Consider the following 55757-nt stretch of genomic DNA (forward strand, 5'->3'; position numbering starts at 1 on the left):
CCGGCTTAGCCGCATAGCCTGAACCGCCGTGTACGGAACCGTACGCACGGTGGTGTGAGAGGACGGCGGGTGTGAACCCGCCTCCTACTCGATTGCGGCAACTTCGCTGAATATGTACCAGCACTGGCACTGTCCGGTCGATGGCCTTAAGCTGCGCCTGCCGCGCACCACAGCGAAGCGCCGCACAGGAGAACCCGATGCGAATTCTTTTGGTTGAAGACAACCGCGATATCCTTGCCAACCTGGCTGATTATCTGGGCATGAAGGGCTACACCGTCGACTGCGCCCAGGACGGCCTGTCAGGTCTGCACCTTGCAGCCACCGAGCACTACGACCTGATCGTGCTCGATATCATGCTACCTGGTATCGACGGTTACACCCTGTGCAAGCGCCTGCGCGAGGATGCCCGTCGCGATACGCCGGTGATCATGCTGACCGCCCGCGACCAGCTCGATGACCGCCTGCAGGGCTTCCGCTCCGGCGCCGACGATTACCTGCTCAAACCGTTCGCCCTGTCCGAGCTCGCAGCGCGCATCGAAGCCGTGCTACGCCGCGCCCAGGGCGGCGGGCGACGCACCTTGCAGGTTGCCGACCTGAGCTACGACCTTGATACCCTCGAAGTCACGCGCCAAGGGCGCTTGCTCAAGCTCAACCCTGTCGGCCTTAAGCTGCTCGCGGTGCTGATGCAGAAAAGCCCCCACGTGTTGCGCCGTGAGGTACTGGAAGAGGCGTTGTGGGGTGATGATTGCCCCGACAGCGACAGCTTGCGCAGCCACGTACACCAACTGCGGCAAGTGATCGACAAACCCTTCGAAAAGCCGTTGCTGCATACCGTCCATGGCGTCGGCTATCGCCTGGCCGAGGGTCGCGATGGAGTTTAAGCAAAGCCTGGCGCAGCGCATCATCATCGCGTTCGCGCTGATGAGCGCGCTGGTGGCGGGGGCGTTCGCCTTCGGTATCGTCGCCACGGTGCATCTGGTTGAAGAACGCTTGATCTCCTCGGTGCTGGGCGGCGACTTGCAGCGCCTGCTGCGCATGGACAGCATCAGTGACTGGAGCCATCGGCCGCGCCCCGACCAGCTGTTCTACTTCAGCGGTGGGCGAGATGACTTCGAGCTGCCGAAAGACTTGCGCCACCTTGATGCAGGCTTTCATGAGGTATTCCGCGACCAGCTTTCCTACCACGCAATGGTGGAAATCGTAGACGGCCGACGTTATGTACTGCTGCAGGATCAGAGCGATTTCGAAGAGCGCGAACGGGTGCTGTTCGCTGTCGTCGTGGTGGGCTTCGTGCTCAGCCTGGTCCTGGCAGTGTTCCTCGGCTGGCTGCTGGCGCGGCGTGTAATGGCACCGGTGATCCGCCTGGCGCGGCAAGTGCGCCATCGTGATCAACTGCTTGGCCTGGCACCGCCCTTGGCGCCTGACTACGCCGCCGATGAAGTCGGCCAGCTGGCCGCGGCCTTCGACGATACGCTTGGTCGTTTGCGCGATGCACTGACACGCGAACGTCTGTTCACCAGCGACGTCAGCCATGAATTGCGCACGCCACTGATGGTTCTGGCCACTTCCTGTGAGCTGCTGATCGAAAACCCCAATCTGGACAGCCGCTCACGCAGCCAGGTCGAGCGCATCGCCCGTGCCACCGAAGAAATGCGTGAGTTGGTCAAAACTTTCCTGATGCTCGCCCGTGCCCAGCGCGACCAGGGTGCCGTGGCCTCCCAAGCGACGCTGCGCGAAGTGGCCGACGATTTGATCGGCGTGTGGCGCGACACCATCGAGCAGAAGGGGCTGACGCTGTACTTCGATGGTCGCGTCAGTGCCGGCCCGCTGCTGTACAACGCGACGTTCCTGCAGTCGGTGATGGGCAACCTCTTGCGCAACGCGGCGCACTACACCGACAGTGGCTACATTCGCCTGAGCCTTGAAGCCAACGGGTTCAGCGTCGAAGACAGCGGTGTCGGCATTCCGGAGGAGCAGCGTGAAGCGATGTTCAAACCCTTCGTGCGGGGTGATGAACGGCGCGGTGAGGGTCTGGGCCTTGGCTTATCGCTGGTCCAGCGGATCTGCGACGATCAGGGATGGCACGTTACGCTGACCTCAACCGCACCCCATGGCTGCCGCTTTCAGGTGGACTTGAGCCAGAGCGCTGAGAAGTCCGATCCGCTGAAGCCTTGCGAGTGAATCGCTGGGCTATATTCCTTTAGGGATAACACTTTTTTCACATTGGAATGACCTGTTTCCTACGCAGTGTTACTTAAGGTGCGTGCAATGGAGCCAGGAGATGCCCAATGCGTAGCCCTATCAAACTCGAGTTTTCCAAGAAGTACGACCAGCAACATGCCCGGGAGTACTTTTTAAAGCACCAAGATGGTCTGGCACGTCGCCTTTCCCATAAGCGCGACGAGCAATTGGCCCGTCGCGCCTTGGCGCTGGCCGGAGAACCGGGGTTGGTGCTGGACTTGCCTTGCGGCGCGGGCCGTTTCTGGCCGCTGCTGGCCGAAAAACCCAACAGGGTGATCATCGGTGCCGACAATTCCGAGGCAATGATCGAGACAGCCTGTGCGGCACAACCGCCAGAGGTGGTGGCGCGGGTACGGCCTTTGCAAACATCAGCGTTCGCCATCGACTTGCCGGACAACTCGGTCGATAGCATTTTCTGCATGCGCTTGTTTCACCACATCGGCGAGGCGGCCCACAGGAAAGCGATTTTGTCGGAGTTTCAAAGGGTTAGCCGCGACAGCGTAATCCTGTCATTGTGGGTGGATGGAAACTTCAAGGCCTGGCGGCGGCAGAAGCTCGAGCACAAGCGCAGTGCCAACGCCGAGCCTGGCAGCTACCAGAACCGTTTCGTGTTACCGGCAGAGACAGTCGAAGAAGAATTCAAAGCCGCCGGTTTCAGAATCCAGGAACGCCTGGATTTCCTGCCGTTCTATGCCATGTGGCGGGTCTATGTATTGCGTAAGGGGTAGTGTTTGATGGCTATAACCCAAAGCGGGGAATCCCGCTTCGATTATTACTGGCGTCAGCAGGGCGAATGGGTCGAGGAACCGAACCAGCGCCGTGGTGGTGAAAGTGGCGTGCAACGCCTTAACGATACCGATGGCAATGTGCTGTATGCCAAGCGCCAGGTCGGGCACATCTACCGCAGCCTGCTGCACCCGTTCGGCAGGCCGACGGTGCTGCGTGAGCTTGACGCGCTGAACAGCTTCGAACAGCTGGGGGTGCGTGTGCCGCGTATCGTGTTTTGCGGAGCCGAGCGCGATGCTGACCATCAATGGCGTGCGCTGCTGGTGAGCGAGGCGCTCGATGGTTTCATCGAGCTCGATGCCTGGCATGCCCAAGGTGCCCGCGAGCGTTACCCGCACGTGGTGCATGAGCGCATGCTCAAAGAGTTGGCCGACAACCTGGCCCGCATGCACCTGGGCCATTGGCAACATGGTTGCCTGTACGGCAAGCACGTGTTCGTCAAGGTGATCGGCGAGGGTGAACAAAGCCGCGTTGAAGTGGCGCTGCTCGATCTGGAGAAGTGCCGCCGCCGCATCAGCTGCCAGCGCGCAGCGGCCAATGATCTGCGCCAGCTGCGCCGCCATTCGTCGCTCAATGACGCGGAATGGCAATCCTTGCTCTACTTTTACGAGATGGCGTTTGGCAGCGCTGTCAAAGGGTTAGGGTAATGAAACTAGAAATCGCTCGAGCTTTGTTTCTGATAGCCGGCCTGGCTGTTACCACGGTGGCGGTTGCTGCCTGGGAAGAGCCGCGGCCCAAGGTGTTCAGCAAGGCTGAACTGGCAGAACAATGCCCGTTGCCGCAGGCAGTGAAACAGCAGGTCCATGCCCAGCCGGACCAGGATCTGCTGTTGTTTCTGTTCGGGCTTCGGCAGGGCTTGCGGCCGGCAGGCTGAGCCAGGTCCGAGCATCGCAGGCCTCGCTAGTGCGGGGCCTTTGCTTTTCTGCGTTGCCCCGGTCAGGCGACCACAGGTTGTTTGACCGCAGACTTGTGCGCCAGCAGGGTGTAGATAGCCGGCAGCACGAACAAGGTAAACAACGTCCCGATCGACATCCCCGTCGCAATCACAGTACCAATGTCGAAGCGGCTCACGGCCCCGGCGCCCGTCGCCAGAATCAGCGGCACCATGCCAAATACCATCGCCGCGGTGGTCATCAGCACCGGGCGTAGGCGAATGGCCGCAGCTTCCTCGATCGCCTCCCTTGCGCTCAGGCCCTTTTCCTCGCGCAACTGGTTGGCGAATTCGACGATCAGGATACCGTGCTTGCTGATCAGGCCGATCAGTGTCACCAGCCCGACCTGGGTGTAGATGTTCATGCTGGAGATACCCAGGAACAGCGGCAACAGCGCCCCGCAGATCGACAGCGGTACCGTCACCAGAATCACCAGTGGGTCGCGGAAGCTTTCAAACTGCGCCGCCAGCACCAGGAAGATGATCGCCAGGGCCAGGCCGAAAGTCACCCACAGCGCGCTGCCTTCCTGTATGTACTGGCGTGCCGCACCTGCATAGTCGAAGGAGAACCCTTCCGGCGCCTGCTCGGCAGCAATGTCCCGTACCGTCTGCAAGGCTTCACCGATGCTGACCAACGGCACACCCTGGATGATCGCCGAATTCAATTGCTGGAACTGGTTGAGCTGGCGCGGACGCGCCCGGTCACTCAGGGTGATCAAGGTCGACAGTGGCAACAGTTGGCCCTGGTCGTTCTTGACGTAGTAGTTGTTAAGCCAGCCGGGATTGTCGCGGTAGGGGCGTTCGACCTGGGCGATGACTTTATAGCTGCGGCCTTCGAGGGTGAACCGGTTGATTTCCCCCTCACCCAGCAAGGTCGCCAACGTGCCACCAAGGACGTCCATGGATACCCCCATCTGCGCAGCCTTGGCACGGTCGATGTCGACTACCACCTCGGGCTTGTCGAACGCCAGGTCGATGTCGAGGAAGGCAAATTTGCCCGATGCCTGGGCGCGTTCCTTGATCCGTTGAGCGACCTCCAGCAGCGTCTGGTAATCGCCAGCGGTATTGATGACGAACTGGAACGGCAGGCCCTCGCCGGTCCCAGGCAGTGACGGCAGGTTGAAACCAAAGATCTGCAGGCCGCTGATGTTGTCGAGTTTGGCCTGTACCAGGGGCAGCAACTCCATCTGCGTGCGGTCGCGCTCGTTCCAGGGTTTGAGCAGAAAACCACCGATGCCGCTCTGCACACCGTTGAAGCCGTTGATCTGGAACGACGAGTAGTATTCGGGGAAGGCTTTGAACAGTGGGGTGAACTGGTCAGTGTAGGCATTGAGGTAGTCGAGGTTGGCCGGTTGTGGCGAGCTACTGATCATGAAGATCACCCCCTGATCCTCGTTCGGTGCCAGTTCGTTCTGGGTGAACTTGAGCAGCACCGGGATCAGGCACAGGATGATCACCGCGAACACCAGCACCACCGGGCGGCTGTCCAGCGTGGTGTGCAGCAGGCGCTGATAACGGCCCTTGATTCGCTCGAACAGCACGTCAAGGCGATGGGCCAGGCCGCTGGCATTCTGTTCCCGACGCAGCAGCAAGGCACACATCATCGGCGACAGGGTCAGGGCGACGACACCGGAGATGATCACCGCCCCAGCCAGGGTCAGGGCGAACTCCTTGAACAAGGCACCGGTGAGCCCGGTCAGGAAGCCGATCGGTGCATACACTGCGGCCAGGGTGATGGTCATCGACACCACTGGCATGGCGATTTCCCGCGCACCCTCCAGCGCGGCGTCCAGCGGTGACTTGCCTTCCTCCATGTGCCGGTGGATGTTTTCCACCACGACGATGGCATCGTCCACCACCAGGCCGATGGCCAATACCATTGCCAGCAGGGTCAGCAGGTTGAGCGAATAGCCCATCATCTGCATGAAAAACAACACCCCGATCATCGACAGTGGGATGGTCACCACCGGGATCAGTACCGAGCGCAGTGCGCCGAGGAACAAAAACACCACCACGATGACGATCAGCACCGCTTCGCCAAGGGTCTTGACCACTTCGTCGATCGAGGCCTGGATGAACAGCGTGGCGTCATAGGCAATCGACCCCTTGAGCGTGGACGGCAACTGGCTTTCCAGCTCCGGCATGATGCGGCGTACTTCCTTGATCACCTCCAGCGGGTTGGCGGCCGGGGTGGCCTTGATGCCGATGTACACCGAAGGCGTGCCATCGAACGAGCTGACCGTGTCGTAATTTTCCGCTCCCATCTCCACCCGTGCCACATCACCGAGCAAGACCCGGCTGTCGCCTGAGGTCTTGAGCGGCAATGCGGCGAAAGCCTCGGCCGACTTCAGTTCGGTGTTGGCGTTGATGCTGGTGACCACGTATTCGCCCTTCACCTCACCCGCGGCGGCGAGAAAGTTGTAGCGGCGTACGGCGCTGGTCACGTCAGTGGCGGCAAGGCCGAAGGCTGCCAGCTTGACCGGGTCGATCCAGATGCGCATGGCGAACACCTGGTTGCCGAGGATTTCGGCCTCGGCCATGCCCGGCAAGGTTGCAAGTTTCGGCTGGATGACCCGTGACAGGTAGTCGGTGATCTGCGGGTTGCTCATTTCCTTGCTGTAGAAGCTGATGTACATCAGGGCCGAGGCATCTGCGGCTTCTTTGCTCAGTACCGGGTCTTCTGCGTCTTGCGGCAACTGGTTGCGCACTTCGTTGGCCTTGGCCAGCAACTCGGTGAACAGGCGGTCGCTGTCGGCACCGATACGCGCATAGATGGAGATGATCGAGAAGTTTTGCCGGCTCACCGAGGTCATGTAGTCGATGCCCTCGGCGCTGGCCAGGCTCTGCTGCAGCGGTTGGGTGATGTAGCCCTGAATGGTCTCTGCGTTGGCGCCGGGGTAGGCCGTGGTCACCGTGATCAGGGCATTTTCCATTTGCGGGTACTGGCGGATCTGCAGCGTGTTCCAAGCCTGAAAACCCAACAGCAGGATCAGCAGGCTGACCACGCTGGCCAGCACCGGGCGGCGGATGAACGGGTCGGTGAACGCCATGCCTGCCTCCTGGTCAGTCCGCGCGCGGGGCGCCTTGTTGGGGATCGAGGGCTGCGTCCTGGCCGATACGGATGGCCGCGCCAGGGCTCAGTTTGAGCTGCCCGGCGGTGACCACCTGTTCGCCAGCGGCGAGCCCTTTGCTGATCACCACCACGCCGTCGCGCCGCTCGCCGGTCTGCACACTGCGTTGTTCGGCGCTGAGCCGCGGCTGGCCGCTATCGTCGCGCTCGGGGTTACCGTCCTTGTCTTTCTTGGGCGCGACGACATACACGGAATTGCCATACAGCGTGTAGGTAATGGCGCTTTCCGGTACCACGATCTGTGGGCGCGGGTCAGGCAGGAGCACCAGCAGGTTGGCGAACATGCCCGGCAGCAGCTTGCCATCCGGGTTGGCCATGGTCGCGCGCACCAGCAGGTTGCGCGTGCTCTCATCGACCTTGGGGTTGATGGCGCTGAGGCTGGCAGAGAAGGTCTGGCCAGGGTAGGCGGCCACCTGCACCTGTACTTGCTGGCCCAGGCTCAGTTGGGGCAGTGCCTGCTCCGGTACGTTGAAGTCGACGTACAGGCTGGAAAGGTCCTGCAGGGTAGCGATCACAGAACCCGCTGCCAGGTAGTCACCGACATCCACCTGGCGGATGCCGATCGTGCCGCTGAACGGGGCGCTGATGCTTTTCTTGGCTTTCGAGGCCTTGAGCTGGTCGACCACCGCCTGGTTGCGCCGGTATTGGGCGGTGAGGCGATCATATTCGCCCCGAGAGATGGCTGAATCGCCCACCAGCTGGCTGCCGCGGCCGAAGTCCACTTTGGCCAGGCCCAGGTCCGCCTGGGCAGTGCCCAGCAGTGCGGTCTCCTGATCGTCATTGAGCTTGAGCAGCAGTTGCCCAGCCTTGACCTTCTGGCCGGAGTCGAAATGCAGGGATTGGACGATGCCTTCCACCTCAAGGCTCAGCTCGACTCCCTGCAGGGCCTTGAGGCTGCCCACGGCGGGCAGGCGCTGCTGCCACTGGCGCTGCTCGGCCATGGCCGCCGCCACGGTGATGGGGGGCTTGGGGGCAGTGAACATCTGGATCTGCTGGTAGATCGAGAAGGCCTTGTAGCCCCCCAGGGCCAGCACGATCAGCAGAACGACGGCCAACATGATGAGCATGCGGCGGCGCAGCATAAGTCCGTTTCCTTGGATGCGAGGTTGTTATTGGTTTTGACACGACAACGGGCAGTCCTGCCCACGTGCGGATGGGAGAAGTATTGACTGTTTTTTGAGTGACGGGGAAATGGTTTGCGACCCCGCGCCTGACGGGGCCGCGCGAACCTGGGTGAATCAGGCCAGGTGCAGGTGGTTGTCCCAGAACCCGGAGGGCAAATCCATCGGCTGGCCGATCGGTGCCTGCTTGCGGCAATCATAGTAGCGGCAACGTCCCTGCCCGGAAGTGACGACGAAGCCATCCTTCACCGCCCCGACCCCGGCACAGTCCGGCATCGGCGCATCCAGCCTGACTGCGCCACTGTCCAGGTCCCAGACGAACAGGCGGTTGGCCCGCGGCGCGGTCAGCGCCACCAGCCGCAGGTCGCTGTGGATCGCTACGCTGGCCGTGTACTGAGCCATGGCTTGCAACTGCTGCTCGGGTACCGGGAACGCCTTGAACGGCTCGCCCGGGCGCTTGATGGCCAGCAGCTCGGCGGTTTCATCGGCATCGCCCATGAACTGCTGGCAGGCGGCGATGGTGCCATCACTGCCCACTGCCAGATGGCGCACGCTGTTCATTTGCTGGGCCAGCGTTTCCTTGCTCAGCAAGGTGCCGTCGCGCTGCATCAATACCAGGCTTGGCTCCATTGCGTTGAGGTTCATCTCGACCCGGCTTTCGGCCTCCGTACGAATCCCGCCATTGGCCACGATCAGCGTCTCGCCATCTGGCAGCCATGCCACTTCATGCGGGCCGATGCCGTGGGTGGGGATCTCGCCGGTATGGACCAGGCGTTCACCTTCGAAGCGGTACACGCCCAGCAGGCCACGCCCGGGGTCGGTCGTGTCATTCTCGGTGGCGTACAGCCATTCGCCGCTTTCATGAATCACGGCGTGGCCGTAAAAGTGCCGGTCAGGGCGCGACGAGACGGTCTGCAACAAGCGCCCGTCGCGCAGGTCGATCAGGTAGCTTTCGGTGCCGGGTCGGCGCGCGACGAACAGGGCGATGGGCAGTTGCGGATGGTTGATGATGGCATGGCAACGCTGGGCCACCTGGGTGCTGAACACCTGGGTACCGTCCAGGCGGAACCCGACGGCATAGTGCTTGCCGTCGCCATCGTCACGCGCCGACAGCAGCAAAGGATCGCTGCCTTTGTTGCGCATCAGGCTCCAGCCCCCCAAGGTCAGGGCGCTGAGTAGAACGCTACCGATTTTGAGTGCCTGGCGTCGCAGCATGATCAGTCACCGTCGTTGGCATTGAAGCCCAGCTGGATGTTCAACGCCTTGGCCAGTTCGCCTTCGTGCAGGCGGTGAACGACGTTGAGGCTGTCGTAGATCTGGTTGAGGCGTTGCATGCCATCGTCGTCTGCCAGCAACTCGCCCAGGGGTTTCTGGTTGTCGGCCAGCAGTTTGAGCGAAGTAGCGTAAGCGTCGTCGATCTTTTGCGCCAGGGCTTTCTGGTCGCTGCCCAGCAAGCTGCGCAGGCCCTGGTTGTCGACCCCGACCCAGACTGCCTGAGCGGCCTTGAGGCTGGCTTCCAGGCTTTTGAGCGAGGCGTGGCTGCGCCAGGCTTCGGCCTGCAGGGGCTGCGCAATGCCTTTGCTCTGGCGACCCATCGGTGCACCGAGCTTCTTCTTCAGGGTATCCAGCGCAGTCACCTGTGCACGCAGCAGGTCGGCGATCGCCTCGTGCGAGTCGGCATAGCGCTGGTTGGGGAACTTGGTCATTTGCGAGAGCATGCCGTCGGTGCTGTTCCAGCCTTTGAGGATCTCTTCGGCCAAGGCCTTCTGGTGCTCACCGATGGCGACCAGCAGCGGGCAGTAGCGGGCTTTCTGTTCGGCGGTGGCGACATCCGGCTTGCTGTCGAACAGGATGTATTCGTAGGCCGACAGGCCGCGGACCACGACGCTGGACTTGCCCAGGGTCTGGGCGTCGATCGGCTTGTCGCCATTGACCAACTGCTCGACCTGGCGACCGACCAGGTTCTTCTTGTCGGGCCAGAACTGCACCTGCCAGGCGCGGTTGCCCTCGGCCAGCGGGCCGACTAGCAGTGGCTGCAACTCGGCCCAGGCTTTTTGCGCGTTGAGGAAGTCGGCGCGAGCGCTGTCCAGGCTTTCTTTGCCTTCGCAGTAGGCCAAGGCACTGGCGGCCAGTTGGCGGTCGGCTTCGACCCAGCGGCTGTAGGTCGGCAGGATCACCTGCTTGGCGATAGCGGCCGAAGCCACGGCCTGCGGGTCCTGCGGCGAGCAGGCGCCCAGAGCGAGTGCGGCGAGGCTGGTGAACAACAGTTTGGGTCGGAACATGCCCGGCTCCTTGCGCTTTTAAAGTGAGTTCAGGAAAGCCAGCAACGCAGCGCGCTGCTCGGCATTGAAGGTCAACACATGATCGCGTGCGGCCTGCGCTTCGCCGCCGTGCCAGAGCACGGCCTCGAGCAGGTTGCGGGCGCGGCCGTCATGCAGGTACTGGGTGTGGCCACTGACCACTGGGCTGAGGCCGATGCCCCACAGCGGTGGGGTCCGCCAGTCTTGGCCGTTGGCGGTAAATTCGGTGCGGTCGTCGGCAAGGCCCGGGCCCATGTCGTGCAGCAGCAGGTCGCTGTAGGGGCGGATCACTTGCCCGGCCAGCTCTGGTTCGCTGGCGTCGGCGGCCGTGGTGAACTGCGGGGTGTGGCAACCCTGGCAGCCGACCTGGTAGAACAGGTTCTTGCCGGCCAGCACTTGCGGGGCGCCGACGTCGCGCCGGGCTGGCACGCCCAGGTTGCGGGTGTAGAAGGTGACCAGGCGCAGGATGTTGTCGCTGACTTCTTTTTCACCGTTGGCGCCATCGCCGTTGGGCGCTGCAAGGCAATCGCGCTGCGCCGGGGTACAGTCGTCCCGGGGCTGCAGGGTGCTGGTCAAACCCATGTCACCCGCAAAGGCGTGCACGTTCTGCTGGTTGACGTTTGGCTGCCCGGCCTTCCAGCCAAAGCGGCCGACCACCGTCTTGCCCAGGGCGTCGTCCCACACCCGGTTGGCCCGGCCGCGAATACCGTCGCGATTGCGATCGTCGGGGTCCTCGTTGGCCAGAATCTGAGCTTGCGGGATGGCTTCGAGCAGCCCCAGGCCGATCATGGGCGGTGCCACGCGTGCCGAGAACCGGGTGTCAGGGTGCATCGGCCCATAGCCGAGCCGGGTGATGTGCAGGGTAGGACGACGCAGTTCGACCTGGTGGCCGTCCCTGAAGGTGACCGTCTGATGGTCGTAAGTCACGCGCACCTTGCCTTCCGGGGCCACGCCTGGGTTGGCCATGTCCTGCAACTGGGTGCCGTAGACCGGCTCTGGAACCACGCCCAGGCGCTCGATTTCTTTTGCCAGGTAAGGCTGGTCGGGGATCGACAGGCGCACGAGCATCGACACCGCGTTGCTGTCGCCAGGCTCTGGCGGATGGCCACGGCCATCGCGTACGTGGCAGTTCTGGCAGGCGTTGGTGTTGAACAGTGGCCCCAGGCCGTCGCGTGCAGTGGTGGTGGACGGGGCGATCACCCAGGGGTTGCGGAAGAAACTGTTGCCTACGGCAAAGTCCAGGCGCCGCTCGGGCGACAGGTTGGCCGAGGGCAGGGAAAAGGCATTGCGGTCGTTGCGCTGGACAGTCGCCTGGCCACCTGACAGCGCTTCGCCTGGCTCTGCCTGGGTGAAACGCGGGGCGTCATCACAGGCGGCGAGGGCGAGGGCCAGCAGCAAAGGAGAGAGTCGGGACAGCGACAAGGACATGCAAAATCCTGGGCGTGGGCGAAAAAGCGGCGTGCAAGCTTAGCAGGCTGAGGTTTTTTGAATAAGAGGAATTTGCAATTGCTGGATGAAACAGCTGTCATTTTTGTCGGCCCCATCGCCGGCAAGCCAGGTCCTCAGGTACCACGCAGCATTCAAGCACTGCGTGGTCGCCGTTGGAGCTGGCTTGCCGGTGAAGGGGGCTGCCTGGCAGCCCTGATAGCGCTCAATGACTGGCATTAGCCAGAAGGCCGCGCCAAGTTGCCTGGCAATGCCGAATCAGAATTCGTGATCGGCAGTGTCCGGATTCAGGTTGGCAATGCCCAGCTTGCCCGCAGCCTGCTCGATCGCACCGGTCTGCTTGACCAGCGAGGCAATGGCGTCACGCACGACCTGGTTGCCGGCAGCGTTGTCGGCAGCGATCAGTTGGTCGTAGTGCTCGCCTTTGAGCGCGTGGTCGACGATGACCTGAAGCTTGGCCTCGGTCGCTTCCAGGTCGGCCTTGAGGGTAGCGTCGGCGGCCGGGTCGGCCTTGGCCACGAGCGATGACAGGCTTGGGCCGGTCAGCTTGGTGCCGTCGGTGCGGGTGTACTCGCCCAGGTAGACATTGCGGATGCCCTTGGCGTCGTAGAAGTGCGAGTAGTGGGTGTTGTCACTGAAACAGTCCTGCTCGTCTTCCGGCGAGTTGGCTTCCAGCGAGACCTTCATGCGCTCGCCAGCCAGTTCGCCCAGCGACAGGCTGCCCATGCCGAACAGCATCTTGCGCAGGCCGTCGGTGGCAGGCTCGGCTTCCAGCGTGGCGCGGTAGTTGTCGGCGACGTTCGGCGCCCAGTTGCCGACCATTTCTTCGAGGTCCTTGACCAGCAGCTCGGTGACCGCCTTCAGGTAGGCGCGGCGACGCTCGTTGTGGCCACCGGTGGCGCCTTCACCTTCGAGGTAGTCGGAAGCAGGGCGGTTGCCTGCGCCCGGGCCGGTGCCGTTGAGGTCCTGGCCCCAGAGCAGGAATTCGATGGCGTGGTAGCCCGTGGCGACGTTGGCTTCGGAGCCGCCCAGTTCGTTCAGGCTGGCCAGCTTCTCAGGGGTGATGTCCTTGACATCGACCTTCTCCTCGCCGACCTGGATCTCGGTATTGGCGATGATGTTGGCGCTTGCAGCCGGGTTGCCCAGCGCATGTTCGTAGCTCGTGTCGACGTAGTCGATCAGGCCTTCGTCAAGCGGCCAGGCGTTCACCTGGCCTTCCCAGTCGTCGATGATGGTGTTGCCGAAGCGGAAGGCTTCGCTCTGCAGGTACGGTACGCGTGCTGCAGCCCAGGCTTCTTTGGCCGCTTTGAGGGTGTCGTCGTTGGGCTTGGCGAGGAATGCATCGATGGCGGTCTGCAGGGACTTGGCGGTGCTCAGCGAGTCGCTGTAAACGGCGTAGACCATCTCGGTGTAATGCTTGACCACGGCCTTGCCGGCCGCTTCGTCGACAGCAGCCGGAGCCGCGGCGGCGGTGCTTGCAGCAGGTGCCGCAGCTTGCGGGGCGGCGGCCTTCTCGTCCTTGCTTTCACCGCAACCGGCGAGAGCGATGGCGATGGCCAGCAGACTGGCGGTGGCCAGAGGCTTACGAATCATTGTTGGTTTCCCTGCGTCGTGTGGTTGGACAGTGCGCCGTGGCACGTAAAACGACAACATCATGCGAAAGATTTGCATTTGCTGTAAAGGGGTGGTGGCGCAATTAGGCAAATGCCGGCAACGCGCTGGAGCCAGCAGGGGCAGGGGTTATAACGCAGAAACCTGATTGCGCTGGGCCTGGCGCAGGAAACTGGTCAGCTCGCGTGCCGACAGTGGCTTGCTGTAGTGATAGCCCTGACCTTCATGGCAGCCTTGGGCGATGATGTAGGCTTCCTGCTCGGACGTCTCCACGCCCTCGGCGATCACCTGCATGCCCAGGCTTTTGCCCAACTGGATGATTGCCCGAACGATGGTGGCATCGTCATCGTCGTCGAGCAGGTCCTGGACGAAGCTCTTGTCGATCTTGATCTTGTCCAGTGGCAGCGACTTGAGATAGCTGAGCGACGAGTAACCGGTGCCGAAGTCGTCAATGGCGATCATCGCACCGGAGCGGCGCAGGCTGAGCAGATGCTGGGCGGCGGTGCTGATGTCTTCCATCAGGCCGGTTTCGGTCACTTCCAGCTCCAGGCTGCGCGGTGGCAGACGGTAAGCCTGCAGCAGATTGTTGACCACGCGCGGAAGTTCGTTGTGATGCAGTTGCACGGTGGACAGGTTGACTGCCATGCGCAATTCGCTGAAGCCCAGGTCGTGCCATTCACGCAGTTGCCTGCAGGCCTGGTCGAGTACCCACTCGCCGATGGCGATGATGTTGCCGTTCTGTTCGGCCAGCGGGATGAACTGGTCCGGCGGGACCATGCCCAGTTCAGGGTGCTGCCAGCGCAGCAAGGCTTCGACGCCGACCACGCGGTGGTCGCGGTAGCTGATCTGCGGTTGGTAAACAAGGAACAACTGGTTGCGCGACAACGCCTCGCGCAGGTCCTTTTCCAATTCACGGCGCCGGCGCATCTCGCTGTCGACGCTGGCGATGTAGAACTGGTAGCGGTTGCGCGAGCGGGCCTTGGCCAACGTCATGGTCTGCTCGGCCTTTTGCAGCAGCTTCTCGGTGCTGTCGCCGTCTTCAGGGAACAGGGTGATGCCGATGGTGGCGCGCAGGCGAATCTGCTGGTGGTCCAGGTCGAATGGCGCTTCCAGGTCGTCGAGGATGCTCTGCGCCAGTTCTGCGGCCTCGTAGGGCTGTTCGATATTGGCCTGCACCAGGGCGAACTGGTCGCCACCCAGGCGCGCCAGCGCCCCCAGGCGGCCACTGTGGGCGCGCAGGCGGTCAGCCAGGGCGAGCAGCAATTGGTCGCCGACCTGATAGCTGAACTGCTCGTTTATGCCTTTGAAGTCGTCCAGGCCTACGCACAGTACGGCAACGCGATGCTGCAGGCGGGAGCCGTCTGTAAGGATCTTGTCGAGCTGTGCCTGGAGTTGCTGGCGGTTCGGCAGCCCGGTCAGGAAGTCGTATTGGGCCATGCGTTGCAGGCTGTTTTCGGCTTCGTGGCGCAGATGGGTATTGCGCTCGATCGAGGCCAGCAGCTGGTTGGCTGTATTGACCCAGATGCCCAGTTCGTTTTTTTCATGGCCTTTGAGCAGCGGAATCTGATGCTGGCTGGGGCGGTCAGGGTTGATCTGGGTGAGGTGCTCGATGATCTTCGACAGCGGCTTGGTCAGCAGCCAGTGGTAGACCAGGTACAGCACCAGGCCCATGGCCAGGGCGCGCAGCACGCCGGAAATGAAGATGATGACGGCGTTGAGCAGGAAACCTTCACCGTAGGCGGCAGTGTCCAGGGTGATGCTCAGGTCACCGTAGTACTCGCTGTAGGGGCCGCGGCCGACCAATTGCGTGGTGTAGGTGCGTTCCTGGCCAAGCAACAGGTCGGTCAACCAGCGTACTGGCGAGTCCTGCAGCGGGCGGGACTTTTCGGCGAGCATGGTTTCATTGGGGTGGCCGATGGAGGCCTGGCGCACCGAATTGTCTTGGAAGAGGCCTTCCATGACCTGCATGCCCATTTCCCGGTCGAGGCTGTAGACCGCCTGGGTCGACGGGTCACGGAACATGTCGAGGATGCGATGGGCGTCGTTGTCGACGGTCTGGCGGGTCTTGTAGGTGTCATAGACGATCTGCGCGCAGCTAAGAACGACACCGACCGCCAGCGCCGAAAGGAGCACGACCCTGAGCAACTTGACCGATAAGCTGTTCCGCAATTCCAGCTTCAATGGGGTTTCCTTAATCCATGCAATGGCATCATTTTGCCATTAACCTTGGCAATACACTATCGGCCGGTGGGCTGCCCTTAGCAGTGTATCGGTTGCCTGACCCTGCAACTTGAGTGCGCTGTTGCGAACTTCCAGACGTTTGATGTTAGCGCGCTATGCGGGGTGAGCAAGAGCCGCTGGGAAAACTGTTGATGGGCAGGCTGGGATGCCGGCACCGGCCATAAAAAAACCCGGCGCATGGCCGGGTTTCTTGGTCAAGGCGCTGGCAATCAGGCCTTGAAGGTCTTGCCTTCGAACTGTTCGGCAACGAAGGCCCAGTTGACCAGGTTCCAGAATGCCTCGACGTACTTCGGACGCAGGTTGCGGTAGTCGATGTAGTAGGCGTGTTCCCAGACGTCGCAGGTCAGCAGCGGGGTGTCGCCGCTGGTCAGCGGGCAGCCGGCACCGATGGTGCTGGCCAGGGCCAGGGAGCCGTCGGCTTTCTTGACCAGCCAGCCCCAGCCGGAGCCGAAGGTGCCAACCGAGGTCTTGGTGAACTCTTCCTTGAACTTGTCGAAGGAACCGAATGCGGCGTTGATGGCTTCAGCCAGTGCACCGGTAGGCTGGCCACCGCCGTTTGGCGACAGGCAGTTCCAGTAGAAGGTGTGGTTCCAGACTTGAGCGGCGTTGTTGAAGATGCCGCCCGAAGAGCTCTTGACGATCTCTTCCAGGGTCTTGCCTTCGAATTCGGTGCCTGGGATCAGGTTGTTCAGGTTCACGACGTAGGTGTTGTGGTGCTTGTCGTGGTGATACTCCAGGGTTTCCTTGGAGATGTGCGGCTGCAGGGCATCGTGGGCGTACGGCAGCGGCGGCAATTCAAAAGCCATGGTGGATCTCCTGATTCAGGTCTAGTTCGCGGTTTGCGCAAGGCCGATCACGGGCGGCCCTATGTGCGTCGGCGAGTTTGTACTCTTTGCGACGCAAGGGCTGGATCATAGCACCAGCCCCGGCGCATAACCACGCAACAAAGATAGGGAATAGAGGTTCCAGAGCGGTTGCCCGCCGCCGACGGGTGGCGCCCCGGGGCAGGAGAGCTGCAAGCTTCAAGCTTCAAGCTTCAAGCTTCAAGCTTCAAGCTTCAAGCTGCAAGTAGAAGCGGACCGCGTACAGTCTTGCAGCTTGCAGCTTGCAGCTTGCAGCTCAAGAAAAGACCAGTTGCGCCGCCACGGCGAACATCATCACCGCCACCATCAGGTCGAGCATCCGCCAGGTGGCCGGGCGGGCCAGCCAGGGCGCCAGCCATGCAGCACCGATCGCCAGGGTCGAGAACCACAGCAGCGAAGCGCTGGCGGCGCCTGCCACATACGCGCCTGGTACGTTCTGCTGGGCGCCCAGCGAGCCGATCAGCAACACCGTGTCCAGGTACACATGCGGGTTCAGCAGGGTCACGGCCAAGGCGCTGAGCAGCACCGCACGCCGCGAACGCATGCCTTGGCCTTGCTGATGCTGCAGGCTCTGCTTGGAACAGGCGCTACGCAGCGCTTTGGCGCCGTACCAGAGCAGGAACACCGCGCCACCCCAACGTGCGACCGCCAACAGCGTCGGATTGTGTGCCAGCACCGTCGCCAGGCCGAATACCCCAGCGGCGACCAGCAGAGCGTCGCAGACGATGCACAGTGCTGCCACCGGCAGGTGATGCTCACGGCGCAGGCTCTGCGCCAGGACGAAGGCGTTCTGGGCGCCGATGGCCATGATCAGGCCGAGGGCCACCAGCATGCCGTTCAGATAGCTTTGCCACATGGCAGATACTCCAAAGAAGATGCTGGCTATTGTGGCGATCGACCCTGTATAAGAAAAACAAATAATGCTGATCCGTCATTAGGGAAATCGATGTTCGACTACAAGCTGCTGGCCGCCCTCGCGGCCGTGATCGAGCAAGGGGGTTTCGAACGTGCAGCGCAGGTACTGGGGCTGTCGCAATCGGCTATCTCACAGCGCATCAAACTGCTCGAGGCGCGGGTTGGCCAGCCGGTGCTGGTGCGCGCCGCGCCACCGAGCCCGACGGAGGTCGGGCGCCAGTTGCTCAACCATGTGCAGCAGGTGCGGTTGCTCGAACGTGACCTGCAGCGCCAGGTGCCGGCACTGAATGAGGAAGGCATACCAGAGCGTCTGCGCATTGCGCTCAACGCGGATAGCCTGGCGACCTGGTGGGCAGGCGCGGTGGGTTCGTTCTGCGCCGAGCAGCAGGTCCTCACCGACCTTGTGGTGGAAGACCAGGAAGTCGGCCTCAAGCGCATGCGTGCCGGGGAAGTGGCGGCCTGCCTGTGCGGCAGCGAGCGGCCGGTGGCGGGCGCGCGCAGCATGCCGCTGGGCGCCATGCGCTACCGGGCGCTGGCCAGCCCGGCATTCATGGCGCGCTATTTCCCTGGGGGCTTCGAGGCCCGGCGGCTGGCCCGCACGCCGGCGATCGTGTACGGCCCGGACGATTTTCTGCAGCACCGATACCTCGCTTCTCTAGGTATCGAAGATGGCTTCCTGCACCACCTTTGCCCCTCGTCCGAAGGCTTCCTGCGCATGACCGAAGCCGGCCTGGGTTGGGGCCTGGTGCCTGAGTTGCAGGCCCGCGAACAGTTGAAAAGCGGGCAACTGGTGGAAATATCGACCGATACCCCCATCGATGTGCCGCTGTACTGGCATCATTGGCGCAATGGCGGGCAACTGCTCGCGCAACTGACCGAGCACCTGCGCCACACGGCCCAGCATTGGCTGGTGCCGTTGTAGTGGCGGCCGGCGTCTGTTGCATCTGAAATCTGAGGCGGAGTGTTACATGCGAATTCTGGTCACTGGCGCGAGCGGCTTCATCGGCGGGCGCTTTGCGCGCTTTGCCCTGGAGCAAGGCCTGGATGTGCGGGTCAGCGGCCGCCGCGCCGAGGGCGTCGAGCACCTGGTCAAGCGTGGCGCGCAGTTCATCCCTGGCGACCTCGGTGACGCCGAACTGGCCCGGCGCCTGTGCCAGGGCGTCGAGGCGGTGGTGCATTGCGCCGGAGCGGTGGGCACCTGGGGGCGCTATCAGGATTTTTACCAGGGCAATGTGGTGGTCACCGAGAATGTGGTCGAAGGCTGCCTGAAGGAGCACGTCCGTCGCCTCGTGCACCTGTCGTCGCCGTCGATCTACTTCAATGGCCGCTCGCGCCTGGATATCCGCGAAGACCAGGTGCCGCGTCGTTTTCATCATCCCTACGCACAGACCAAATACCTTGGCGAGCAAAAGGTCTTCGGCGCCCAGGAGTTCGGGCTCGAAGTGCTGGCGCTGCGCCCGCGTTTCGTGACCGGCGCCGGTGACGCCAGTATTTTCCCGCGGCTGATGCAGATGCAGCGCAAGGGCCGCGTGGCGATCATCGGCAACGGCCTGAACAAAGTCGATTTCACCAGTGTGCACAACCTCAACGAGGCACTACTTGGCGCGCTGTTCGCCGATGATCGTGCGTTAGGGCAGGCCTACAACATCAGTAATGGCCAACCGTTACCCTTGTGGGATGTGGTCAATTACGTCATGCGCCAGATGCAGTTGCCCCAGGTGACCCGTTATCGCGCCTATGGCCTGGCCTACAGCATGGCGGCGCTCAATGAAGCCGCTTGCATGCTCTGGCCCGGGCGACCCGAGCCCACCCTCACGCGCCTGGGAATGCAGGTGATGAACCGCGATTTCACGCTGGATATCAGCCGCGCCCGGCAGTACCTGGACTATCAACCCAAGGTCAGCCTGTGGACGGCGCTGGATGAATTCTGCGCGTGGTGGAAGCACCAACCTTTTGCTCAGTGAACCAGGCGCCTGGATGATGGTCATCAGTGCGCCGCTTGAGCGGTTTATACTCATGTCTCTTTGCTACTACCGCGGTTGAATCTATCCATGCGCAACGATGCCCACGACGATTTTGATGATGTGCCAACCCTGCGTGCCGGCACCCCGGATGACGACGAACTCTTGCCGGCGCGGGTCTCGCGCAACCGTCAGAAGGCCGTCAGGCCCGCCAGCACGGGCCCTTTGTGGGCGTTGCTGGGGGCCTCGTTCATCGCGTTGGCCGGGCTCGGCTGGTGGAGCTTTCAGCAAATCTCGCTGATGGAGCAGCAACTGGTGGCTACCCAGGAGAGCTTTGCGCGCATCAGCGAGGAAGCAGCGGGGCGTTTGCAGGCGATCAGTGGCAAGGTCGCTGCCACTGAGACCTCTACCACCACCGGCAGTGAAGCGCTCAAGCTGCAGATCCGCCAATTGCAGGCCAGCCTGGCCGAGCAGGGCAAGCAACAGCAGGGCGTGGCAGGGCAAACGGGTGACCTGGGCAAGCGCCTGGAGCAGGTGCTGGCCGATACCCGCGAACAGCAAAAGGCGGTAACTGAACTGCAAACTCAGTTACAGGCGCAGTTGAAATCGGTGAATGCCGAGCTGGCGGCGTTGAAGTCGGGCCAGGTGGATGGCGGCAAGCTCGATGGGCAGCTCAAGAGCCTTAGCGAGGAGGTGGCCGCGCTGAAGAAGCAGGGCAACCCGAAAGCGGCGATCGAGAGCCTGGAGCAGGACGTGCTGGTATTGAAAAGCCAGGTGGACAATCGCCCAGCTGCGGCGGCTGCCGGTAGTGCTTCGGTTCAGGAGTTCGATGCGTTTCGTGGCCAGACGACCCGCAACTTCAACACCCTGCAAAGCCAGATTCGGAACCTGCAGCAGCAGATCAACGCCCGCCCTTGAGGCCTTGCGGGAGGGCGTTGCCCTCCCTACGCCAGGCCAGGGCGCTCCTACAGGATCATCCATAGGTCAGCCATGCGTCGCGCAGGGCCGCAAAGCGGCCCTGGCGTTCGGGCTTACAGCCGCGGGTAATCGATGTACCCCACCGGCCCCTTGGCATAGAAGGTCTCCGGGTGCGCCTGGTTCAACGGCGCATCGGCTGCCAGCCGTGCCGGCAGGTCCGGGTTGGCAATGAATGGCACGCCAAATGCCACCGCATCTGCCTTGCCACTGGCCAATGCAGCATTGGCACTCGCCTTGTCGAACCGCTCGTTGACGATGTAAGGGCCACCGAACGCTGCTTTGATCAGCGGGCCGATACTGTCATCGGCTTCCTTCTCCCGCGAGCAGATGAAGGCGATACCCCGCTTGCCCAGTTCCCGCGCGACATAGGTGAACGTCTCGGCGCGGTCGGCATCACCCATGTCATGGGCGTCTGCGCGCGGTGCAAGGTGCACGCCCACCCGGCCTGCGCCCCACACGCCGATGGCGGCGTCTGTCACCTCCAGCAGCAGGCGGGCACGGTTTTCCAATGAGCCGCCGTAGCGGTCGGTGCGCTGGTTGGTACTGCTCTGCAGGAACTGGTCGAGCAGATAACCGTTGGCACCGTGGATCTCCACGCCGTCGAAACCGGCAGCCTTGGCGTTCTCTGCGCCACTGCGGTAAGCCTCGACGATGTCGGCGATTTCTTCGCTTTCCAAGGCACGCGGGGTCGGGTATTCGGTGATCGGTCGCACCAGGCTGACATGGCCCTTGGGCTGAATGGCGCTGGGCGCCACCGGCAACTCACCGTTCAGGTAGCTGGGGTGGGAAATGCGGCCAACATGCCACAACTGCAAGAATATGCGACCGCCCGCGCCGTGCACAGCCTTGGTCACGTTGTTCCAGCCGCGTACCTGTTGGTCGTTCCAGATGCCTGGCGTATCTGGGTAGCCGACGCCCATGGGCGTGACCGAAGTCGCTTCACTGAGGATCAGCCCGGCGCTGGCGCGCTGCACGTAGTACTCGGCCATCAGCGCATTGGGCACCCGGCCTTCGTCGGCGCGGCAGCGGGTGAGTGGCGCCATGATGATGCGGTTGGGCAGTTGCACATCGCCCAGTGTGATCGGATCGAAAAGCGTGGTCATAAGTGTTTACCTGCTGGGTCAAAGCGCTTGGCGCAGTTGTTCGAGAAACGCCTGGATGGTGGCTTCGTTGCGTTTGAAAAAATGCCACTGGCCGATCTTCTGGCTGCTGACCAGGCCAGCGCGCTGCAAGGTCGCCAGGTGGGCCGAAACGGTCGACTGCGACAGGCCGCAGCGTTGATCGATCTGCCCGGCACAGACACCGTGCTCGGTGCTGTGGTGTTGGGCAGGAAAGTGCGCTGCCGGGTCTTTGAGCCAGTTGAGGATTTCTCGCCGGACCGGGTGGGCCAGGGCTTTTATGATTTCGTCGAGATCGAGAGGCATGGTGTGGGGCTCATGGTGTAGCCGTATATCGTGATACGACGAAATATAAATCGGTATTTCGCGATATAGAAATATGAAGTCGTTCTGAGCTGAGCGCGAATCGTTATATCGCGTTATAACGATATATGAATGCACGGTGCTAAACTGCGCCCATGAACTACCTCGCACACCTGCACCTGGGCGGCCCGGCGCCGCAACAATTGCTTGGCAGCCTGTATGGCGATTTCGTCAAAGGCTCGCTGGAGGGGCGCTTTGCGCCGACGCTGGAAGCTGCCATCCGTCTGCATCGGCAAATCGACAGCTATACCGATCAACACCCGCTGGTGTTGGCGGCGCTTGCGCGGTTCCCCCGGCAGCGGCGCCGCTATGCCGGGATCATTGTGGATGTGTTCTTCGACCATTGCCTGGCACAACACTGGGGCGACTACGCCGAGCAGTCGCTGGAGCAGTTTACCGGTGCGTTCTATCGCGTGTTGCTGGCCGAGCCCGAGTTGCCAGAGCGCTTGGCACGCATTGCGCCCTCGATGGCCGCAGATGACTGGCTGGGGGCCTATGGCGATTTTGCCACCTTGGAGCAGGTCTTCAACGGCATTGGGCGACGCTTGTCCAGGCCTGAGGGCATGATGGGCGTGATGACTGAGCTTGAGCGGTTATACGAGCCGTTGCTGGCGGATTTCCGTGAGTTCTATCCGCAGTTGCAGGCGTTTGCCGTAGCGCAAAGGGCTGGCACCTAGCGCTGTACTGCCAATCGAGCATCAAGCCACCTGAGCCTGTCGGCCCAGGGCCACCTCGACTTCGCCAACGCCGAACAACGCCCGCTCGATGGCCTGCTGCGCCTGCAATGCCAGCGCCGCGCGCTCTTTGTTCACGCTGCTGATCGGCTGCAACAGGTGAATGCACACCTTACCCCGCGGCTCGGCGAACAGGCGCAACAGGTGGGCCACCAGGTCATCGTTACCAATGAACGGCGCAACCAGGTCGGCCTCGCCGTTGCGCAGGTACGCAATGGCAACGGGCTGCACCGCCACACCCTGATCGATGGCCCCTGCCAGCAAACGCCCGTGGAAGGTCCGCACCTGGCGCCCATCGGTCGTGGTGCCTTCGGGAAAGATCAACAGCGGCCTGGCGTCGCTCAGTTGTGCGCTGATCTGTTCACGCAGGCGCTGGCTGTCGCCGCCGCCGCGGCGGATGAACAACGTGCCGGCTTTCTCCGCCAGCCAGCCAGCCACTGGCCAGTGGCGGACTTCGGCCTTGGACAGGAACGATAGCGGCAGCAGCATGCCGAGCAGTGGGATATCGGTCCAGGACACGTGGTTGCTGACCCACAACATCGGCCGTTGGGGCAGTTCACCGATTACCTGCACGTCGAAGGGCAGGGCCGCGACCAGGCGCTTCATGAACAGGCAGGTCCAGCGCTGGCGGCGCTCGATGGAGGCTTTGCTGCCCAGGCGTTCGCCGACGGCGATCACGCTGGCCATGAGCATGCCCAAGAGCAGCACCAACAACAGCCTTGCGAGGCGGGCGAACACCCGCAGCTTGGGCATCAGACCGCTGCCTTGAAGTGGCGGGCGTAACGCGGGCACAGGTCATCACGCTTGAGCAGGATGAACACGTCGGCAACCTGGAAGTCCTCATCCCAGCAGGGTTCACCGCAGATCTTCGCACCCAGGCGCATGTAGGCCTTCAGCAGCGGCGGCATTTCAGCGATGACATTGTGCGGCAGGGCCAGGGTGGGCAGCGGGTTCTTCGGTTCTGCACGCAGATGTTCGGTGCACAGGTAGCGCTCGCGCAGCCGTTGCATGACAGCATGGGCCTGAACACCGCCATCCTGCATGGGGATGCTCGCGCAGCCCATCAGGTAGCTGTAACGGCCTTCATTGAGCACTTCGGCCAGCTCGCCCCAGAGCACGGCGATGGTGCCGCCGTTGCGGTAGCCGGGGTCCACGCAGGTGCGGCCCAGTTCGAGGATTGGCCCCTGCAGTTGCAGCAGGCCGTGCAGGCTGAATTCTTCTTCGCTGTAGAAACGCCCCAGGCTGCTGGCGGCCTGATGGTCGAGCAGGCGGGTGGTGGCGACCAGTTCGCCGGTGCTCAGGTCGCGTACGCCGATGTGCTGGCAGTGTACGTCGTAGTCATCCATGTCCAGGCCCAGTTCAGCGCCCTTGAGCCTGGCCTTGAATTCTGCGCTGAACACTTTGTAGCGCAGGGCCTGTGCTTCCTGCAGGGCCGCGGCGCCGACCAGGCGTTCGGCTTGCAGACGGCGTTCAGTGCTGTTGTCGCCAGAGCGAGCGGTCCGAGTCATTGCGAGTCTCCCTAAGCCAGCCATGAAGGGTTGCGGCCGGTCGGCTTTGTTGTGCAAAGTCAGCCTAGGTAGGCGCGGTGTCACCCCTGTGAACCTTTGGTGATGCTTGCGTGACACCCCTGACAAGCGCTTATGAGAGGAGCGTCCGATGGCCTGGTTGCAACGACTCAACGATCCCTTTCGCCAGCCTCTGGCCGATACCTTGGGCGAGCTCTATGCCGCGCAACTCGAGCGCCTCGGCGGGTGCGCCCCGTTCGAGCTGGCGGTGCTGGGTGGGCGCGCCATGGCCACACCTGGCCTGGCGTTTCTGCTTGGCTACCAGGCCGCCTTGCGTGCGCTGTGGCCCAGCGCCCCCGCCACCCTCGGCGCGCTGTGCGCCACCGAGGGGCGTAGCGTGCGCCCGGCGGACATGCAGACGCGCCTGGAGGGCTTGCGCCTGACCGGCAGCAAGGACTTCGTGACCGCCGGGCTTGACGCCGAATGGCTGCTGGTGGCGGCGCGCAGCGAGGGGCAGGGTGAAGCACCGCGCCTTAGCCTGGGGGTGGTTTACCCGGGTGAGCCAGGGGTGACCCTGGAGGCGTTGCCGACCCTGCCATTGATGCCTGATGTCGGCCACGGGCGCCTGCAACTGCGCCAGGCTGCCTGCGAATTGCTCGCCGGTGATGGTTGGGATGCATACGTCAAACCGTTTCGCTCACTGGAAGATTTGTACGTGCTGGCGGCGATGGTTGCCTGGTTGTATGGCGTAGCGCAGGAAAGCGGCTGGCAACAGGCGCTGCGGTTGCGCCTGATCGGCTTGTTGGCGGGTTGTGCCGAGGCCAGCCGCCAGTGCGCCGACAGTGTCGGCTGCCATTTATTGCTGGCGGGCTTGTTTGCGCAGTTTCAGGCACTGAAGCCGTCCATCGACGAAGCACTGTCGGCCGGGCCGGCGCAATGGGCGCAGCTGTGGCAGCGCGATCAGGGCGTCATGGCGCTGGCGACGGCTGCTCGGGAAAAGCGCCTGGCCAAGGCTTGGGAGGCTGCCGGATTGTCATGAACGCCTGGCAGGATCGCCTGATCCGTTGACACCCGGGTCGCCCTGCGGCCCCTAGAGGCGTTCATGTTCAAGACAGGGTTGATCATCCTGGCGGTGGCGGTCGGTTCGGCCAGGGCAGAGGACTGGCCCCTGCCAGAGTGGCAAGCCGACACCACGGCCATCGACTGGCAGGCTGTCGATAGCTATGCCTTCCCGGAGCGCGATACCACCCGGCGCAGCGGCATTCGCAGCGACGCCCTGCTGATCATCCGCGACGGCCGCATCCTGCACGAGCGGTACGCCGCGCCTACCACCGCGAAAACCGCCCACCTGACCTGGTCGGTGAGCAAGAGCGTACTGGCGACAGTGCTGGGCGTGGCCCAGGGCGAGGGGCGGTTTCAGTTGCAGGACCCCGCAGCACGCTATTACCCGCCCATGCAGGCCCACCCCGATGTGCGTATGGCCGACCTGTTGCATTGGGCCAGTGGCCTGGCCTGGCAGGAAGACTACGAATACGCACCGCTGAAATCCTCGGTGGTGGCAATGCTCTATACCCGAGGGCGCCATGACATGGCCGCGTATACCGCTGCAAGGCCCGTTGCCGAAGCGCCTGGGCAGCGATTCCTGTATTCGAGTGGCGACAGCAATGTCCTGGCCGCCGCATTGCGCGGCATGCTCAAGGGCGGTGCTTACCCTGACTACCCCTGGCAGGCGCTGTTCACCCCGCTGGGCATTCACAGCGCCGTGTGGGAGCGCGATGGCAGTGGCACCTTCGTTGGCTCTTCCTACCTCTACCTCAGTGCCCGCGACCTGGCACGCATCGGCCTGTTGATGCAGCGTGAAGGGCGCTGGGGTGGTCGCCAGTTGCTGCCGGCAAGCTGGGTTGCCTTCAATCGTACCCTGTTCAGCCAGGCCACACCGCTGCCCGGCGAAGCCAACCCCGGTGGCCACTGGTGGCTCAACCAGCCACTGCCGGGCAGTACCTTGCCCTGGCCTGACGCGCCGGCAGACACCTATGCCGCCCTCGGCCACTGGGGCCAGGCCCTTTACATACTGCCGAGCCACAAGCTGGTCATCGTCCGCTACGCCGATGACCGTGATGGCAGTTACAGCCATAACGAACTGCTAAGGCGCGTGCTGACAGCGCTGGCCAAGGAGGGGGCATGAAGCGGCTGTTGGGGCTGGTGCTGGTCGCCTTGCTGGGCTGGGCCTGGCTGGAGCGCCAGGCATTGGCGGATTTCCCGGGTATTCTTTCGGCTTATTCGGCCAAGGAGTACTGCTCCTGCCGTTTCGTCATGGGCCTGGACCCTGACTATTGCCGGGGTTATGTAGCGCAGTGGTTGCCGTTGAGCATGCTGGAGGAAGACAGCCAGCGGCGTCTGGTCAGTGCCGCAGGGCTGGGCCAGCGCAATCAGGCGGCATGGCAGGGCGCGCAGGTTGGCTGCCGCTTGCTGCCATGAAAAGGGCCGGGTAAGGTTGGCGGTCTGGTTTCACGAGATCTGTCATGTTCAAGCTGCCCCGTCTTTTACCCGCCCTGTTGCTGGCCCTGTGCCTGCCCGCCCACGCCAATTGGCACCTCGATGGTGAGTCCTCACGCCTTTCATTCGTCACTGGCAAGGACGGCGACACGGCCGAAGTCCATCGTTTTCTGGTGCTGCATGGTACCGTCGACCGCAAGGGCGCCGCCGGGCTGCGTATCGAGATGGATTCGGTCAGCAGTGGTATCCCGCTGCGGGACGAGCGTATGCGTGACGATCTGTTCGAGGTCGGCCGCTTTGCCGAAGCGACGGTCAAGGCCCAGCTCGACCTGCGGCCGATAAACGACCTGGCCGATGGCGCGCAGATCGAACTGCGCCTGCCGTTGACCGTTACGCTGCATGGCCAGTCGCACAGCTACAACGCCTTGTTGCTGGCAACCCGCCTCGATGCGCGGCGCTTTCAGGTGGTGACCCTTGAGCCACTGATTTTGCAGGCCCACGATTTCGGCTTGCTGCCCGGGCTGGAAACCTTGCGCAAGTTCGCCAAGCTCAAATCCATCAACCCGACGGTACCGGTCAATGCGGTGCTGATTTTCAACGCCCGCTGACATGCCGGGGCCGGTCTTTCCCTGGCGTGATGGCAACCAGTTCGAACTGCTGATCGACGGCCCCGAATTCTTTCCACGCATGCTTCAGGCGATCGTGGATGCGCAAGCCCAGGTCGATCTTGAGTTGTATCTGGTCGAGGCCGGTGCGTGCGCCGAAGCGGTTGTCGATGCACTGGAGCAGGCCGCCCGGCGTGGGGTACGCGTGCGGTGCCTGTTCGATGACTACGGCTCGCTGGCGTTCAATTCGGCTTTGCGCCAACGCCTGCTCGATGCCGGTGTGTACCTGCGCTGGTACAACCGCCTGCGCTGGCGCCGCGGCCTGCGCAACCTGTATCGCGACCATCGCAAGCTGCTGCTGGTCGACGAGCGCCTGGCGGTGGTAGGGGGTACCGGTGTCACCGATGAGTTCTGGACGCCGGGCGAAGCGACCAGCGAGTGGCATGAGGTGATGGTGCAGATGCACGGCCCGGTGGTCAGCGATTGGCAGCTACTGTTCGACCGCCAGTGGCAGGCCAACCACCGCCGTACTGCCTGGCGCCCCGCTGAGGGCTTCGGCCTGCCGCGCCTGCCCAAGGTGCCGGTGCATGGCCCGGGCATGGGCCGCGTGGCCTATGCCGACGCCCGCCAGCACCGTGACATCCTGCATTCGCTGGTGCGTGCGCTCAACAGCGGCAAGCAGCGAGTCTGGCTCGCCACACCTTATTTTCTGCCAACCTGGAGCGTGCGCCGTTCGCTGCGCCGGGCGGCAGGCAAGGGCGTCGATGTGCGCCTGCTGCTCACCGGCCCGCGGACCGATCACCCCTCGGTCCGCTACGCCGGCCATCGTTACTACCCTCGTTTATTGCGCGCGGGGGTACGTATCTATGAATACCAGCCGTGCTTCCTGCACCTGAAGATGGCGCTGGTGGATGATTGGGTCAGCGTCGGCTCGTGCAACTTCGATCACTGGAACCTGCGCTTCAACCTGGAGGCCAACGTCGAGGCCTTGGACCCGCCGCTGACGGCCGCCGTGGTCGCCAGCTTCGAACGCGATTTCGCCCTCAGCCACGAAGTCGACCTTGACCACTGGCACGCCCGGCCACTGTGGCGTCGTTTGAAGCAACGGATATGGGGCTGGATGGACCGGCTGGTGGTCAACCTGCTCGACCGTCGTAACTGAAGCAGACTATCGTGCAGGTTGCTTCCCAAACTACCGAAGGAGTGGATGGCGATGACTGCGAAGAAGATTCTCATGCTGGTGGGCGACTACGTCGAGGACTACGAGGCGATGGTGCCTTTTCAGGCCTTGAGCATGGTGGGCCACACGGTGCATGCGGTGTGCCCGGAGAAAATCGCGGGGCAGACGGTGCGCACGGCGATCCACGATTTTGAAGGCGAGCAGACCTACAGCGAGAAGCCTGGCCACAACTTTGCCCTCAATCATGATTTCGTCCAGGTCCGTGCCGAAAGCTACGATGCCTTGCTGATCCCCGGTGGGCGTGCCCCTGAGTATCTGCGCCTGGATGAGCGCGTGCTGGCGCTGGTCAAGGCGTTCGACCAGGCCAGCAAGCCGATTGCGGCGGTTTGCCATGGGGCGCAGTTGCTGGCGGCGGCTGGCGTGCTCGAAGGGCGTGAGTGCAGTGCGTATCCGGCCTGTGCGCCGGAGGTGCGCCTGGCAGGGGGCACGTTCATCGATATCGCCGTGGACCAGGCGCACGTGGATGGCAACCTGGTGACAGCGCCAGCGTGGCCGGCGCACCCGGCATGGCTTGCGGCCTTCCTCAAGGTGCTGGGAACGCGCATCAGCTGAGCCGGCCTGGTCGCCGGCTTGCCGGCGCTGCTGGGTTCAACCCACCTGCTCGACCCAGTCATTGAGGTTGTAGTAGTTGCTTACCCGGGCAATCTTCCCGCAGTGAATGTAGAAGAAGGCGCCTGCCGGTAGCACGTAGGTCTGCCCCTTGGCCGCAGGCAATCCCTCATCATCGGCCAGGTACGCGCCATGTACGGTGAACTCGGCCGCCGCGCGGCTGCCGTCGGCATTTTGCATCACCACGATATCGGCCAGGCGCTCGCGGTAGCAGCGGTTCATCTTGTCCATGAACGCGGCAAACCTGGCCTTGCCCATTTGCCGCTCGCCCTGGTTGATGTCGTGAATCACGTCTTCGCTGAGCAAGGCAAGGAAGGCAGGCATGTCGCCGGCATTGAACGCCGCGTAGTAGGCATTTACCAGTTCGGTAGCGGTCATGGAACAGTTCCTGTCGTGTAGGGAAAAGGTGCAGCATTGGTTCGGATGATAGGGTTTCCCCTCAAGCCCGGCTTAGCCGAGCGCGTCATCCACATCGACAAAACGACCGCCAAGCATGGAAATACGCCTGTTGCACGGCGCCGCTATCGCGCCTTACATCGATGACCTCGCTCGTCTGCGCCTGACCGTTTTCCGCGAGTTCCCCTATCTCTATGACGGCACGCTGGCGTATGAAGCCGAGTACCTGGCAGCCTATGCGCGTTCCGGCCGCAGCCTGGTAGTGCTGGCCCTGGACAATGGCCAGGTGGTGGGCGCCTCGACCGGCGTGCCGCTGGTGGACGTTGCGCCCCAGTTTCAGCAGCCATTTCTGGCGCAGGGTCGCGACCCGGCCAGCGTGTACTACTTTGGCGAATCGGTGGTACTGCCCCAATACCGTGGCCAGGGCCTGGGCGTGCGCTTCTTCATCGAGCGCGAGTCTTATGCGCACAAGCTGGCCGAGTTCGATTGCTGCGCCTTCTGCACCGTCGAGCGCCCTGGCGTGCACCCAAGGCGGCCTGCCAACTACAAGCCATTGCACGGTTTCTGGCGAAACCGGGGCTTCCTGCATGACCCGTCCCTGCGCACGCAGTACGCCTGGCGCGACCTGGACGAGCAGGAAAGCAGCGACAAGATCATGTCGTTCTGGCTCAAGGAATTACCGATATGATCCGTGTGGCGGCCTGCCAGTACGCCATCGAGTTGCATGAATCCTGGAGTGCTTACGCCGAGCACCTGCAACGCGTATGCGCCGAGGCGGTGGCGGCGGGCGCTCAATTGTTGCTGTTGCCTGAATACGCCGGCATGGTGCTCAGCGGCCAGTTGCCTGCCGACCAGCGCGGCGACCTGAAAGCCTCCATCGCCGGTGTTCAGCCGTTGGTCAAACCCTGGTTGGCGCTGTGCGAAGGCATCGCCCGGCGCTTGGGGGTGTACCTGCAGCCGGGCAGCCTGCCGGTGCTGGACAACGATGGGCACTATCGCAACCGGGCTTGGCTGTTCGGGCCGGAAGGTATGCTTGGGCATCAGGACAAACTCATGATGACCCGTTTCGAGCGAGAACAATGGGGCATCAGCGCGGGCCAGGGGCTGCGGGTATTCGATACGCGCCTCGGCCGCCTGGGCATCCTGATCTGCTATGACAATGAGTTCCCGCTGCTGGCGCGGCACTTGGCCGAAGCGGGGGCCGACCTGATTCTGGCGCCCAGTTGTACCGACACCGAAGCGGGCTACCACCGCGTGCGCATCGGTATTCAGGCGCGGGCGCTGGAAAACCAGATAGCGCTGTTGCAGAGCCCGACTGTGGGCTCGGCACCGTGGTCACCGGCGCTGGATGAGAACGTTGGGCGTGCGGGGTTGTTCGTGCCGCCGGATCATGGCATGCCGAGCAATGGGGTGGTGGGTGAAAGCGAAACGCTGAGCCCCGCGGGCAGCCAATGGCTGGTATGCGATGTGGACCTGGGAGCGGTCCGGCGGGTGAGGGAGCAGGGGCAGGTCTTTACCCGGCGCGATTGGCCAGAGCAGTTCGAGCGTATTGCGTGAATCGGGGCCGCAACGCGGCCCCGATACCGATTACTTGACTTCGACCGCGAGGCTTTCGGCGATCTTGCTCTGCCACAGCGCAGGGCCGGTGATGTGCACCGACTCACCGTTGCTGTCCACCGCGACGGTGACCGGCATGTCTTTGACTTCGAACTCGTAGATCGCTTCCATGCCCAGTTCGGCGAAGGCCAGCACCTTGGACTTGCGAATCGCCTGGGCCACCAGGTAGGCGGCGCCGCCGACGGCCATCAGGTAAACGGCCTTGTTGTCCTTGATCGCTTCGATGGCGGTCGGGCCACGCTCGGACTTGCCGATCATGCCCAGCAGGCCGGTTTGCTCAAGGATCTGGCGGGTGAACTTGTCCATCCGGGTGGCGGTGGTCGGGCCAGCCGGGCCTACCACTTCGTCACCGACCGGGTCGACCGGGCCGACGTAGTAGATGAAGCGGCCTTTGAGGTCAACCGGCAGCGCTTCGCCACGGTTGAGCATCTCGACCATGCGCTTGTGCGCGGCATCGCGGCCGGTGAGCATCTTGCCGTTGAGCAGGATGGTCTCGCCCGGTTTCCAGCTGGCGACTTCTTCCGGGGTGATGTCGTCGAGGTTGACGCGGCGGGCGCTCGGGCCTGCTTCCCAGACGATTTCCGGGTAGGCGTCCAGCGACGGGGCTTCCAGTTCGGCCGGGCCGGAGCCGTCGAGCACGAAGTGCGCGTGACGGGTGGCGGCGCAGTTGGGGATCATGCACACCGGCAGCGAGGCGGCGTGGGTCGGGTAGTCCATGATCTTGACGTCGAGCACGGTGGTCAGGCCGCCCAGACCTTGGGCGCCGATACCCAGCTGGTTGACCTTCTCGAACAGCTCCAGGCGGATTTCTTCGAGGCGGTTCTGCGGGCCACGGGCTTTGAGTTCATGGATGTCGATGGACTCCATCAACACTTCCTTGGCCATGACCGCAGCTTTTTCGGCGGTACCGCCGATGCCGATGCCGAGCATGCCCGGCGGGCACCAGCCGGCACCCATGGTCGGAACGGTCTTCAGAACCCAGTCGACGATCGAGTCGGACGGGTTGAGCATGGCCATCTTCGACTTGTTTTCCGAGCCGCCGCCTTTGGCTGCCACATCGACTTCGACCTTGTCGCCTGGGACGATCGAGTAGTGGATGACGGCTGGCGTGTTGTCCTTGGTGTTCTTGCGGGCCCCGGCCGGGTCGGCCAGGATCGAAGCGCGCAGGACGTTTTCAGGCAGGTTGTAGGCGCGACGCACACCTTCGTTGATCATGTCGTCGACGCTCAGGGTGGCGCCGTCCCAGCGCACGTCCATGCCGACGCGCACGAATACGGTGACGATACCGGTATCCTGACAGATCGGGCGGTGGCCGGTGGCGCACATGCGCGAGTTGATCAGGATCTGGGCGATGGAGTCGCGCGCGGCAGGCGACTCTTCACGCAGGTAGGCCTCGTGCATCGCCTGGATGAAATCGACGGGGTGGTAGTACGAAATGAATTGCAGGGCGTCGGCGACGCTCTGAATCAGGTCGTCTTGCTTGATCACGGTCATGCAGCGCGCTCCTCTTAAAGACGGGAACATTCGTAAAGGCCTTCCGACACTGCACACCTGAGTGTCGAAACGCCTGGCAAGGCGTCGACTGGTCAGGCCGACGCAAAAAGGCGCGGCAGTATAGCGCGCCTGTGCCTGCGAAACACCTGCGCGTGGTCTGGACCATGGTCGGCAGGCGGCGGGCATCCTTTTTGCTGCCGATGCCGGCTTGCCTTAGAGTGGCGATGTATAGCCGGAGAAGTGATGACCATGCCTGAACTCTGTGTGGGCGAGCGCCGCTGGACGGTGCCCACCGGCAGCAATCTGCTCGATGCCCTGAACGATGCGGGGCTGAACGTGCCCTACAGCTGCCGTGCCGGTAGCTGTCATGCCTGCCTGGTGCATTGCCTGGAAGGGCAACCCGCCGATGCACTGCCAGAGGCCTTGGCGCTGGAAAAACACGCTCAGGGCTGGCGACTGGCATGCCAGTGCCGGGTGACTGATGACCTGCGCGTGGCGGTGTTCGACCCCCTGCTGGACGGCATCCCTGCACAGGTCTGTGCGCTGGACTGGTTGGGTGATGTGCTGCGCTTGCGCCTGAGGCCGGAGCGGGCATTGCGTTATCAGGCGGGGCAACATGTGGTGCTGTGGAACGGCCCGGTGGCCCGGCCCTATTCCCTGGCAAGCCTGCCGGGCGAAGACGCGTACCTGGAGTTTCATATCGATTGCCGGCACCCGGGCGCGTTTTGCGACAAGGCCCGTGGTTTGCAGGTCGGCGATACGTTGCGCTTGGGAGAGCTGCGCGGTGGGGCGCTGCATTACGATCTGGACTGGCAGGGGCAGGCGCTATGGCTGCTGGCGGCAGGTACCGGGCTTGCGCCCTTGTGGGGCATCCTGCGCGAGGCGGTGCGCCAGGGGCATCGGGGGGAGATCAGGGTGATGCATGTGGCCCATGATGAGGCAGGGCATTACCTGGCTGAGCCGTTGATGCAGATCGAGGGCGTGACTGTCGAGCGGGTGCTGGCAGGGCAGCTGGATGCAGCGCTGGCGACACTGCGGCCATCATCGCGCCAGACCATTGCGTTGGTGTGCGGCTCGCCGGCCAGTGTGGAGCGGTTCGCGAGGCGGCTGTTCATCGCAGGGGTACCGAGGAATCAGGTATTTGCCGATGTGTTCGTCGAGCATGCCTGACGGCGCTGTGCAGTGATCGAACCGGCCTGATCGCTGCGGCGCGTCGTGGCGACGAACCGCAGCGATGGGCCGCAGCGCGGCCCCGGTCAAGACCGATCAGCCGACCAGCGGATCACCGACATGCAGGATCTTCATGCCGTTGGTACCACCGATGGTGTGGTAGCTGTCGCCCTTGGTCAGGATCACCCAATCACCTTGCGCCACCAGGCCACGCTTGAGCAGTTCGTCGACCGCCGCCTGGCTGACCTTGTCGGCCGGCAGCGAAGCCGGGTCGAACGCGATCGGGTAGACGCCGCGGAACATCGACGCGCGCGCTTGGGTAGCGCGGTGCGGCGACAGTGCGTAGATCGGCACATGCGAGCGCAGGCGCGACATGATCAGCGGGGTATAGCCACTTTCGGTGAGGGCGATGATCGCCTTGACACCGGGGAAGTGGTTGGCGGTGTACATGGCCGCCAGGGCGATGCTCTCGTCGCAGCGCTCGAAGGTGGTGTGCAAACGGTGGCTGGACTTCTGGCTGGTCGGATGCTTTTCAGCGCCCAGACAGATGCGCGCCATGGCCTGGACCGCTTCGATCGGGTAGGAACCGGCGGCGCTTTCGGCCGACAGCATCACCGCATCGGTGTTGTCCAGCACGGCGTTGGCCACGTCGGAAACTTCGGCGCGGGTCGGCATCGGGTTCTGGATCATCGACTCCATCATCTGGGTCGCCACGATCACCGCCTTGTTGTTGCGGCGAGCGTGCTGGATGATCTTCTTCTGGATGGCGATCAGCTCGGCATCACCGATTTCCACGCCCAGGTCGCCACGGGCAACCATCACGGCATCGGAGGCAGCGATCAGCTTGTCGAGGGTTTCGTCGTCGGCAACGGCTTCGGCACGCTCGATCTTCGCCACCAGCCAGGCGCTGCCGCCGGACTCGTCGCGCAGCTTGCGGGCATATTCCATGTCGCTGGCGTCACGCGGGAAGGATACGGCGAGGTAGTCCAGGTCCATTTCCGCGGCCAGCTTGATGTCGGCCTTGTCTTTTTCGGTCAGGGCTGGTGCGGTCAGGCCGCCACCTTTGCGGTTGATGCCTTTGTGGTCCGACAGCGGGCCACCGATGATCACCACGCAGTGCAGTGCATCAGCGGTAGCGGTCTCGACGCGCATGACCACACGGCCGTCGTCGAGCAACAGTTCGTCACCAACGCCGCAGTCCTTGACCAGGTCGGGATAGTCGATACCGACGATGTCCTGGTTGCCTTCGGTCAGCGGGTGGGTGGTGGAGAAGGTGAACTTGTCACCGATCTTCAGTTCGATGCGCTTGTTGCTGAACTTGGCGATGCGGATCTTCGGACCCTGCAGATCGCCCAGCAATGCGACATGGCGGCCGTTCTTGGCAGCGATCTCACGGATCAGGCGGGCGCGCGCCTTGTGCTCGTCCGGGGTGCCGTGGGAAAAGTTCAGACGTGCCACGTCCAGGCCGGCGAGGATCAGCTGTTCGATCACTTGCGGCGAGTTGCTGGCGGGGCCGAGGGTGGCGACGATTTTGGTACGGCGGATGGTCATGCACAGACTCCTATAGTGAAGCGCAGCGAAAGGCTACTCCTGAATCGCCCTGTAGTCATTGTTCCGTTGCACTACCTGAAGGCGGGTACGATAGGGCAGCTGCAAGCCGCACGTGGCAAGCTGAAGAAATATACCGGCACGCCGATATACTCTTTATTAAAGGAGATCCCCATGCGAGCCCTGATCGTTTTCGCCCTGGCGGCCAGCGCCGTCGGCTGTACCCGCTGGTCCATGGACCACCATCTGAACAACGCCTATCGTGCGTACGACCGTGGCGATTGCCAACGGGTGATGCTCGAGCTGTCACAGGTCGACCGCACCAGCCGTGCGCGGCCGTTCATTCATCCGGAAGTGTCGTTGCTGCGTGGCCAGTGCCTGGAGCGCCAGAAGCTTTACGTGGACGCTGCACAAACCTACGAGTACCTGATTCAGCAGTATCCACGCAACGAGTATGCCTACCGGGCCAAGGCGCGGCTGCAAACCCTGGAGAAACTGGGCCACTACCGCGCTGGCGAGGCTGCGATGGCCAACCCGGTGAGTACCTCTCCTTGGCGTTAACACCAAGGTGTCGTTTATTTCACGGGATTTGCCGCGCGCGCTGCGCTAACCTGTAACTCAGTTGTTACAACAACCGCCAGTACCTCGTATTCCTGGCATCGGGTACGGACTGCAATTGTGACCATGTTCAACCAGCGTCATATCGAGCGCCATCAGTTGCCTTGCGTACTGATGGTCTTCAATCGCGTGACCGATCAGCCGATCGGGCAGTTGGGCAATGCCTCGGAAGATGGCTTGATGTTGATCAGCCAGTTACCGGTGCTGGTGGGCCCGGATTTTGAATTGCAATTGCGCCTGCCGCTGCCCGGTGGCGGCTTTCAGTTCATCAACCTGACCGCCAGTTGCCTGTGGTGCCGTGAGGACCAGACGCCTGGCCATTACGATTCGGGCTTCATGCTGCTGCAGGCACCACGCGAGTACGACGAGTTCGTGCGCTCGTTGCGCGACTATTTCAGTTTCCATCCGGCCAACGCTTCCGTCTGAGGCCATGTCCGCTAGAATCGGGGCGACCTTCGATCAGGACGACCCCGTGACCTCCAGCATTTTCTGGCACGACTACGAAACCACCGGTATCAATCCGCGCTGCGACAGGCCGTTGCAGGTGGCCGGTGTGCGCACCGACTTCGAGCTCAATGAAATCGACGAGCCGATCAGTCTTTATTGCCGCCCCAGCGACGATATCCTGCCGCACCCGGCGGCTTGCCTGGTGACAGGCATCACCCCGCAGCAGCTGGCCAACCAGGGCCTGAGCGAAGCCGAGTTCATGACGCGGGTGCACGCGCAACTGGCCCAGCCGGGGACCTGCGGCGCGGGTTACAACACGCTGCGCTTCGACGACGAGGTTACCCGCTACAGCCTGTACCGCAATTTCTTCGACCCGTATGCCCGGGAGTGGCAGGGCGGCAATAGCCGCTGGGACTTGATCGATGTGGTCCGCACTGCTTACGCCCTGCGCCCTGAGGGCATCGTCTGGCCGCAACAGGACGGGCGCGTCAGCTTGCGCCTTGAATTGCTCAGCAAGGCCAACGGCATCGATCATGGGCATGCCCACGAGGCACTTTCCGACGTGCGGGCTACCATCGCGCTGGCGCGCTTGATCCGCGACAAGCAGCCTAAGTTGTATGAGTGGCTGTTCCAATTGCGCAGCAAGCACAAAGTGATGGAGCAAATCCGTCTGTTGCAGCCCTTGGTGCATATATCGGGGCGCTTCTCGGCAGCGCGCAATTATCTTGGGGTGGTCTTGCCGTTGGCCTGGCACCCACGTAATCGCAACGCGCTGATTGTGTGCGACCTGCAAAGTGAAACCCTACCCTTATTAAGGGAAAGTGCCGAGGTAATTCGTGAGCGCTTGTACACGCGTCGTGAGGAATTGTCTGATGGGCAATTACCCATACCGCTGAAGTTGGTGCAGATCAATCGCTGCCCGGTAGTGGCGCCGCTTTCGGTATTGCGCGCGGCCGATCAGCAACGGCTCGGGATCGACCTGGCGCTCGTACACGCTCGCGCTGAAGAGTTGGCCAATCAGCAGAACGCCTGGCAACACAAGCTGGAACACATTTACGGCAAGGACGACTTTGTTCCGAGTGAAGATCCGGAGCAGCAATTGTATGAAGGGTTTCTCGGCGACCGCGATCGCCGGCTGTGTGAACAAGTAAGAACGCTGGACCCTTCTCAGTTGGGGCAAGGCCACTGGATGTTCGATGACCCGCGCCTGCCTGAGTTGTTGTTCCGGTACCGGGCGCGTAACTTCCCGGACACCTTGAATAGCGAAGAGCGGCAGCGCTGGTATGGTTTCTGTCAGCAGCGATTGAGCGACCCACACTGGGGAGCACCGAACACGCTGGGCGACTTCGAGCAGGCGCGGCAAAGCGTCTGGGCCAAGGCGGACGAGCCGGGGCGCCAGGTGCTGGACGCCTGGCAGGCGCATGCCCGGCAACTGGCAGAGCACTTTGCCATTCCTTTTTGAGTGGTTTTGTACACGCAAACAAAAACGCCGGCATCGTGCCGGCGTTTTTATTTTAAGCAGTACAGCGATCGAGCGGACAATCAGTCCAGCAGGGTCGCCCAGCTTTCAACCACATCACCACCCCATTTGGCTTTCCACTCTTTCAGGGTTTTGTGGTTGCCGCCTTTGGTTTCGATCACTTCACCGTTGTGCGGGTTTTTGTATTGCTTGACCTTGCGCGCACGTTTGGTGGCGGTGGTCTTGACTGCGCCACGTGGGCCTTTGCTCAGCTTCGATTCTGGGTCGAGCAGGGCAATGACGTCGCGCAGCGATTTGGAGTATTCGCCCATCAGCGTGCGCAGTTTGCCTTCGAACTCCAGTTCTTTCTTCAGCTTGTCATCCTGCGACAGGTTGGCCAGGCGGGCTTGAAGTTCTTTGATGGCTTCTTCGGTGGCGCGGTATTCGTTGATCAGGGACATGGAGTGTTCCTTAATGCGTGTTCGGGAAATGTGTGGAGCAATAATAGACAGGCGATACTCTCAAGTAAACCTATTAATCAGTTCATCAACTGTTTATGTGGGCTGTGACAAAATATCTCAAGGTTAAAAAAATATTTACATTAGCCCGCGTAACTCGTCATGTTTCGCCTGGCTGTTGCTGCGTGCCACGGCCCGCGTCTAAGCGCGCAAGGGGCGGTGGCGGGGTGCAATGATTACTGCGTTTTTCCGGGCGGGCCGCTAGAATGAGCGCCTTTGCGAAGTTCTGGAGTCTTATTCATGCGCACCTATCGTCTGGTGATCGCTTGCCCCGACCGTGTTGGTATCGTGGCGAAAGTCAGTAATTTCCTGGCTTTGTACAATGGCTGGATCAACGAAGCGAGCCACCACTCCGATGAGCAGAGTGGCTGGTTCTTCATGCGCCATGAAATCCGCGCCGAATCGCTGCCATTCGGTATCGAGGCCTTCCGTGAAGCCTTTTCGCCGATAGCCGAAGAGTTTTCCATGACCTGGCGCATTACGGATTCGGCTCAGAAAAAGCGTGTGGTGTTGATGGCGAGCCGTGAATCCCACTGCCTGGCTGATCTGCTGCATCGCTGGCACACCGATGAACTCGATTGCGAGATCCCCTGCGTGATCTCCAACCACAACGACCTGCGCAGCATGGTCGAGTGGCACGGCATCCCGTTCTTCCATGTACCCGTCGACCCGAAAGACAAGGCGCCTGCGTTCGCTGAAGTGTCGCGCCTGGTCCAGGAACATGCGGCCGATGTGGTTGTGCTGGCGCGGTACATGCAAATCCTGCCACCGCAGTTGTGCCAGGATTACGCCGAAAAAGTCATCAACATCCACCACAGCTTCCTGCCGTCGTTCGTCGGTGCCAAGCCTTACCACCAGGCCGCCCTGCGTGGGGTGAAGCTGATCGGTGCTACTTGCCACTACGTGACCGAAGAACTGGACGCAGGCCCGATCATCGAGCAGGACGTGGTGCGTGTGAGCCATGCCGACAGCATCGAGGACATGGTCCGCTTCGGCCGCGATGTGGAGAAGATGGTGCTTGCCCGTGGCCTGCGCTATCACTTGGAAGACCGCGTGCTGGTGCACGGCAACAAGACTGTCGTGTTCGACTGATACGGGCTTTGGGGCTGCACTGCAGCCCCAGCCATGCAGGGGGTGAAAGATGACAGGCTCACGCAACAAACCCACCGCATCAGCACCGCCTACCCTCGGGGAAGGCTGCCTTTCTCGCTACGACCCCGACGCCCTGAGCGAACAGGACGGCACTGATTTCCCCGGTGCCGCTGAGCTCTGGCGCCAGCTCAACCCGTCTGACGCCGCCAGCGCTCCAGCAGGGGGCGCGCCAGCAGGCAAACAAACACCGGCCCCCCGGCCAGCAGATAAAAGTAGTAAGTGACCGCACGCCAGATCAGGATCGCCGCAGCAGCGGTGGAACTGCCCACCAAAGGCGTCAACAGGCTCGCCGAGGTCAGCTCGGCCGCCCCGGCGCCGCCCGGCAGCAGGCTGAACTGCCCGGCACTGAGCGAGAGCATCTGTACCAGGAAGCTCGGAATCCACGACAACTCCACACCCAAGCCTTGCAAGACCAGGTACAGCACGCTGTAGCGCAGGCTCCAATGCGCGCAGGTCAGGGTGAACACCAGTGCCAGTGTGCTTTTTGGCAGCTGCCAGGTCTGCGCCAAGGCATCGATGAAGTGCAACAGCTTGCGCGCCCAGCGCCGTTTGCGCGCAGGAGCCACCCCCATGCGCTGCAGCAGCCGCCCATTCAGGCGCATCACCGTCCGTCGGTACCGTAGCAGCGCCACGATTGCCGCCAGTGCCGAGCACAGCAGTAGGGCACTGCCCAGCAACATGCTCTGCTGGCTGCGGCCAAGGCTGTGGAACAGTGCGTAACCGGCGATTGCCAACATGGCGCAGAAGAAGAACAGCAGATCATTCAACTGGTCCATGGCAAACACCGCGCCGCTGCGTGCCGGGCCGATACGGTCACGGGCCAGCAGGGCCATGAGTGTCAGCGGCCCGCCGCTGCCGCCTGGGGTGGTGCAAATGGCGAATTCGGTGGCCATCACCACGCCGAGGCTGCGCACGTGGCCAAGCTTTGCTCCCTGCTGGCCAAGCAGCAGGCGCAAGCGCACGGCATTGATTATCCAGCACATCAGGATCATGCCCAGCAGGGTCAGCAGCAGTGCGGGGTCGAAGGCCTTGAGCCTGGGCAGCAGGTCGCTGCCCCCCAGCAGGGCCGGTATCACCATGGCCATCACCAGCGCCATGGCCAGCCAGCCCAGACGGTTCATCCTAAAGCCTGGCGCTGTAGCCAGGCCGACTTGGTCAGGGGGGCGCGCCCTTGTATCAGCAGCTTGTCCAGCGTGCGCAGCCAGTAATCTCGTGAGGAGCGGTGGCGCATGTCCACGGGGTGCAGCCCAAGGCGCAGGGTCTCAGCGTTGCGCCAGCGTCTGCACTGCCAGTCACAGACCACCTGCGACATACCACGACGCCAGGCGCTGCGGGCACTCCAGACCAGGCCCGGGGCATTGAACGCGGTGAAGTCGGGTAAACGATAAAGGTGCTGCGGGGTGCTGGTGTAGCGCAACGGCAATTGGCTCAAGGCCTGGCGGGTGCCTTGGCTCATCAGCCAGGCCGGGGCGACGAAGCCTGCCACGGGCCAGCCTTGCCGGTCGAAGACTTCAAGGCCGGCCTCCAGGCGTTGCATGGCCTGCGCCTGGTTCAAGGCATAGAACTCCCCTTCATGGGTGTACAGGCGGCGCATGAAGTAGTCACGCAGGCTGCGTGGCGCTGGCCCGTCGTCGGCGTGATACAAGCCATGCAGCGCCAGTTCGTCGCCACGCGCCAGGCGTCGTTCGAGCAGGCGGCAGAATGCGGGTGAGCTCGCCAGCGGGTTGCGGTGATGGAAGTTCGGCACTACCAGCCAGGTCATGGGCACATGGCCCATTTCGTCGACGGCCTCGACGAAGGGCTGGTAATCCGGCCAGGTCTCAGGCGCGATGTCATGCAGCACAAGCATCAGGCTGCCCGGCGCGGCGCTGGTCTCAAGCATGGGCGCGTACCTGCGGTTGATGGCCAAGCACCGCCTGATAGTGCTGCAGCAGGCCGGCGACGACATTGTCCCATGAATAATGCTGCTCCACATGGCTGCGGGCCTGGGCGCCGAGCTTGCGCACGCCGGCTTCGAACACCTCACGCACCGCGGTGGCCATGGCCAGGCCGTCGTTGGCCCGGCACAGGCGACCGCACTGCTCATTGACGATCTCGCCGAAGGCCCCGGCGTGCACGGCCACCACGGGCGTGGCGCTGGCCATGGCTTCAAGGATGACCAGGCCGAAGGTTTCCTGGTCGCCGGCATGCACCAGCAGGTCGGCGCTGGCCACGAGCCGGGCGACGTCCTGCGGCGCACAGAATCGATTGATCACACTGACGTTGTCAGGGACGTTGCTTGGCATGTTCGAGCCTACCAGCAGCAGGTGGTAAGGGCGGCCAAGGCGCTGTATGCAATCGAGCAGTACGGGCAGGTTTTTTTCCCGCGAGCCACGGCCAGCGAAGACCAGCAGGCGGCTGGTATCGGGGATGCCCAGTTCGGCGCGCAGTTGTGGGTCACGGTGTTGCGGGTTGAACGTGGCCAAGTCCACGCCCAGGCGCTGCACATGCACATCGCGCACGCCCAGGCGGCGAAGTTTGTCGGCCATCACCTGGCTGGGCGCCAGCACTCGGTCGAAATTGCCGTACAGCTTGCTGACATAGGCTTCTACATTCGGCGTGAACCAGTTGCCCATGCGGTTGCTGACCAGCAGTGGCAAGTCGGAGTGATAGAAGCCGATCACGGGGACATCGAGCTGGCGGCGCGCCTCAAGGGCGGCCCAGGCGGTCAGGTACGGGTCACCCACTTCGATGAGGTCGGGCTTGAGGCCGCGCAGCACATTGCACCAGGGAGCAAGGCGCACGGGGAAGCGGTAGCCTTTGCCAAAGGGCAGGGGCGGCGCCGGAACTTGATAGATGCCGTCTTCCTGGCGAGCACTGGCCCCGGGAATCAACAGGCTGTGGCGTACGCCCTCAATGGCGTCGAGACGGTGGTGTTTGGCATCAAGATAGGTACGTACGCCCCCGCTGGCCGGGGCGTAGAACATGGTGATGTCAGCGATGTGCACGATCAGCATCCCTCCGGGATCGACTTTTGGTCCGTCATCGGGCTGTAACAGGCCGACGATGACGCGCCTAAAGATTGACCTACCTGAAGGATAGTTTGTTCGGTTGGGTTGGGGGCTGCAGCTGCAAGCTGCAAGCTACAAGCTGCAAGCTACAAGCTACAAGCTTCAAGCGGCAAGCTACAAGCGAGAGGGCGCATGGCCCGCTTTTACTTGCAGCTTGAAGCTTGCCGCTTGCCGCTTAGATGCGGAAGCTGCCTACCAGGTGCTTGAGGCGGGTGGCCTGTTGCTCGAGGTCCGAGCACGCTCGCAGGGTGGCCTGGAGGTTCTCGACGCCTTCCTGGTTGAGCATGTTGATCTCATTGATGTCCATGTTGATCGAGTCGACCACGGCCGTCTGCTCTTCGGTTGCAGTTGCAACCGACTGGTTCATGCCGTCGATTTCACCGATGCGCACAGTCACGCTGTCCAGGCGCTCACCCGCCTGGTTGGCGATCGCCATGCTGTCCTGGCTGTGGCGCTGGCTCTGGCCCATGGTGTCCACCGACTCACGGGCACCGACCTGCAGCTCCTCGATCATCGCCTGGACCTGTTGCGCCGACTCTTGGGTACGGTGCGCCAGATTGCGGACTTCGTCGGCGACCACGGCAAAACCACGCCCGGCTTCACCCGCCCGTGCGGCTTCGATGGCAGCGTTCAGCGCCAGCAGGTTGGTCTGCTGGGAGATGCTGGTGATCACTTCGAGGATCTGGCCGATGTTCACCGTCTTGCTGTTGAGCGTTTCGATGTGTGCGCTGGACGTGACGATCAGGTCCGACAGACGATTCATCGCCTCGATATTGCGCGTCACTACCTGCTGACCTTCTTCTGCCAGCAGCCGTGCAGAACTTGCATGCTGCGAAGCCTGGGCGGCATTGCCGGCGATTTCCTGGGCGGCGGCACCCAGTTCATTGATGGCCGCGGCAACGCTGTTGGTGCGGTTGGACTGCTCGTCGGAGTTGGTCATCGACGAGTTGGAGGCGCTGATCACGCGCAGCGCCACCTCGTTGACCTGCTCGGTGGCCGAGGACACCTCGCGGATCGAGCCGTGGATGCGCTCGACGAAGCGGTTGAAGGCAGTGCCGAGGATGCCGAACTCATCCTGCTGGTGAATTTTCAAGCGTTTGGTCAGGTCGCCTTCACCTTCGGCAATGTCCTCCATGGCGCGGGTCATGGTGAGCAACGGCTGCATCAGCACGCGGATCAGCAGGCCCAGCAAACCGATGATGATCACGACCGCTACCACCGTGGCGATCACTGCCGAAGTACGGAAGTTGCTGAGCATGGCAAAGGCTTTGTCCTTGTCCACGGACAGGCCGATGTACCAGTTGGCCGATGGCAGGCCCTTGATCGGGGTGAAGGTCAGCAGGCGGGTCTGGCCATCGGCTTCGATTTCAGTCAGCTCGCCAGTCAGTTTCGGCGTGTGCTGCGGGAACAGGTCCGACAACGATTTCATGACCAGTGCCTTGTCAGGGTGCACCAGAATCTTGCCTTGATCGTTGACCAGGAAGGCGTAGCCCATGCCGCCGAAATTCAGCGAGTTGATGATCTGCACCAGGCCGTCCAGCGCCAGGTCGCCGCCGACCACGCCGACCCCCGCGGACACTTTGCTGAGGATGCCGATGACCATCTGGTTGGTGGTCATGTCGATGTAGGGCTCGGTGAGAATGGCGCCTGTGGCGTTCATGCCATCCTTGTACCAGGGGCGGGTGCGGGGGTCGTAGCCATCTGGCATCTTCGAGTCGGGGCGCACGCTGAAGCCACCATCGACCTTGCCCAGGTAGACGGTCAAAAAGCTTGAAGTCAGGGCACTCTGGCCCATCAGCGTTTCTGCGCTGGCAGGTTGCTGGGCGATGTTCTGCGCCAGGTTTTCAACCAGCTTTATCCGGCCTTCGAACAGGTTGCGAATGTTGTTCGAAGTGGAGGCGCCCATTTCAGCCAGATAATTCTCCAGGTCTTCACGGATGGCATTACGCTGGAGATAGTCGTTGTAGAGGGTGAACAGGCTAAAGGCGAGTATCACGATCAGTGATGCGGCCAAAAGAATCTTGTGGCTGAAACGAAGGCTTTTGTTCATGGCGTGATCGGTTCCGCTAAGGTTTTTATCGGGCGTTCGCACGAGTACCGCTTAAAACAGTGCAACATCCCGTAAGTCCTTTCAGGGGTGTTCTGTCTTCAAAGGCGAATATCATCCAGAGCTATCGGCTGATGGGTGGTCGAGCTTGAGCAGGGGATTAAAAAGATGTCGGAAAACTCGACGATAGTTGTAGGTGCTGGCCCGGATGGCCAGCCTGTGACCCAAGCCATGCGCCTGGCTAACCGCCATGGCCTGGTCGCCGGTGCCACCGGTACCGGCAAGACCGTGACCTTGCAACACCTGGCGGAAGCGTTCAGTGATGCCGGTGTGGCGGTGTTCGCGGCCGATGTCAAAGGTGACCTGTGCGGTGTCGGTGCGGCGGCAGCGCCCCAGGGCAAGGTGGCCGAGCGCATTGCCGGCATGCCTTGGCTGGGGTACCGGGCGCAAGCCTACCCGTTGAGCCTTTGGGATATCGCCGGGCAGTCCGGCCACCCGCTGCGCACCACCCTGAGCGAGATGGGGCCGCTGTTGCTTGGCAACCTGCTTGAACTGACCGACAGCCAGCAGGCAGCGTTGTATGCCGCATTCAAGGTGGCCGACCGTGATGGGTTGCTGCTGCTCGATCTCAAGGACCTCAAGGCGCTGCTGGCACACCTTAAAGACAATCCCCAGTTGCTGGGCGAAGACAGTGCACTGATGACCACCGGTTCGACCCAGGCATTGTTGCGTCGTTTGGCAACGTTGGAGCAGCAGGGCGCCGAGGCGCTGTTCGGTGAGCCGGCATTGCAACTGGAGGACCTGCTGCGCACGGACGCTGATGGTCGTGGGCGAATCCACCTGCTCGATGCCAGCCGCTTGGTGCATGAGGCGCCGAAGGTCTACGCCACCTTCCTGTTGTGGCTGTTGGCCGAACTGTTCGAGCAGTTGCCGGAGCGAGGCGATGCCGACAAGCCGGTGCTTGCGCTGTTTTTCGACGAAGCCCATCTAATGTTCAACGGGACCCCGAAAGCGCTGCAGGATCGCTTGGAACAGGTGGTTCGGCTCATCCGCTCCAAGGGCGTGGGGGTGTTCTTTGTCACCCAGTCGCCTGGCGATCTGCCCGACAGCGTGCTGGCCCAATTGGGGTTGCGCATACAGCATGGGTTACGGGCGTTTACCGCCAAGGAGCAGAAGTCGCTGCGGGCCGTGGCAGACGGCTTTCGCCCGAACCCGGCATTCGACACTCTGGCAGTGCTGACCGAGCTTGGGATTGGCGAGGCGCTGGTGGGGACGCTTGAAGACCGGGGGACGCCGGCGATGGTGCAGCGAGTCTTGATCGCACCGCCGCAATCGCGAATCGGGCCGTTGAGTGCGGGCGAGCGTAGTGCGCTGATAGCCGGGTCGCCGTTGGCGGGGCGCTATGACAAGCCGATCGACCGTGAGTCGGCGTATGAAATGCTGGCCCGGCGCAAAGGCGAGCCGGCGGAGCCGGTACCGGCGCCCCAGGCGGATGAAGACAGCTTGGTGGACAAGGCTGGGGACTTCTTGCAGAGCGCCGCAGGGCAGGCGATCAAGTCGGCTGTGCGTCAGGCGGCCAATCAGTTAGGGCGCCAACTGGTGCGGGGATTGATGGGGTCGTTGCTCGGGGGCAAGAAGCGTTAGCGGTGGTGATGCTGGCTTCTGTGCATTAAAAGCCGCTTGAGGGTTGGTGTTGGTCAGCCCGGGTAAAAGGGGCCGCAGAGCGGCCCTTTTCACTGCGCTGCCAAGGTTCAGCCGATTGCCTTGGATGCCAGCCAGAACAAGCCAGCCGCCAGGCCCATCGTTGCAGGCAGGGTCAATACCCAGGCCAGCAGGATGGTCTTCACCGTGCCGCCTTGCAGGCCACTCTTGTTGGCAACCATGGTGCCGGCCACACCGGACGACAACACATGGGTCGTCGAAACCGGCAGTGCGAACACGTTGGCCATGCCAATGGCGCATGCTGCGGTGATCTGCGCCGACATGCCCTGGGCATAGGTCATGCCCTGTTTGCCGATCTTCTCGCCTACGGTCAGTACAACGCGTTTCCAGCCGACCATGGTGCCCAGGCCCAGCGCCAGGGCGACGGCAACGATTACCCAGAACGGGGCATATTCGGTGGTGGCGGTGAGGTCTTTGCGCAACTTGTCGAGGTCGGACTTTTCACGCGCCTCCAGCCCTGGCAGCTTGCCAACCTTCTTCGCCGTATCATCCAGGCACAGCAGGTAGCGGCGCACTTCCACGCGCTTTTCGGCGTCAAGGGCACGGTAATCGGTAACGCCCTGAAGCGAGGATTGCAATGCCGCGATGGTAGGTTCGGTCTGCTGCGGGTTGCAGCTGAACTGCTCCGGAAGGTCGCTGGCCTGCGCCTTGCCCAGTGCCAGGAACTCGCCAAGTGTGGCGGCGTTGCGCTGGTAGAACTGGCTAAGGTGCATCGTTGCGTCGCGGGTGCGTTCGATCTGGTAAGTGGTGCTGTTCAGGTCGAGTACGAACTTGGCCGGAACAATGCCGATCAGCACCAGCATGATCAGGCCGATGCCCTTCTGGCCGTCGTTGGAGCCGTGCACGAAGCTCACGCCCATGGCCGAAATCACCAGCACCAGGCGGTTCCAGAAGGGCGGGTGCTTCTTGTCGTCGAGCTTGCGGCGTTGCTCTGGTGTCTTGTGCATCTTCGACAGCGGGCGCCACCATTTCAGGCCGAGCAGCAACAGCGCAGCGACAGCGAAGCCGGCCATGGGCGAAATGACCAACGACATGGCGATGTCGATCGCCTTCTGCCAGTTGACGCCGTCACCCAAGGGAATGTCGCTGATCAGGGCGTTGGCCAGGCCCACGCCCAGGATCGAACCGATCAAGGTGTGCGAGCTCGAGGCCGGGATGCCGAAATACCAGGTGCCCAGGTTCCAGGTGATGGCCGCAGCCAGCAACGAGAAGACCATGGCCAGGCCATGCCCGGTGTTCACATTGATCAGCAGCTCGACCGGCAGCAGGTGAACGATGGCGTAAGCCACCCCGACACCGCCCAGCAGAACGCCAAGGAAGTTGAACACCCCGGAGAAGAACACGGCCAGGTGTGGTGGCATGGCTTTGGTATAGATGACGGTGGCTACCGCGTTGGCGGTGTCATGAAAGCCATTGATGAACTCGAATGCGAGCACGAAGGTCAGGGCAAGCAGCAGGCTCACCAATACCCAGGCATCCAGTCCGCTGAATAAATCGATCATGAAGGTTGTCTGGCGGTCATTTGGGGGGCGGGATTATGCCAGAAAACCTTTGCAATCGATGCACCCGCAGCTGACCGATGGCAGCCTTTTGCGCGCCCCCCTAGCGTCATTACCCACGGCGTAAAGCGCAGAAAGCTCCGCTAAAAATCACAAAAAGCGCCGAAATCCAGGGTATTCCTACAAAATGGACTCGCCATTCAGGATTCAAACGGCTGTATGAAATTTGTGTAATTCCATTTCATGAGTGGCTGTTCGGTAACGATCTATGTCCCGAGCGCCGCCCCTGACCGCGAATGCGATTGCCTGCGGCAAACGGCTCAGGTGTCTTCGTTGCGCAACTCTTTCTCCATCTTTTCCAGTTCCTGGTTAAAGGCCTGGTCCTGGACCGTGGCCCGCTTGCGCCAAGGTTTGCGCTCCGGTTCCGGTTGAGCGGCGTAAGTGGTGACTTCACCACCGTAAACTTCCTTGTAACGTTCAGCCTGGCGCTCCAGTTCCGCGCGCAGTTCATCTTTCGTCACAGTAGTACCTGAATGTAAAAAGTGGCCGGTAATGCGTGCACATGCACGTTGCCCATGCACTGGGCGTGCTGGTCGTCGGATAAAGGTAGGCGGTAAGTGCCTTGCCCGAATATCGAACCGGGCCAGCCGGTTGGATTATAGCAATCGATAAAACGCCAGCCAGCGTAATTTACCCAGCGCCTACAACCCTTTGTTCAAGTTGCGGGTAATGGCTGCTTGTGCAAAGTTTGAACGGCCGGCGCATGGAAAGTTCGCTGCGGTTCGGGTGCCAGCAGGGAAATAAAAACGGCCTCGCACAAAGGCGAGGCCGTTGCCTGGGGACTTCTACGGTGGGTACCTGACCAGTCTCTCCAAAGAAGCCACAAGTGGCAGTAGAAAGGTATAAGCAAACGTGTCAGCGGTCAATTGCGATTATCGGCCGTTTGTTCGATAATCGCACGAAGCAGCGAATTTTTTGAGGTGAGCGATGAGTGACGAAATCCCGGCCAACGAATCTGCCAGTCCTGAGTCGGCACGCCAGAGCACCCCTGCCTTGGCGCCGCCAATCGTGGCCTCGCCAGCCAAGCGTATTCAGGCATTTACCGGGGATCCGGACTTCATGACCTCGCTGGCGCGGGGGCTTGCCGTGATCCAGGCATTCCAGGAGCGCAAGCGCCACCTGACCATCGCTCAGATCAGCCACCGCACCGAGATCCCGCGAGCGGCGGTGCGTCGTTGTCTGCATACCTTGATCAAGCTCGGCTACGCCACGACCGACGGGCGTACCTATTCGCTGCTGCCCAAGGTGCTGACGCTTGGCCATGCCTACCTTTCGTCAACGCCCCTGGCGGTGTCCGCCCAGCCTTACCTGGACCGCATCAGCGATCAGTTGCACGAAGCGGCCAACATGGCCACCCTCGAAGGCGACGACATCCTTTATATAGCCCGTTCGGCCACTGTCGAGCGGCTGATATCGGTCGATCTGTCGGTCGGTGGGCGGCTGCCGGCCTACTGCACGTCGATGGGGCGCATTCTATTGGCCGCCATGGATGACACCAGCTTGCGCGAGTATCTCGACCGCGCCGACCTCAAGGCCCGAACCAGCCGTACCTTGCATGATCCGGAGTCGCTGTTCGCGTGCATCCAGCAGGTGCGTGAGCAGGGCTGGTGCGTGGTCGACCAGGAACTGGAGCAGGGCCTGCGTTCGATCGCCGTACCGATTTACGATGCTTCCGGGCAGGTGCTTGCGGCGTTGAATGTCAGCACCCATGTGGGGCGTGTGAGCCGAAGCGAACTGGAGCAGCGTTTCTTGCCGATCCTGTTGGCGTCCAGTCGCGATCTTTGCCACCAGTTGTTTGGTTGAAACAACCCCCGCCCAACGCGCCGCTGTGCACCGTTATCGAACATGCCAACCGTTTCCTGTTCGATAAACGCACAGTGTCGCTCTGGACGAATTGCGCGCCCTGCATTGGCTGATTAATGTCTCCCGCAGCGGTCGGCTGTGCCGACCGAACAAGAAAAACACAAGAGGCGCACATCATGACCACTGTCACTTCGCTGCTGCGGCCGCACCCGTACGCAGTTGTGTTGTATCCAGGCTGACTCAGGCCGAACTCCCTCGACTTTGAACCCTGTACCTGTCGCCCTCGTGCAGTGGCTCGACTGTGCTCAATTTCTGGATAACAACAATGAACAAGCCACAACCTGTCGGGAACTGCCTCGACGTTCAGTCTTTCATCAATGAACAACCGCTGTCGCGCTATCAGTGGCGTGTAGTGATCCTTTGCTTCCTGATTGTCTTCCTCGATGGCCTGGACACGGCGGCCATGGGCTTCATCGCTCCGGCATTGTCCCAGGAGTGGGGCATCGACCGCGCCAGCCTTGGCCCGGTGATGAGCGCCGCCTTGATCGGGATGGTGTTCGGCGCCTTGGGTTCAGGGCCGCTGGCTGACCGCTTTGGCCGCAAGGTCGTGCTGGTGGGTGCGGTATTGGTATTCGGTGGTTTCAGCCTGGCCTCGGCCTACGCCAGCAACGTCGACCAGTTGCTGATGCTGCGCTTTCTGACCGGCCTCGGCCTGGGCGCCGGCATGCCCAATGCCACCACGCTGCTTTCCGAATATACCCCGGAGCGCCTCAAGTCACTGTTGGTGACCAGCATGTTCTGCGGCTTCAACCTGGGCATGGCCGGTGGTGGGTTCATCTCCGCGAAGATGATCCCGGCCTACGGCTGGCATAGCCTGCTGGTAGTGGGTGGTGTGCTGCCACTGCTGCTGGTTGTGGTGCTGATGGTCTGGCTACCTGAGTCGGCACGCTTTCTGGTGGTGCGCAACCGCGGTACCGACAAGGTGCGCAAGACCCTGGCGCCGATCGCACCGGCCGTTGTCGCGCAGGCCGGCAGCTTCAGTGTGCCGGAACAGAAGGTTGTGGCGGCGCGCAACGTGTTCGCAGTGATCTTCTCCGGCACCTATGGCCTGGGCACGATGCTGCTGTGGCTGACCTACTTCATGGGCCTGGTCATCGTCTACCTGCTCACCAGCTGGCTGCCGACGCTGATGCGTGACAGCGGCGCAAGCATGGAGCAGGCTGCGTTCATCGGCGCGCTGTTCCAGTTCGGTGGTGTACTCAGCGCCGTGGCAGTAGGCTGGGCCATGGACCGTTTCAACCCGCACAAGGTCATCGGTATCTTCTACTTGCTGGCAGGCGTGTTCGCTTATGCAGTGGGGCAGAGCCTGGGCAACATTGCCGTGCTTGCCACGCTGGTGCTGGTAGCCGGGATGTGTGTGAACGGCGCGCAATCGGCCATGCCTTCGCTGGCGGCGCGGTTCTATCCGACCCAGGCGCGTGCCACCGGTGTTTCCTGGATGCTCGGTATCGGCCGCTTTGGCGCGATTCTCGGCGCCTGGAGTGGCGCGACCCTGCTTGGCCTGGGCTGGAACTTCGAGCAGGTGCTGACGGCGCTGCTGGTGCCAGCTGCACTTGCGACGGTAGGCGTGATCGTGAAAGGCCTGGTAAGCCACGCCGACGCGACCTGAGCCTGCGCTTGCGGGCCGCGTTGCGGCCCCACAAGAGAGGGTGGGTTGGATGACAAAATGTTCGATAACCGCACTGATAGTCGATTATCGGATTGTCAGCGACCCACCACTCTCCTTAATCTGGGCTCAACGTAGCACCCTGAACCGAGGTCCAGCTGGGTGCGCTGCGTGACTTTGAACCCCGCACCGCCGAGGCCCGTGGCCCACTGGCAGGAGAAGCTTGATGCGCGACGTATTTATCTGTGACGCTATTCGCACCCCGATCGGCCGCTTCGGCGGCGCCCTCGCTGGCGTGCGTGCCGATGATCTGGCCGCTGTACCGCTCAAGGCGCTGATCGAGCGCAACCCGGGTGTGAAGTGGGATCAGGTCGACGAAGTGTTCTTTGGCTGTGCCAACCAGGCCGGTGAAGATAACCGCAACGTGGCACGCATGGCCCTGCTGCTGGCGGGCCTTCCCGAGACTATCCCGGGCGTGACCCTGAACCGCCTGTGCGCCTCGGGTATGGACGCCATCGGTACTGCATTCCGTGCCATCGCCAGCGGCGAGATGGAGCTGGCCATTGCCGGCGGTGTTGAGTCCATGTCGCGCGCGCCGTTTGTCATGGGCAAAGCCGAGAGCGCTTACTCGCGCAACATGAAGCTTGAGGACACCACCATCGGTTGGCGCTTCATCAACCCGCTGATGAAGAGCCAGTACGGTGTGGATTCCATGCCTGAAACCGCTGATAACGTCGCAGACGATTACCAGGTTTCGCGTGCCGATCAGGATGCATTCGCCCTGCGCAGCCAGCAGAAGGCCGCTGCAGCCCAAGCGGCGGGCTTCTTCGCCGAAGAAATCGTGCCGGTGCGTATCGCCCACAAGAAGGGCGAAACCATCGTCGAGCGCGACGAGCACCTGCGCCCGGAAACCACCCTCGAGGCACTGACCAAGCTCAAGCCGGTCAACGGCCCGGACAAGACCGTCACCGCTGGTAATGCCTCGGGCGTCAACGACGGTGCTGCTGCACTGATCCTGGCCTCGGCTGAGGCGGTGAAGAAGCACGGCCTGACCCCGCGTGCCCGTGTTCTGGGCATGGCCAGCGGCGGTGTGGCGCCCCGGGTGATGGGCATCGGCCCGGTACCCGCAGTGCGCAAGCTGACCGAGCGCCTGGGTGTGGCCATGAGCGATTTCGATGTGATCGAGCTCAACGAAGCCTTCGCCAGCCAAGGCCTGGCGGTGCTGCGTGAGCTGGGCGTGGCCGATGATGCACCGCAAGTCAACCCTAACGGCGGTGCCATTGCCCTGGGCCACCCGCTGGGCATGAGTGGTGCGCGCCTGGTACTGACTGCGCTGCACCAACTGGAAAAGAGCGGCGGGCGCAAGGGCTTGGCGACCATGTGTGTCGGTGTTGGCCAAGGCCTGGCGCTGGCCATCGAGCGGGTTTGACCTGTTCCGGCCTCTTCGCGGGCCAAGCCCGTTCTCACAGGGGACCACGCCTCCCTTGTGAGGGCGGGCTTGGCCCGCGAAGGGGTCGGACTTATGCGACACAAGGCCAATAGCCAGCGCGGAAGCGGAACGAGTGTGTTACTAAGTATGTCTAGACCTACCTAGGACACTCCAGGAGTAAAGCCGTCATGACCTCAACCTATTACACCGGTGAAGAGCGCAGCAAGCGCATCTTCGCCATCGTCGGTGCCTCTTCAGGCAACCTGGTGGAATGGTTCGACTTCTATGTCTACGCCTTCTGTGCAATCTATTTTGCCCCGGCCTTCTTCCCCTCTGACGACCCCACCGTTCAATTGCTCAATACCGCTGGCGTGTTCGCTGCTGGCTTCTTGATGCGGCCTATCGGTGGCTGGATCTTCGGTCGCCTGGCGGACCGCCATGGCCGCAAGAATTCCCTGATGATCTCGGTGCTGATGATGTGTTTCGGCTCCTTGATGATTGCCTGTTTGCCTACCTACTCGAGCATTGGCACCTGGGCTCCGGCATTGCTGTTGCTCGCCCGTTTGATTCAGGGCCTGTCGGTAGGCGGCGAGTACGGCACCACCGCGACCTACATGAGTGAGGTGGCGCTGCGTGGCCAGCGCGGTTTCTTCGCATCGTTCCAGTACGTCACGCTGATCGGTGGCCAACTGCTTGCCGTGCTGGTGGTGGTGATCCTCCAACAAATGCTGACCGAAGAAGAATTGCGTGCCTGGGGCTGGCGCATCCCGTTCGTGGTCGGTTCCATCGCCGCGCTGATCTCGCTGATGCTGCGCCGCTCGCTGCACGAGACCAGCAATGCCGAAACCCGCAAGGACAAGGATGCAGGTTCCATCAAAGGCCTGTTCCGCAACCACACGGCGGCCTTCATCACCGTGCTCGGCTATACCGCCGGTGGCTCGCTGATCTTCTATACCTTCACGACGTACATGCAGAAGTACCTGGTCAACACCGCGGGCATGAGCGCCAAGAGCGCCAGCTTCGTGATGACCGGTGCCTTGTTCCTGTACATGGTGATGCAGCCGTTCTTCGGCATGCTTTCCGACCGTATCGGCCGACGTAACTCGATGCTGCTGTTCGGTGCCTTGGGCACGCTGTTCACCGTGCCGTTGCTGATGGCGCTGAAAACCGTCAGCAGCCCGTTCATGGCCTTCGTGCTGGTGACCCTGGCACTGTGCATCGTCAGTTTCTACACCTCGATCAGTGGCCTGGTGAAGGCCGAGATGTTCCCGCCGCAGGTGCGTGCGCTGGGTGTGGGCCTGGCTTACGCGGTAGCCAACGCAATGTTCGGCGGCTCGGCCGAGTACGTGGCCCTGGGCTTGAAAAGCCTGGGGATGGAGAACACCTTTTACTGGTACGTGACGGCGATGATGGCCATCGCGTTCCTGTTCAGCCTGCGTCTGCCGAAACAGGCGGCGTATCTGCACCATGATGATTAAGGACGTTGCATGAGCAACCTACTGTTCGACGCCTATTTCACCGCCCCGGCCATGCGCGAGATCTTCTCTGACCGTGGCCGCCTGCAAGGCATGCTCGATTTCGAAGCTGCCCTGGCCCGTGCCGAGGCCGCTGCTGGCCTGGTGCCGCTCAGCGCGGTTGCGGCCATCGAGACAGCCTGCCAGGCCGAGCGCTATGACGTTCGTGCGCTTGCCGATGCCATCGCCACGGCAGGCAACTCGGCAATCCCGCTGGTCAAGGCGTTGGGCAAGGTGGTCGCCAGTGGTGTTCCCGAGGCCGAGCGCTATGTGCACTTGGGCGCCACCAGCCAGGATGCGATGGACACCGGGCTGGTGTTGCAGTTGCGTGATGCACTGGCGCTGATCGAGGCCGACCTCGCAGCGCTGGCCGAAACCTTGTCGCGCCAGGCCCTGCAGCACGCCGACACACCACTGGTGGGGCGTACCTGGCTGCAGCACGCCACCCCGGTGACCCTGGGCATGAAACTGGCCGGCATCCTGGGCGCCGTTACCCGCCACCGTCAACGGCTGCAGGAGCTGCGTCCGCGCTTGCTGGTACTGCAGTTCGGTGGCGCCTCCGGCAGCCTGGCGGCCTTGGGCAGTAAAGCTATGCCGGTCGCCGAGGGCCTGGCTGCACAGTTGAAACTGACCTTGCCCGAGCAACCCTGGCACACCCAGCGCGACCGCCTGGTGGAGTTCGCCTCGGTGCTGGGCCTTGTTGCCGGTAGCCTGGGCAAGCTGGGCCGCGATGTCAGCCTGCTGATGCAGACCGAGGCGGGTGAGGTGTTCGAGCCTTCCGCGCCTGGCAAGGGTGGGTCGTCGACCATGCCGCACAAGCGCAACCCGGTGGGCGCGGCAGTCCTGATCGGTGCTGCCACCCGGGTTCCAGGGCTGCTATCGACGCTTTACGCAGCCATGCCCCAGGAGCACGAGCGCAGCCTCGGCCTGTGGCATGCCGAGTGGGAAACACTGCCGGAGATCTGCTGCCTGGTTTCAGGCGCCTTGCGCCAGGCCCAGGTGATCGTCGAAGGCATGGAGGTGGACGCCGAGCGCATGCGCCGTAACCTCGACCTGACCCAGGGCCTGGTGCTGGCCGAGGCGGTGAGCATCGTTCTGGCCCAGCGCCTCGGCCGCGACCGCGCCCATCACTTGCTCGAGCAATGCTGCCAGCGCGCAGTCGCCGAACAGCGCCATTTGCGCGCTGTGCTGGGCGACGAGCCGCAGGTGACTGCCGAACTGACCGAACAGGAACTCGACCGTCTGCTCGACCCTGCCCATTACCTTGGTCAGGCCCGCGTCTGGGTGGCGCGCGCCGTGGCTGAACATCAACGTTTCACTGCCTGAAGGAGACCGCTGTGGCGCATTTGCAACT

51 protein-coding genes and 2 pseudogenes (1 of these 53 running past the window's edge) are annotated in these 55757 nt (G+C 62.5%); 29 read left to right on the top strand and 24 right to left on the bottom strand.

The genetic code is table 11. The features are described 5' to 3' along the window. The first annotated feature begins 197 nt into the window (after nt 1-197). From colR to ACIPZH_RS11820, 5 genes are all read left to right on the top strand, one after another. Nucleotides 198-881 (top strand): two-component system response regulator ColR, encoded by a 684-nt coding sequence (gene colR, locus ACIPZH_RS11800; RefSeq protein WP_003255215.1) that lies wholly within the window; start codon nt 198-200, stop codon nt 879-881. Beyond that, nucleotides 871-2181 carry a HAMP domain-containing sensor histidine kinase gene (locus ACIPZH_RS11805; protein ID WP_241804740.1) on the top strand — a complete coding sequence of 437 codons (1311 nt, stop codon included), beginning with the start codon at nt 871-873 and terminating at the stop codon, nt 2179-2181. Before colR ends, ACIPZH_RS11805 begins: the two co-directional genes overlap by 11 nt. Before the next feature lie 107 nt (nt 2182-2288). Further along, nucleotides 2289-2969, top strand: a complete 681-nt coding sequence (locus ACIPZH_RS11810) for a class I SAM-dependent methyltransferase (protein ID WP_400636268.1) — start codon at nt 2289-2291, stop codon at nt 2967-2969. 6 nt (nt 2970-2975) lie between these two features. Further along, on the top strand, nt 2976-3674 hold the full coding sequence (locus ACIPZH_RS11815; RefSeq protein WP_400636269.1) for a lipopolysaccharide kinase InaA family protein: 699 nt from the start codon (nt 2976-2978) through the stop codon (nt 3672-3674). Beyond that, nucleotides 3674-3901, top strand: coding sequence for a hypothetical protein (locus tag ACIPZH_RS11820; RefSeq protein WP_400627653.1), 228 nt, complete (start codon nt 3674-3676; stop codon nt 3899-3901). Before ACIPZH_RS11815 ends, ACIPZH_RS11820 begins: the two co-directional genes overlap by 1 nt. Before the next feature lie 62 nt (nt 3902-3963). Here the strand turns inward: ACIPZH_RS11820 and ACIPZH_RS11825 are convergent, their stop codons facing one another. The 9 genes from ACIPZH_RS11825 to ACIPZH_RS11865 form a co-directional block, all read right to left on the bottom strand. After that, nucleotides 3964-7008, bottom strand: a complete 3045-nt coding sequence (locus tag ACIPZH_RS11825) for a multidrug efflux RND transporter permease subunit (RefSeq protein ID WP_400636270.1) — start codon at nt 7006-7008, stop codon at nt 3964-3966. A 13-nt stretch (nt 7009-7021) separates the two neighbouring features. Then, a complete protein-coding gene (locus ACIPZH_RS11830) occupies nt 7022-8170 on the bottom strand; it encodes an efflux RND transporter periplasmic adaptor subunit (protein WP_241804745.1) in 1149 nt (382 codons plus the stop codon). Between the two features lie 156 nt (nt 8171-8326). Continuing rightward, nucleotides 8327-9424, bottom strand: a complete 1098-nt coding sequence (locus ACIPZH_RS11835) for a DUF1513 domain-containing protein (protein WP_400636271.1) — start codon at nt 9422-9424, stop codon at nt 8327-8329. A 2-nt stretch (nt 9425-9426) separates the two neighbouring features. Beyond that, nucleotides 9427-10491: an imelysin family protein gene (locus tag ACIPZH_RS11840; protein WP_241804747.1), complete on the bottom strand. Its 1065-nt coding sequence runs from the start codon at nt 10489-10491 to the stop codon at nt 9427-9429. 18 nt (nt 10492-10509) lie between these two features. Next, complete coding sequence (locus ACIPZH_RS11845; RefSeq protein ID WP_400636272.1) at nt 10510-11937, bottom strand: di-heme oxidoredictase family protein; 1428 nt, start codon at nt 11935-11937, stop codon at nt 10510-10512. Between the two features lie 276 nt (nt 11938-12213). Further along, nucleotides 12214-13548 (bottom strand): imelysin family protein, encoded by a 1335-nt coding sequence (locus tag ACIPZH_RS11850; protein ID WP_400636273.1) that lies wholly within the window; start codon nt 13546-13548, stop codon nt 12214-12216. Nucleotides 13549-13695: 147 nt separating this feature from the next. Continuing rightward, nucleotides 13696-15747: a putative bifunctional diguanylate cyclase/phosphodiesterase gene (locus ACIPZH_RS11855; RefSeq protein ID WP_400636274.1), complete on the bottom strand. Its 2052-nt coding sequence runs from the start codon at nt 15745-15747 to the stop codon at nt 13696-13698. A 269-nt stretch (nt 15748-16016) separates the two neighbouring features. Then, nucleotides 16017-16613 (bottom strand): superoxide dismutase, encoded by a 597-nt coding sequence (locus ACIPZH_RS11860; protein WP_400636275.1) that lies wholly within the window; start codon nt 16611-16613, stop codon nt 16017-16019. Between the two features lie 313 nt (nt 16614-16926). Beyond that, nucleotides 16927-17526, bottom strand: coding sequence for a LysE/ArgO family amino acid transporter (locus tag ACIPZH_RS11865; protein WP_400636276.1), 600 nt, complete (start codon nt 17524-17526; stop codon nt 16927-16929). A gap of 90 nt (nt 17527-17616) precedes the next feature. Between ACIPZH_RS11865 and ACIPZH_RS11870 the strand changes: the two genes are divergently transcribed. The 3 genes from ACIPZH_RS11870 to ACIPZH_RS11880 all read left to right on the top strand — a co-directional run bounded on the left by ACIPZH_RS11870 (nt 17617) and on the right by ACIPZH_RS11880 (nt 20464). Then, on the top strand, nt 17617-18507 hold the full coding sequence (locus ACIPZH_RS11870) for a LysR family transcriptional regulator ArgP (protein ID WP_400636277.1): 891 nt from the start codon (nt 17617-17619) through the stop codon (nt 18505-18507). A 46-nt stretch (nt 18508-18553) separates the two neighbouring features. After that, on the top strand, nt 18554-19549 hold the full coding sequence (locus tag ACIPZH_RS11875; protein ID WP_400636278.1) for an NAD-dependent epimerase/dehydratase family protein: 996 nt from the start codon (nt 18554-18556) through the stop codon (nt 19547-19549). Nucleotides 19550-19636: 87 nt separating this feature from the next. Next, entirely contained in the window at nt 19637-20464 is an 828-nt protein-coding gene (locus ACIPZH_RS11880) for an ATPase (RefSeq protein ID WP_241804754.1), read from the top strand. Between the two features lie 113 nt (nt 20465-20577). On the opposite strand, the gene ACIPZH_RS11885 is transcribed toward ACIPZH_RS11880, so the two are convergent. Together ACIPZH_RS11885 and ACIPZH_RS11890 are read right to left on the bottom strand one after the other, a co-directional pair. After that, nucleotides 20578-21627 (bottom strand): alkene reductase, encoded by a 1050-nt coding sequence (locus tag ACIPZH_RS11885; protein ID WP_241804755.1) that lies wholly within the window; start codon nt 21625-21627, stop codon nt 20578-20580. A gap of 18 nt (nt 21628-21645) precedes the next feature. Beyond that, entirely contained in the window at nt 21646-21948 is a 303-nt protein-coding gene (locus ACIPZH_RS11890; RefSeq protein WP_241804756.1) for a helix-turn-helix transcriptional regulator, read from the bottom strand. 152 nt (nt 21949-22100) lie between these two features. Between ACIPZH_RS11890 and ACIPZH_RS11895 the strand changes: the two genes are divergently transcribed. After that, nucleotides 22101-22682 carry an ACP phosphodiesterase gene (locus ACIPZH_RS11895; protein ID WP_400636279.1) on the top strand — a complete coding sequence of 194 codons (582 nt, stop codon included), beginning with the start codon at nt 22101-22103 and terminating at the stop codon, nt 22680-22682. Nucleotides 22683-22703: 21 nt separating this feature from the next. Here the strand turns inward: ACIPZH_RS11895 and ACIPZH_RS11900 are convergent, their stop codons facing one another. Together ACIPZH_RS11900 and olsB are read right to left on the bottom strand one after the other, a co-directional pair. Further along, nucleotides 22704-23492 carry a lysophospholipid acyltransferase family protein gene (locus ACIPZH_RS11900; protein WP_400636280.1) on the bottom strand — a complete coding sequence of 263 codons (789 nt, stop codon included), beginning with the start codon at nt 23490-23492 and terminating at the stop codon, nt 22704-22706. After that, a complete protein-coding gene (gene olsB / locus ACIPZH_RS11905; RefSeq protein ID WP_400627671.1) occupies nt 23492-24247 on the bottom strand; it encodes an L-ornithine N(alpha)-acyltransferase in 756 nt (251 codons plus the stop codon). The genes ACIPZH_RS11900 and olsB overlap by 1 nt, the downstream gene beginning before the upstream one ends. A gap of 148 nt (nt 24248-24395) precedes the next feature. Here olsB and ACIPZH_RS11910 point away from each other — a divergent pair, with 148 nt between their 5' ends. The 6 genes from ACIPZH_RS11910 to ACIPZH_RS11935 all read left to right on the top strand — a co-directional run bounded on the left by ACIPZH_RS11910 (nt 24396) and on the right by ACIPZH_RS11935 (nt 29137). Further along, nucleotides 24396-25283 (top strand): acyl-CoA dehydrogenase, encoded by an 888-nt coding sequence (locus ACIPZH_RS11910; protein WP_400636281.1) that lies wholly within the window; start codon nt 24396-24398, stop codon nt 25281-25283. Nucleotides 25284-25346: 63 nt separating this feature from the next. Next, complete coding sequence (locus tag ACIPZH_RS11915) at nt 25347-26429, top strand: serine hydrolase (protein WP_241804761.1); 1083 nt, start codon at nt 25347-25349, stop codon at nt 26427-26429. Continuing rightward, nucleotides 26426-26722, top strand: a complete 297-nt coding sequence (locus tag ACIPZH_RS11920) for an amidase (protein WP_400627675.1) — start codon at nt 26426-26428, stop codon at nt 26720-26722. Before ACIPZH_RS11915 ends, ACIPZH_RS11920 begins: the two co-directional genes overlap by 4 nt. 44 nt (nt 26723-26766) lie before the next feature. After that, nucleotides 26767-27348: a YceI family protein gene (locus ACIPZH_RS11925; protein WP_241804763.1), complete on the top strand. Its 582-nt coding sequence runs from the start codon at nt 26767-26769 to the stop codon at nt 27346-27348. A gap of 1 nt (nt 27349) precedes the next feature. Continuing rightward, nucleotides 27350-28507 (top strand): phosphatidylserine/phosphatidylglycerophosphate/cardiolipin synthase family protein, encoded by a 1158-nt coding sequence (locus tag ACIPZH_RS11930; RefSeq protein ID WP_349976180.1) that lies wholly within the window; start codon nt 27350-27352, stop codon nt 28505-28507. 51 nt (nt 28508-28558) lie between these two features. Next, nucleotides 28559-29137, top strand: coding sequence for a DJ-1/PfpI family protein (locus ACIPZH_RS11935; RefSeq protein WP_241804765.1), 579 nt, complete (start codon nt 28559-28561; stop codon nt 29135-29137). A 36-nt stretch (nt 29138-29173) separates the two neighbouring features. Here the strand turns inward: ACIPZH_RS11935 and ACIPZH_RS11940 are convergent, their stop codons facing one another. Continuing rightward, a complete protein-coding gene (locus ACIPZH_RS11940) occupies nt 29174-29572 on the bottom strand; it encodes a nuclear transport factor 2 family protein (protein WP_400636282.1) in 399 nt (132 codons plus the stop codon). A 115-nt stretch (nt 29573-29687) separates the two neighbouring features. Between ACIPZH_RS11940 and ACIPZH_RS11945 the strand changes: the two genes are divergently transcribed. Next, a complete protein-coding gene (locus ACIPZH_RS11945) occupies nt 29688-30278 on the top strand; it encodes a GNAT family N-acetyltransferase (RefSeq protein WP_400636283.1) in 591 nt (196 codons plus the stop codon). Next, nucleotides 30275-31147, top strand: a complete 873-nt coding sequence (locus ACIPZH_RS11950) for a carbon-nitrogen hydrolase family protein (protein ID WP_400636284.1) — start codon at nt 30275-30277, stop codon at nt 31145-31147. The genes ACIPZH_RS11945 and ACIPZH_RS11950 overlap by 4 nt, the downstream gene beginning before the upstream one ends. A gap of 30 nt (nt 31148-31177) precedes the next feature. On the opposite strand, the gene ACIPZH_RS11955 is transcribed toward ACIPZH_RS11950, so the two are convergent. After that, nucleotides 31178-32701, bottom strand: coding sequence for a fumarate hydratase (locus tag ACIPZH_RS11955; RefSeq protein WP_016488901.1), 1524 nt, complete (start codon nt 32699-32701; stop codon nt 31178-31180). A 249-nt stretch (nt 32702-32950) separates the two neighbouring features. On the opposite strand from ACIPZH_RS11955, the gene ACIPZH_RS11960 reads away from it, so the two are divergent. Further along, entirely contained in the window at nt 32951-33871 is a 921-nt protein-coding gene (locus ACIPZH_RS11960; RefSeq protein WP_400627881.1) for an iron-sulfur-binding ferredoxin reductase, read from the top strand. Between the two features lie 96 nt (nt 33872-33967). Here the strand turns inward: ACIPZH_RS11960 and pyk are convergent, their stop codons facing one another. After that, nucleotides 33968-35422, bottom strand: coding sequence for a pyruvate kinase (pyk, locus tag ACIPZH_RS11965; RefSeq protein ID WP_400636285.1), 1455 nt, complete (start codon nt 35420-35422; stop codon nt 33968-33970). 171 nt (nt 35423-35593) lie between these two features. Between pyk and ACIPZH_RS11970 the strand changes: the two genes are divergently transcribed. The 3 genes from ACIPZH_RS11970 to sbcB all read left to right on the top strand — a co-directional run bounded on the left by ACIPZH_RS11970 (nt 35594) and on the right by sbcB (nt 37946). After that, complete coding sequence (locus ACIPZH_RS11970) at nt 35594-35980, top strand: tetratricopeptide repeat protein (RefSeq protein WP_241804769.1); 387 nt, start codon at nt 35594-35596, stop codon at nt 35978-35980. 123 nt (nt 35981-36103) lie between these two features. Beyond that, nucleotides 36104-36463: a PilZ domain-containing protein gene (locus tag ACIPZH_RS11975; RefSeq protein ID WP_241804929.1), complete on the top strand. Its 360-nt coding sequence runs from the start codon at nt 36104-36106 to the stop codon at nt 36461-36463. Nucleotides 36464-36509: 46 nt separating this feature from the next. After that, nucleotides 36510-37946 (top strand): exodeoxyribonuclease I, encoded by a 1437-nt coding sequence (gene sbcB / locus ACIPZH_RS11980; RefSeq protein WP_400636286.1) that lies wholly within the window; start codon nt 36510-36512, stop codon nt 37944-37946. Between the two features lie 80 nt (nt 37947-38026). Here the strand turns inward: sbcB and mvaT are convergent, their stop codons facing one another. Continuing rightward, on the bottom strand, nt 38027-38404 hold the full coding sequence (mvaT, locus tag ACIPZH_RS11985; RefSeq protein ID WP_012312927.1) for a histone-like nucleoid-structuring protein MvaT: 378 nt from the start codon (nt 38402-38404) through the stop codon (nt 38027-38029). Nucleotides 38405-38701: 297 nt separating this feature from the next. On the opposite strand from mvaT, the gene purU reads away from it, so the two are divergent. Next, a complete protein-coding gene (gene purU / locus ACIPZH_RS11990; RefSeq protein ID WP_241804771.1) occupies nt 38702-39553 on the top strand; it encodes a formyltetrahydrofolate deformylase in 852 nt (283 codons plus the stop codon). A 188-nt stretch (nt 39554-39741) separates the two neighbouring features. Here the strand turns inward: purU and ACIPZH_RS11995 are convergent, their stop codons facing one another. The 5 genes and pseudogenes from ACIPZH_RS11995 to ACIPZH_RS12015 all read right to left on the bottom strand — a co-directional run. Then, on the bottom strand, nt 39742-40734 hold the full coding sequence (locus ACIPZH_RS11995; RefSeq protein ID WP_400636287.1) for a lysylphosphatidylglycerol synthase transmembrane domain-containing protein: 993 nt from the start codon (nt 40732-40734) through the stop codon (nt 39742-39744). Beyond that, nucleotides 40731-41495 (bottom strand): DUF2334 domain-containing protein, encoded by a 765-nt coding sequence (locus ACIPZH_RS12000; protein ID WP_400636288.1) that lies wholly within the window; start codon nt 41493-41495, stop codon nt 40731-40733. Before ACIPZH_RS12000 ends, ACIPZH_RS11995 begins: the two co-directional genes overlap by 4 nt. Next, nucleotides 41488-42609 carry a glycosyltransferase family 1 protein gene (locus ACIPZH_RS12005; RefSeq protein WP_241804775.1) on the bottom strand — a complete coding sequence of 374 codons (1122 nt, stop codon included), beginning with the start codon at nt 42607-42609 and terminating at the stop codon, nt 41488-41490. Before ACIPZH_RS12005 ends, ACIPZH_RS12000 begins: the two co-directional genes overlap by 8 nt. 229 nt (nt 42610-42838) lie before the next feature. After that, nucleotides 42839-43603, bottom strand: coding sequence for a methyl-accepting chemotaxis protein (locus ACIPZH_RS12010; protein ID WP_372490470.1), 765 nt, complete (start codon nt 43601-43603; stop codon nt 42839-42841). Between the two features lie 93 nt (nt 43604-43696). Further along, nucleotides 43697-44713: pseudogene (locus ACIPZH_RS12015) on the bottom strand (cache domain-containing protein); the annotation flags it as partial. A 165-nt stretch (nt 44714-44878) separates the two neighbouring features. Between ACIPZH_RS12015 and ACIPZH_RS12020 the strand changes: the two are divergent. After that, a complete protein-coding gene (locus ACIPZH_RS12020) occupies nt 44879-46354 on the top strand; it encodes a helicase HerA-like domain-containing protein (protein ID WP_400636289.1) in 1476 nt (491 codons plus the stop codon). Nucleotides 46355-46461: 107 nt separating this feature from the next. On the opposite strand, the gene ACIPZH_RS12025 is transcribed toward ACIPZH_RS12020, so the two are convergent. Next, a complete protein-coding gene (locus ACIPZH_RS12025; RefSeq protein ID WP_241804778.1) occupies nt 46462-47934 on the bottom strand; it encodes an inorganic phosphate transporter in 1473 nt (490 codons plus the stop codon). Nucleotides 47935-48251: 317 nt separating this feature from the next. After that, nucleotides 48252-48452 (bottom strand): hypothetical protein, encoded by a 201-nt coding sequence (locus tag ACIPZH_RS12030; protein ID WP_012312935.1) that lies wholly within the window; start codon nt 48450-48452, stop codon nt 48252-48254. Nucleotides 48453-48968: 516 nt separating this feature from the next. On the opposite strand from ACIPZH_RS12030, the pseudogene pcaR reads away from it, so the two are divergent. The 6 genes and pseudogenes from pcaR to pcaD all read left to right on the top strand — a co-directional run. Then, nucleotides 48969-49794 (top strand): annotated as a pseudogene (gene pcaR / locus ACIPZH_RS12035) (pca regulon transcriptional regulator PcaR); the annotation flags it as partial. A gap of 325 nt (nt 49795-50119) precedes the next feature. Next, a complete protein-coding gene (locus ACIPZH_RS12040) occupies nt 50120-51463 on the top strand; it encodes an MFS transporter (RefSeq protein WP_241804780.1) in 1344 nt (447 codons plus the stop codon). 220 nt (nt 51464-51683) lie between these two features. Further along, the gene (gene pcaF, locus ACIPZH_RS12045; protein ID WP_267821246.1) at nt 51684-52889 is read left to right on the top strand and encodes a 3-oxoadipyl-CoA thiolase; all 1206 of its coding nucleotides are present in this window, start codon (nt 51684-51686) and stop codon (nt 52887-52889) included. A gap of 188 nt (nt 52890-53077) precedes the next feature. Further along, nucleotides 53078-54367 carry an MFS family transporter gene (locus ACIPZH_RS12050; RefSeq protein WP_400636290.1) on the top strand — a complete coding sequence of 430 codons (1290 nt, stop codon included), beginning with the start codon at nt 53078-53080 and terminating at the stop codon, nt 54365-54367. A gap of 9 nt (nt 54368-54376) precedes the next feature. After that, nucleotides 54377-55729, top strand: coding sequence for a 3-carboxy-cis,cis-muconate cycloisomerase (locus ACIPZH_RS12055; protein WP_400636291.1), 1353 nt, complete (start codon nt 54377-54379; stop codon nt 55727-55729). 11 nt (nt 55730-55740) lie between these two features. After that, nucleotides 55741-55757, top strand: partial view of a 3-oxoadipate enol-lactonase gene (gene pcaD, locus ACIPZH_RS12060; RefSeq protein WP_400636292.1) — the start only. The gene runs 775 nt beyond the window's last position; only the first 17 of its 792 coding nucleotides appear in the window; the start codon lies at nt 55741-55743; its stop codon lies beyond the right edge, outside the window.

The organism is Pseudomonas sp. NPDC089758 (assembly GCF_044748705.1).
In the GTDB taxonomy this organism is placed as follows: Bacteria; Pseudomonadota; Gammaproteobacteria; order Pseudomonadales; family Pseudomonadaceae; genus Aquipseudomonas; species Aquipseudomonas putida_X.

Excerpts from the sequence above, each read along its gene's own strand:
- colR (WP_003255215.1), top strand. The coding sequence starts at position 198 with ATGCGAATTCTTTTGGTTGAAGACAACCGCGATATCCTTGCCAACCTG.
- ACIPZH_RS11805 (WP_241804740.1), top strand. The coding sequence starts at position 871 with ATGGAGTTTAAGCAAAGCCTGGCGCAGCGCATCATCATCGCGTTCGCG.
- ACIPZH_RS11810 (WP_400636268.1), top strand. The coding sequence starts at position 2,289 with ATGCGTAGCCCTATCAAACTCGAGTTTTCCAAGAAGTACGACCAGCAA.
- ACIPZH_RS11815 (WP_400636269.1), top strand. The coding sequence starts at position 2,976 with ATGGCTATAACCCAAAGCGGGGAATCCCGCTTCGATTATTACTGGCGT.
- ACIPZH_RS11820 (WP_400627653.1), top strand. The coding sequence starts at position 3,674 with ATGAAACTAGAAATCGCTCGAGCTTTGTTTCTGATAGCCGGCCTGGCT.
- ACIPZH_RS11825 (WP_400636270.1), bottom strand. The coding sequence starts at position 7,008 with ATGGCGTTCACCGACCCGTTCATCCGCCGCCCGGTGCTGGCCAGCGTG.
- ACIPZH_RS11830 (WP_241804745.1), bottom strand. The coding sequence starts at position 8,170 with ATGCTGCGCCGCCGCATGCTCATCATGTTGGCCGTCGTTCTGCTGATC.
- ACIPZH_RS11835 (WP_400636271.1), bottom strand. The coding sequence starts at position 9,424 with ATGCTGCGACGCCAGGCACTCAAAATCGGTAGCGTTCTACTCAGCGCC.
- ACIPZH_RS11840 (WP_241804747.1), bottom strand. The coding sequence starts at position 10,491 with ATGTTCCGACCCAAACTGTTGTTCACCAGCCTCGCCGCACTCGCTCTG.
- ACIPZH_RS11845 (WP_400636272.1), bottom strand. The coding sequence starts at position 11,937 with ATGTCCTTGTCGCTGTCCCGACTCTCTCCTTTGCTGCTGGCCCTCGCC.
- ACIPZH_RS11850 (WP_400636273.1), bottom strand. The coding sequence starts at position 13,548 with ATGATTCGTAAGCCTCTGGCCACCGCCAGTCTGCTGGCCATCGCCATC.
- ACIPZH_RS11860 (WP_400636275.1), bottom strand. The coding sequence starts at position 16,613 with ATGGCTTTTGAATTGCCGCCGCTGCCGTACGCCCACGATGCCCTGCAG.
- ACIPZH_RS11865 (WP_400636276.1), bottom strand. The coding sequence starts at position 17,526 with ATGTGGCAAAGCTATCTGAACGGCATGCTGGTGGCCCTCGGCCTGATC.
- ACIPZH_RS11870 (WP_400636277.1), top strand. The coding sequence starts at position 17,617 with ATGTTCGACTACAAGCTGCTGGCCGCCCTCGCGGCCGTGATCGAGCAA.
- ACIPZH_RS11875 (WP_400636278.1), top strand. The coding sequence starts at position 18,554 with ATGCGAATTCTGGTCACTGGCGCGAGCGGCTTCATCGGCGGGCGCTTT.
- ACIPZH_RS11880 (WP_241804754.1), top strand. The coding sequence starts at position 19,637 with ATGCGCAACGATGCCCACGACGATTTTGATGATGTGCCAACCCTGCGT.
- ACIPZH_RS11885 (WP_241804755.1), bottom strand. The coding sequence starts at position 21,627 with ATGACCACGCTTTTCGATCCGATCACACTGGGCGATGTGCAACTGCCC.
- ACIPZH_RS11890 (WP_241804756.1), bottom strand. The coding sequence starts at position 21,948 with ATGCCTCTCGATCTCGACGAAATCATAAAAGCCCTGGCCCACCCGGTC.
- ACIPZH_RS11895 (WP_400636279.1), top strand. The coding sequence starts at position 22,101 with ATGAACTACCTCGCACACCTGCACCTGGGCGGCCCGGCGCCGCAACAA.
- ACIPZH_RS11900 (WP_400636280.1), bottom strand. The coding sequence starts at position 23,492 with ATGCCCAAGCTGCGGGTGTTCGCCCGCCTCGCAAGGCTGTTGTTGGTG.
- olsB (WP_400627671.1), bottom strand. The coding sequence starts at position 24,247 with ATGACTCGGACCGCTCGCTCTGGCGACAACAGCACTGAACGCCGTCTG.
- ACIPZH_RS11910 (WP_400636281.1), top strand. The coding sequence starts at position 24,396 with ATGGCCTGGTTGCAACGACTCAACGATCCCTTTCGCCAGCCTCTGGCC.
- ACIPZH_RS11915 (WP_241804761.1), top strand. The coding sequence starts at position 25,347 with ATGTTCAAGACAGGGTTGATCATCCTGGCGGTGGCGGTCGGTTCGGCC.
- ACIPZH_RS11920 (WP_400627675.1), top strand. The coding sequence starts at position 26,426 with ATGAAGCGGCTGTTGGGGCTGGTGCTGGTCGCCTTGCTGGGCTGGGCC.
- ACIPZH_RS11925 (WP_241804763.1), top strand. The coding sequence starts at position 26,767 with ATGTTCAAGCTGCCCCGTCTTTTACCCGCCCTGTTGCTGGCCCTGTGC.
- ACIPZH_RS11930 (WP_349976180.1), top strand. The coding sequence starts at position 27,350 with ATGCCGGGGCCGGTCTTTCCCTGGCGTGATGGCAACCAGTTCGAACTG.
- ACIPZH_RS11935 (WP_241804765.1), top strand. The coding sequence starts at position 28,559 with ATGACTGCGAAGAAGATTCTCATGCTGGTGGGCGACTACGTCGAGGAC.
- ACIPZH_RS11940 (WP_400636282.1), bottom strand. The coding sequence starts at position 29,572 with ATGACCGCTACCGAACTGGTAAATGCCTACTACGCGGCGTTCAATGCC.
- ACIPZH_RS11945 (WP_400636283.1), top strand. The coding sequence starts at position 29,688 with ATGGAAATACGCCTGTTGCACGGCGCCGCTATCGCGCCTTACATCGAT.
- ACIPZH_RS11950 (WP_400636284.1), top strand. The coding sequence starts at position 30,275 with ATGATCCGTGTGGCGGCCTGCCAGTACGCCATCGAGTTGCATGAATCC.
- ACIPZH_RS11955 (WP_016488901.1), bottom strand. The coding sequence starts at position 32,701 with ATGACCGTGATCAAGCAAGACGACCTGATTCAGAGCGTCGCCGACGCC.
- ACIPZH_RS11960 (WP_400627881.1), top strand. The coding sequence starts at position 32,951 with ATGCCTGAACTCTGTGTGGGCGAGCGCCGCTGGACGGTGCCCACCGGC.
- pyk (WP_400636285.1), bottom strand. The coding sequence starts at position 35,422 with ATGACCATCCGCCGTACCAAAATCGTCGCCACCCTCGGCCCCGCCAGC.
- ACIPZH_RS11970 (WP_241804769.1), top strand. The coding sequence starts at position 35,594 with ATGCGAGCCCTGATCGTTTTCGCCCTGGCGGCCAGCGCCGTCGGCTGT.
- ACIPZH_RS11975 (WP_241804929.1), top strand. The coding sequence starts at position 36,104 with ATGTTCAACCAGCGTCATATCGAGCGCCATCAGTTGCCTTGCGTACTG.
- mvaT (WP_012312927.1), bottom strand. The coding sequence starts at position 38,404 with ATGTCCCTGATCAACGAATACCGCGCCACCGAAGAAGCCATCAAAGAA.
- purU (WP_241804771.1), top strand. The coding sequence starts at position 38,702 with ATGCGCACCTATCGTCTGGTGATCGCTTGCCCCGACCGTGTTGGTATC.
- ACIPZH_RS11995 (WP_400636287.1), bottom strand. The coding sequence starts at position 40,734 with ATGAACCGTCTGGGCTGGCTGGCCATGGCGCTGGTGATGGCCATGGTG.
- ACIPZH_RS12000 (WP_400636288.1), bottom strand. The coding sequence starts at position 41,495 with ATGCTTGAGACCAGCGCCGCGCCGGGCAGCCTGATGCTTGTGCTGCAT.
- ACIPZH_RS12005 (WP_241804775.1), bottom strand. The coding sequence starts at position 42,609 with ATGCTGATCGTGCACATCGCTGACATCACCATGTTCTACGCCCCGGCC.
- ACIPZH_RS12010 (WP_372490470.1), bottom strand. The coding sequence starts at position 43,603 with ATGACCAACTCCGACGAGCAGTCCAACCGCACCAACAGCGTTGCCGCG.
- ACIPZH_RS12020 (WP_400636289.1), top strand. The coding sequence starts at position 44,879 with ATGTCGGAAAACTCGACGATAGTTGTAGGTGCTGGCCCGGATGGCCAG.
- ACIPZH_RS12025 (WP_241804778.1), bottom strand. The coding sequence starts at position 47,934 with ATGATCGATTTATTCAGCGGACTGGATGCCTGGGTATTGGTGAGCCTG.
- ACIPZH_RS12040 (WP_241804780.1), top strand. The coding sequence starts at position 50,120 with ATGAACAAGCCACAACCTGTCGGGAACTGCCTCGACGTTCAGTCTTTC.
- ACIPZH_RS12050 (WP_400636290.1), top strand. The coding sequence starts at position 53,078 with ATGACCTCAACCTATTACACCGGTGAAGAGCGCAGCAAGCGCATCTTC.
- ACIPZH_RS12055 (WP_400636291.1), top strand. The coding sequence starts at position 54,377 with ATGAGCAACCTACTGTTCGACGCCTATTTCACCGCCCCGGCCATGCGC.